We start from the raw sequence: 57671 nt of genomic DNA, 5'->3' as shown, positions 1-57671 counted from the left end.
CTGCGTAGTCTGTTCAACTAGTTCATCAGCTTTTTGCAATTTAGCAGCTAATTCTGTTTGCTTTTGCTCTAGCTGTTCATCTTTTTTAGTTAAATCATCCTCTTTTTCTTTTAGCAAAGAGTTCTTATGATCAAGAGTATCCTCTCGTTGGGTTAAGCGATTTTGATCGCGTGCAATTTTGTCACGTTTGTCGTTTAATTCATCTTCAACTTTTTGTCGATAGTCTTGAATTTGTTCTTGAGCTTCAAGAATTTTTTCTTTTTTAGTGTTTTGCGCACTCTGTTTAATAGCATCAGCTGCTTGCTTTTGTGCATTGACTTCAGCTTTAGCAGCGTCAACTCGTGCTTTTGCTTCGGTTAAAATATGGTCGGCATCGTTTTGAGCGTTCTGAGCCCTTTTCTCCCAGATCCTTTTACGAATAGAGTATCCTACAACAACGCCAACAATAATTGAAATTATAGCTATCGCGACGGGAATCAAAAATTTACTTATCATGATTTCTATCGCCTTTTTTATTTTTTTAGATTATTCACACAATATTAATAATAAAGAACGATGGGACTTATGTCAAACGACATGAAAAAACCTTAACCCATTTTCACAGGTCAAGGTTTATTTCCTCGTAATTAGCTTTTGCTGTCTGCTTCTTTTTTAGCAGAAGCTTCCTTTTCTGTATCAGCAGCCTTTTGGGCTCTCTTGGCTTTTATTTTTTCAGGATCTTCTCTTTCAGCAACTGATTCTTCATCAATACCGAAAGCTTGACGTACCTGCTTTTGGACATCGTCATAGACATCAGGGTGATCCTCAAGGTACTTCTTAGCATTTTCTCGGCCCTGACCAATTCGTTCATCGTGATATGAATACCAGGAGCCGGCCTTGGCTATAATGTCTTTGTCGGCCGCCATATCCAACAGTTCACCACTCTGTGAAATACCCTTGCCATACATCATGTCAACTTCAGCAACTTTAAAAGGCGGTGCAACTTTGTTTTTAACTACCTTGATTTTTACACGGTTACCAGTAATTTCTCCACCGGTTTGCTTGATCTTTTCCGCTCTTCTGATTTCCAAACGAATAGTGGCATAAAACTTCAGTGCCCGACCACCAGGAGTAGTTTCAGGATTACCAAACATAATTCCAACTTTTTCACGAATTTGATTGATAAAAATTGCAATAGTTTTGGTCTTATTAATGTTACCCGAAAGCTTACGCAGAGCTTGACTCATTAAACGAGCTTGCAGACCAACATGACTGTCACCCATTTCTCCGTCAATTTCAGCTTGAGGCACAAGTGCTGCAACAGAGTCAACAACTAAAATATCAATTGCACCACTTGTAATCAACGTATCAGCAATTTGTAAACCTTCTTCACCAGTATTTGGCTGAGACAAAATAAGTGAATCAACATCAACACCTAATGCCTCCGCATAAGCCGGATCCATAGCATTTTCGGCATCGATATAAGCGGCTGTACCACCTCTTTTTTGCACTTCAGCTACTGCATGTAATGCAACCGTTGTTTTACCAGAAGATTCTGGTCCGTAAATTTCTACTATTCTACCCCGGGGATAGCCGCCAACTCCCAGAGCTGCATCAAGAGCAAGCGAACCTGAGGGAACGGTCGAGATTTTGGTGTCAGCTTTATCACCCATACGCATAACAGCGCCTTTACCAAAATTCTTTTCAATTTTCTTAAGCGCATTTTCCAGTGCAGCTTGTTTTTCATCCTTGGCCAAGACTCTTGTCCTCCTCTATCAAAATTTCTTTAATTTAGTACGTAATAATTATACTTTGCTTTAGTGTATATTTGCAAGAAAAAAGGCGAACAAATGTTTATTATTTTTATTCACATTATTAAATACGAAAAAAATGCAAAAAACTTTTAATTTATTTTTTAAGGCCTTTGGGTTCCAAAACTTTTTGCAAGAAATTCAAAATCACATCTGCCAAGATTGCCATCAATGCTGTAGGAAGGGCACCAGCTAGTATAATCGCACTGCCATTAGTAGCATTGGTGCCGCGAATAATTATGTCTCCTAAGCCACCTGCTCCAACGAACGAACCAATTGAAGTGATACCAATAGCTATGACCAAAGCGTTTTTCAAGCCGGCTATAATAACAGACATTGAGAGCGGTAATCTCACCATATAAAGTAGTTGCAGCTTTGTCATTCCCATTCCTTTTCCTGAATCAATGACATTTTTATTAACGTTCCTCATACCAGTATATGTATTCTTAATAATTGGCAAAAGTGAATAAAGCGTAACGGTGACAATAACGGTCATAACGCCTAGGCCCAAACCAATCATTACAATAGACAAAAGGGCAAGCGAAGGAATCGTTTGAATAAAATTCGCAATTTCTACAACAAAATCTCCTAAATGTCCATTGCGCGAAATAAAAATTCCAACCGGTATACCAATAATAGCTGCAAATAAAACGCCATAGATTGAAATCAAAAAAGTCCGGTTAAATTGTGCTAATACATAACTACCATTATGGACATAATAATAAATAAATTGCTGCCATAAAGATAAATGAGACATTATTTCTCCCCCCTAAAGTAATTATGTTTTTCTAAAAATTGCCGTGCAACCGTAGCGGGTTCAAGTAGCTTGTCATCTACTTGGAAGTTCATTTTACGTATATCATGAACACTCACATTACCCACTAATCTTGCCAGAATTGCCTTTAATTCAGGATGCTCTCTTAATAAATAGTTATTAATTAGCATGCCACAATTATATGGCGGAAAGAAATGCTTATCATCCTTCAACAGGTGCAAATTGTAGCTATCAATTCGGCCATCAGTAGAATAGCCTAGAATAACATCCATCTTACCGCTTTTCAGTGCAGAATATACTAAGCCGATATTCATTGGGTGTGCTTTAGAAAAGGTTAATCCATAAGCTGTTTGAAAAGCAGGATAACCGACTCCTGGAGCATTTACCCATTCGGATGCTACACCGAAAGAAAATTTATCTTTAACTTTCTTTAAATCAGAAATCTGATACAGATGGTACTTCTTTTGGTCTTTTGCTCTCACCATAAAAGCATAATTATTAGCGAAGCCATATGTATGCAAATAAGTTTGATCCCATCTCTTTTTTACTTCACGTCTGACTGTATCATTTGCCTTTTTGGAATCCTTAATAGCTGGCAATAAAAGATTTGCAGTTAATTCACCACCATCATAAGCAGCAGCTTGAATATCGGCGTCATGACGAATTAGAGCCTGATGCTGCATAGGAGCAGAACCCAAATTATTAACAATTGAAGTTTTGTATGAAGTTTCATGTTCAATCAATTGGGCAACAATATTAGCCATAATTTGTGATTCAGTAGTTGTTAGTGCCGTAATTCTAATATTTTCCTGACTGCCTTGACTATCAGAAAGTCCAGGCAAGCCACAAGCACTAGTAGTTAACATAATAAACAAGGCTGTTATCATCAGGAATATCTTTTTAAAATACTTTTTCATGATGAATACCTCCTTATATTCCTTTTGGTGTTAATTTACGTTCAAGCTTACCCAAGAGATAATCAGTTAGAAGTGCCAATATGATAACAGGAATGGTACCACCAAAAATTAGATCAGTCTGATATAAACTAAGGCCATTAAAGATAAAGTCGCCAAGGCCCCCAGCACCTATATAAGAAGCTAGAGTCGCCCACGCAATAACATAAATAGCAGAAAGTCTTATTCCCGCCATGATTACAGGCATTGCTAAAGGAATATCAACTTTCAAAATTAATTGCAGATTAGTCATACCTAAGCCACGTGCAGAATCAATAGTGTCCGGGTTTACCCCCATCAGACCAACATATGTATTCCGCAAAATGGGCATTAAACTATAGAGAAAAAGTGCAATAATTGCGGGCAGCTTACCAACACCAAAAAATGGAATCATGATCGCAAGCAGAGCCAAAGCTGGTATCGTCTGCAACATACTGGCAATAGCAATCACGACTTTTGCCACGCGCGGAAATTTCATTAATATGATACTTAATGGAACTGCTACAACAATTCCCAAGCCCAGTGAAATAGCTGAAATATATATTTGTTGCCAAGTTTTTACCAATAATTCTGAGCCATGCTGTGCAAAAAAGGCTGACATTTTAGTTCGCCTCTTTTCCCGTATTATTTTGCGTGTGGCCCTTATCGCCCCATATTTTTTGATAAACGACATTAACCAAACTTGCACGAGTAACTATACCGACTAATTTATTATCAGAATCAATTACCGGAATATAACTCTTGTTACGGCTCATAATACGACTAAAGTTATCACGCAAATATTCATCCGGACCAACTGTGCTTACTTTAGTAATCAAGATATCACTAACGCTGCTTGCCTTAGAATAATTTCGTTGCAAATCATCAATTGAAATATAGCCTTTCAGGTGATCGCTGTTATCAACCACTAAAAGGGTATCAACACGGTTTTCCTTCATCATGGTTAAGGCATCAGATAAAGAAGCACCCAAGTCAATCTTAATCGGATTAGTTAGCATCACGTTTTTAACTTTTACGGTTTCATATTTTGCTTCGGACAGGCGCTCTTCACCGATCAAACTTTTAACATAGTCATTTGCAGGATGATGTAAAATTTCCTCAGGCGTTCCTACTTGAATCAACTGCCCATCATGCAAAACAACTACTTTAGTTGCAAGCTTTAATGCCTCATCCATGTCATGAGTGACAAAAACAATTGTTTTGCCTAATCGCACTTGTAAGTTTTGTACCAAATTCTGTAAACTTTCACGAGTTATCGGATCTAATGCACCAAAAGGCTCATCCATTAATATTAGATTTTGGTTTGCTGCCAGTGCGCGTACAACTCCAATTCTTTGTTGTTGACCGCCAGATAGCTCAGTCGGATACCTGTCTAAATATGATTCCGGCAATTCAGCCATTTGAATTAGCTTTTGCGCTTCACCAGCTAATTTTTCCTTAGGCCATTTTAATAGCTTGGGTACCAAAATAATGTTTTCTCTAATAGTCATATGAGGCATCAAACCATTATTTTGAATAACATACCCAATATGACGTCTCAAGTTGACGGGATTAAAACTTTTAACGTTTTTGCCGTTAACCAGCACCTCGCCTTTAGTTACGCTGTTCATGCGATTAATCATCCGCATCAAAGTAGTCTTTCCTGAACCGGAGGTGCCAATTAGGCAGCAAAAATCACCTTTATCTATTTCAAAACTGATATGGTTAACAGCCGGATTTTTCATTTTAGGATATATCTTGGATACATCTTTGAACTCAACCATTGGTATTTTTTCTCCCATAAATTTTCCTCCTTTTCAATATTTCCTTAATTTAATCCTAACAAGTAAATGAAGCATAATCAACAATTGACCATTTTATGCTCTTTTTTGTATTAAAAAGAAGCACAAAAAAAGCACTACCTTACAGTGCTTTTTAATAAAACTAAATTTTTCTTTAATTTACATTGAACCTTCAAAAACATCCCATGAACTGTGGAAATAATCCCAGCCAGAATAGATAGTAAAAATCAGTGCAATATAAAGTAAGATAGTGCCTATATGATAAAAGTCACCAATTAACAAAAAGATAATTGAAAGCATTTGACATGTCGTTTTGATTTTACCAGGCATAGCTGCAGCCATAACTTGCCCTTTATTCTCAGCCAAAATCAAACGCAATCCAGTTACAGCCAATTCACGACAAACAATTATTGCTACAACCCATGATGGAGCAAGTTTTAAGGAAATTAACATTATAAATGCAGTCATAGTAAGCATTTTGTCAGCCAAAGGGTCCGCAAACTTTCCAAAATTTGTAACCAAGTTGCGTGATCTGGCAATATGACCATCAAACCAATCAGTTGCAGAAGCAACTGCAAATACAATCGCAGCTATTACCAATCTCCAATAAACAGTAGTACCAGCAACTTTAAAACTGGCATCACCACCAAAAATAACAATTAACATGAAAACCGGAATCAATAATATTCTAAAAACCGTTAACTTATTAGGCAAATTCATTCTTAACTTTTCCTCCAAAAATAGTTACTATTTTTTATCATCATTTCCACTAGAGGAAGTACCTCCGGAATGGCCAGAATCATTATTATGATCAGTGTTATTTGATTGATTGTTATCATGATTTGATTGACCATTGTTCTGGGAATTTTGATTATTTTGAGTATTTTGTTGACCATTATTTGTACTCGAACTTGCACCATTATTACCATTAGAATTATTGGTTTGGCTATGTTCTTGATTTTGCTGGTTCGAATTACTCTGTCCTGAATTATTATTCGTAGTTCCGGAATTATTTTGACTTTGATGTGGTTGGTTGCTTTGAGTATTTTGACTATTACGCTGTTTGCCAATATAAAAGGTTAAAGAAAGACTCGAATTTTGAGCTGTATATGGTACTTTTCTGCCACCAATTGTTACTGATGTTCCCAGAGCGTTGCTAAATGTAACGACGACAGATTGCGCAGTTTCTGGAATTCGTAAAGTATGCTTTTGACCAGCTGTTAAAGTCTGACCACTTTGATTTACGCCATTCATTGCAATAGAAACTGTAGTCGCTTGATCACCGGCTCTAATAACTAAATTGCGGTTATTTTTAAGGCCGGTAATCTGAAACTGATTTGCAGCCAGTTCCTTAATCTTGACTCTCTTCTTTTTAACTTTCTTAACTTTGCGGTGTCGTTTACCACTATCCGAAGAAACAGAAACATCATTAGCTTCGTTGTTATTTTCATTGCGACTAGAAGAAAAATGAGCAAATACAACGTAGCATACCAAAATTACTGCAACTATCCCCAAACCGACAATGATTCGTGGCAGGTAATCCTGCCAAATCTTTTTCTTATTACTGGTAGTTTTACGTACTTCCTCACTTTTATTGTCAATCGAGTCTTCGACAAATTCTTCAGGTTCGGCTTTAGGTATGTCTTCGTGGTATTCACTTAGCAACTTTTTGCCATCTAAACCAACTATCTGTGCATATTGTCTAATGAAGGCTCTAACGTAAAAATCACCAGGAAGTTTTTCAAAATCGTTTTGCTCGATTGCAGTCAGATATCTACCTTGAATCTTGGTTGTTTTTTCAATGTCTTCAATTGAAAGTCCCTTAGCCTCTCTGGCACTGCGTAATTTATCTCCGATATCTGCCATAGTTACCTCTTCAAATTCTAAATTTACTCTTTGAGTATAACATATACTACATATAATTATTACATTTAAATAAGCCAGCCGCCACTAACATAAATGGTCTGACCAGTTAGATACCCAGACTGAACGTCAAGTAAAGTTTTAACCCAATAAGAAATGTCCTTACCCTCTGCTAAACGACCAACAGGTATTTCACCCTTAACTTCTTCCATCGTTTCAGGGCCAAGCACGGAATTCATTGCTGTATTGACAGCACCGGGTGCAACAACATTAACCGTCAGGTTAGCTGAAGCAACTTCGCGGGCATATGCTTGTGCAAACCCTTCAAGACCTGATTTGGAAGAACTGTATGCCGCTTCCATAGCACTACCTGAACCACCGTAAACTGATCCTAAATAAACAATACGACTATAATCATTTTTTATCAAATGAGGTTCAAATAGTCCTGTCAACTTAATTGGGGTAATCAAGTTTATGCGCATAATCTCATCAATTTTGGCCGTATCTTGACTACTAACAAAATTATAATCGGTAATTCCCTGGGCAAATACCACCGCGTTAACTGGCAGTAAATTATTAACAAATTCTTTTAAATCATTATTTTCAGCCAGAAAATCTAATTTGATGGGAATAAAATCCTGCTGAGGATATTTTTGACTCATTCCTTGAGCCAAAGAATAAGCTTTTCGCCAATTTTGACTGCAATGAATGTAAAGAGACCAACCAGCATTAGCCAACTCAACACAAATAGCTTGACCAATGCCACCTGTAGCACCAAATACAAGAGCTCGCTGCAATTAAAACATTCCTTTTATTTTATTTTTACTTTAAATATTGAAAATGACCTTATAACCAATCGATCATCAAAAAAGATCAAGTTATGTATTCACATTCGATTTTATTTTACCATTATTTTTTCACAAATTTGAACTAATAAAACGACATGATAAACTTTCTTAAAAATTAGCTCTTATCTCCCTCTTTTTTAGGCGGTAATAAAACTTGGCGAGGCTTTGAACCTTCAGATGGACCAACAATACCTTTTTCTTCCATTTCATCAACAATCCTGGCGGCACGATTATAACCAATACGAAATCTTCTTTGTAAGAGTGATACACTGGCCGTTTGTTGTTGCCTTACTAAGTCCACTGCTTGATCATAGAATTCGTCTTTTGGCTCATCATCTTTATTTTCAGAGTTCTCTTGGCCTTTTTGTGGAATCATACCTTTATCATATTCAGGTTCCTGCTGTTTCTTTACCCATGAAATGATATTTTCAACCTCATGTGAAGAAACATAAGCACCCTGAATACGTTCAGGCTTTGAAGCACCAACAGGCATGTATAGCATATCGCCGCGACCGAGTAATTTTTCGGCCCCAGTTTGATCTAAAATAGTCCGTGAATCGATACCACTTGAAACAGCAAAAGAAATCCGTGAAGGAACATTTGCTTTAATTAGACCGGTTATGACATCAACACTCGGTCTTTGTGTGGCCAAAATCATGTGAATACCCGCCGCTCGAGCCATCTGGCCCAAACGGACAATTGCTCCTTCAACGTCACGTCCGCCAACCATCATTAGATCACTCAGTTCATCAACTACTACTAAGATATATGGTAACGGCTTCATCGGCGGTTTTGATTTATCTTGATTATTCAGCCGCACCTTTTCGTTAAATTCACTCATGTTACGGGCCCCAGCTGCAGCAAATAACTTATAGCGGCGTTCCATTTCTTTAACGGCTTTACTCAAAGCATTTGCAGCCAATTTTGCATCAGTAACTACCGGTATCAATAAATGAGGTACTCCATTATAAACAGAAAGCTCCACCATCTTTGGGTCTATCAAGATTAACTTGACCTGATCCGGCAATGCTTTCATTAAAATACTGGTTAAAATTGTATTAATGGCTACAGATTTACCCGAACCGGTTGATCCAGCAATCAAAAGATGAGGCATTTTAGTCAAATTAGCCGAAATAGTTTGTCCACTGACATCCTTACCCAAAGGAACCTGCATAGGATCTTTTTTGGCTCTGATATCTTGATTTTGCATTACATCTTTAAAAGCAACTACTGAAGTGTTCTTATTAGGCACCTCTATTCCAATATATGGTTTCCCTGGGATTGGTGCTTCTATTCTAATATCCTTTGCAGCCAGAGCAAGAGCTAAATCGTCAGCGAGATTAACAATGCGACTGACTTTAACACCAACAGCCGGTTGAACCTCATAGCGCGTAATAGTTGGACCCAGTATCGCCTTTTTGATAATAACGTTAACGCCAAAACTCTTGAAAGTAGATTGTAACGTCTGAGTATTTTTGCGAATAAGAGCTTTATCAGTACTTTGGTCAATATTTTTAATATTATCAAGTAATGTTAAAGGCGGTTTTTGATAATCCGGACTAACTTTTTGATTTGATTTTAATTCCCCGTGATCTACTGCTCCTAATTCTTCCTTAATCTTTTTATCTTCTTCAACAAAAGAATGTGATTTAGGTAATGATGAAACAGAAGAATCGTTTTGCTGCGCTTTAGCGTTATTGTTTTGACTTGCAACTTGAATTTGCGGCTCAACAGGAGCGTGTTCCGGAATATCACCGTATTCTGCTTTTTCAGATGGAAAATCAGTTACTTCGTTTTGATCTATGTTACTTTCAGAAGAGTTATCATCCACAGTAAAATCATCCACGTCTGGAAAAACTGGAGCTTTTGTACCCACTGAATTGGAATCATCCTGATTATGCAACTGGTTTTTTCTCTGCTCACGTTGCTCTTTGAAAGAGCCGTATTTATCTTTGATTTTGCTACCAGCTGCTTTGTTTTTATTAATAAAAAGCTGACTAACAGACTGAAATTTTTTGATAATTGTTGAAAATTTAACATCAAAAAACATCAAAATACCACTCGGTATCAATAAAATTGCAATTACACGCAGTCCTATATGACCAAGTAAGGGGTAAAAAATCTGATAGCATAAGGCGCCTATGACGCCACCACCGATATTTTTGGTAACAGCCATGCGACCGAATTCAGCTGAAATTTCATGCCAAAAGACATTCATAAAAGCATTATTAACGAATTCCCGTTCAAAATAAATACTGCTTTGAATTAATAAAATTCCCAAAATAGCAAAAAATAGTCCACAACTGCGTTTGAAGTTAAAGTGCATCGGCTTATTATAAATCAACATAACCAAGCCGAAAACAATGCAAATACCAGCTGCGAGCAAATAGGAATCTCCAAAGACCAGGCGAAAAGTATTTGCCACTTGTTTACCTAGGATTCCAAATTTGGCAAATGCTAAAGCAGAGATAATAATTTGTAAAAGTCCGACAATTGCCCATGTAATTCCAGTATTCTGATTCTTCTTTCGAGCCTTTGTGGTTTTTCTCCTTTTCTTTTTTGGCATGATACTACCCAATTAACAACTAAAAATTAGCTTGGAAGTTCAAGTTGACTGGTTTATCCAGTGTAATTTGAGTAACTTGATAAGTTAATGTTTCAATATACTCAACTAAAGGTCTACTAAGCAATTTGTAATCAGCCTTACTAAGATCACTGCCATCACCAAAATAATTTTTGATCTGAACGATTTGGCTAATCATCCCACTTACTGAGAATTCTCCGGGAGCAGGTGCCACGTCAAAAATGATGGTGATGTCAAAATAATTACCATCTACCCCTGCATCTGTTGTGCCATCATCATTTTGTTTTTCAACTTTTTTAAGGCCAAAATTAACTTGATCTTTAGTTTCAGGTTCTTCATTAACATCATAGTGAAAATTTTTTACTATCACCGGTGTTTCTTTTTCAAAATCCATTTTAATTTCCTCCCAAATTTCTTTCATAGCGTTCAGGACGATTGTAGTTATCTTTTAACTTGTCATTTTCGTAATGATGAGAAGTTTCCAGCATAGGAAAACCTTGTTGACGTAATGCTTCAAGCAAAACTATTGCCACTGAATTAGCTAAATTGTAACAACGAATATTATTTGACATAGGTATGCGCAAATTACGTTCGTAATATTCTCGCATAAAAGTTTCAGGTAAGCCAGTAGTTTCCTTACCAAATACGAAGTAGTAATTTTTGGAAGAATCCGTGTAATCTACCTCAGCATAGTTTTTGGAAGAAAACTTAGAAATAAGATAAAGCTCATCCTGTGGTCCCAACTGCTTCAAAAAGGCATTAAGATCATCATGAAGCCGCACATCAACTTTATCCCAATAATCAAGCCCGGCTCGTCTCATTTTTTTATTATCAATTTGAAAACCTAAGGGCTCAATTAAGTCAAGAACTGTATTAGTACCAGCACAAGTTCGAGCAATATTTCCCGTATTGGCCGGCATTAATGGTTCATATAACACTACATGATTTGTCAATCTTTTTCTCCTTCAACATCAAACTTCTAAACAAACTAATCTTATTCTTTATTTTTTAAATCAGCATTTTCGCCAATTTGCGCAGCAATTTGAGTAGTATCTTCGTCCTCATCTTCTCTAAAAACTTGGGAAACATTACGGTAATAATTATAAACACGTAAAATGATGATTTTTAAGATTGCATAAATAGGAATACCAAAAATGACACCCCAAAGTCCCCAAACTGCACTAGAACCAATTAACAATAAGATTGTAGTTACCGGATGCATTTCCATCTTATTACCCATTACGAGAGGACTGATAATTCTCGATTCAATTGTTTGCTCGATTGCAAACACAATCAGAACTTTAATGACCATTGGAACTGAAAGCATGATCGCAATTACAATTGCAGGAATAAAGGAAATAAACGTACCAAAATATGGGATCAGGTTAAGTAAACCACTTAAAACAGCAAGTGCAATGCCATACGGTAAGCCTACTATACTGTAACCAATAGCAAACATAATTCCTACCCAAAAGGCAACTGTGATTTGACCCCTGATATACGAAGCTAAAGCGGTGTTAATATCATAGAGCAGTTCACCAAAACTCTTTTGCCAGCGCTTAGGTGCAAATTGGGTTAAATAGGGCCGCAAATTATGGGCATCTTTTAACATAAAGAAGAGAATAAACGGTGCCGTAAGTAAAGTCATAACAATAATAGTTACTACACTGATCGCCGAAGAAATATTGCTCAGAGCGGCATTTATGGCTTCATGACCTGATTTAAAAAGCATATCCTGCGCGCGATTAATAGCATCGTTAATATTGCCTTTTACACTGTGAAACTGCGGCTTGCTCAGTGCTTCTTGCACAGCATTACTTGCATCCTTCCAGATATGCGGCCAATGTGCAATTAATGAATTAATTTGACTTTGAACAATTGGCAATAAAGTATTAACAATCCACACTAGTAAAATTGCCACAAGAAGAAATAGTCCCAAGATCGTAACCAGTCTTGGCACTTTGAATTTCCGCTCTAAAATGTCTACCAGCGGATTCATGATATAAAATTGAATTAAAGCAAGCATTAGTGGTGGCAAGATTGCACTTACAAACACTTTAGCAGGATTTAAGACAAACGAAATTTTGTTGAACAACCAGATTACAAGGAAGAACAACAAAATGTTCAGTAATGCAATACTAAACCGGTTATTCAAAAACCATTTTTGAAAAATGGTTCTTTTTTTATGTTTTTTCTCTACTTCCATCAAATCATCCTAATCAAATATGTTCGTAAATTATATCATCGCCAACGTTAAATTCAGGCAGAGTTTGCTTGTCACCTAATGTAAGATACACAGCATTTGCCAAGGGATTTTTAGACTTTTGCTGATTAAAGAAAAGTGTGGCATGTCCTAATGCCCTCATATCACTGACAACCATGGCGCCAACGTAATCAGCTACATATGTTTGACCATCAATTGTAATTGTGTCCCCTTTTTTTAAAGTAAAACCAGTAAGCGGCGAATCAGGGTCAAATTTTTGAATAATTGAAACTTCTACCAGTTCAGCTGTAACATTTTCACCAAATAAAATTACCATATTGCTCTTAGGCTCTATAGCTTGTTTACCAATTTTTGTAATAGTTGCTGTCCACTTCATAATTTGTTCTCCTTAAGCTTTAATTTTAGCATAACAAAAACCGCTTAACTAATATATAAGCGGTTTTATTTGTTACTTCTTTATTTCTGATGGTAAAGGAGCCATTTTTTAATTTCATCAATTATAACTAATGGGATCGGCAAGCAGAACAGGAATAACCAGTCAACTGGCAATAATCTCGTCGTATTAAATAATTGTTGCAATCCTGGAGTTACAGTTAAAGCTAAAAATAGCAGTATTTCAAAGATAATGCCATACCAGATATTGCGGTTACTAAAGATGCCTTTCTTGAATAACGAAACTTTGTTTGTTCTACAATTCAAAACATTTGCAATCTGAGTAAAAATGATTGCTCCCAAGACCATTGTGGTTGCACGCATGTATACCGGGCCGTTAGCAGCTAACGGTACATGAGGCCAACCATTTTGGAAATTAACGAAGAAGTATGCTGAAATCGAAATCGCACTGGAAATGAGGCCGTACCATAAAAATGCTTTGATAATTACACTTCTATTAAGCAAGTGCTCATTGCGTTTACGTGGTGCCTGTTTCATAACATCCGGATCAACTGCTTCTCCACCAAGTCCTAATGCCGGCAACATATCCGTTCCCAAATCGACTGTCAAAATCTGCATAACCGTCATTGGCAAAGGAATCATTCCTCCTGAAAACAGGAATAAAATTGAAGGAAAGGCTTCCGGCACATTTGAAGTTAGGATATAAGTCAAAAACTTACGAATATTGCTATATACTGCCCGTCCTTCTTCAATTGCAGCTACAATTGAAGCAAAATTATCATCGGTCAATATAATATTTGCAGCATCCTTTGCCACGTCTGTGCCAGTGAGACCCATTGCGATACCGATATCAGCTTGTTTCAGTGCAGGGGCATCATTAACTCCATCACCGGTAGAGGCAACAATTTCACCGTTTTCCTGCAAGGTCTTAACAACCTTATATTTTTGCTCAGGAGCTACCCGGGCGAAAATCACTTCTCCTTTTAGCGCTTCTCGCAAATCTGCATCACTCATATCCTCGAGCTCATCACCAGATATGACCCGCGCCTTGTCTGAGGTCAAACCAATTTGGACAGCCACTGACTTAGCCGTTAGCTTAGAGTCACCGGTAACCATAATAATCTTAATCTTGGCTTGATGACACCGTTTAACAGCATTATAAATTTCAGGACGAGGAGGATCGCTCATCGTAGTCAAGCCGACGAATATCAAGTGCTGTTCAGCCGTTTCGATCGTTAACTTAGTAACGTCAGTATTTTCTTTTTCAACAATGCGGTAAGCCATTGCCATACTGCGGAAACCCTTGGCAGCATATTCAGCATTGTATTTTTCAGCACGCTTTTTATCATCTTCAGTCATAGAGCGAACCTTACCGTCAACTTGAATCTGATCACATTGCTTAATTACGTCACTGAAAGACCCCTTAGTAAAAATAATATACTGACTGTCATTCCAGCGATGAATAGTTGACATGCGTTTACGATTAGAGTCAAAAGGCAATTCACGTAAACGAGGATATTTAACCAGAACTTTCTGACGATCAAAGCCTGCTTTTTCAGCCATAATAATTAAACAAGCTTCAGTTGGGGTTCCCAAAATTTTGGGTTTACCCCCTTTGACTTTGCTGGGTTGAACCGCAGTATCATTATCTAAAGAAGCTATCTGCACCAGCTTATGCAAGTCAGGATTTTCTTCGTACCATAACTGCTTATTATTCAGTTCAATTTGACCATTATTAACATAGCCATTACCCGTAACCGTATATTCATTTTGCGGCGTCCAAATGTAATGAATAGTCATCTGATTCTGAGTTAAAGTACCAGTTTTATCTGAACAAATAACTGTGGTTTCGCCTAAAGTTTCTACCGAATTCAATTCTTTAACTAAGGCATGCTTTTTAGCCATGCGCTTAACTCCTTGAGCTAAGCTTAAAGTAACAGTTGGAAGCAATCCTTCAGGAATAAAGGCAACAATCATACCTAACGCAAAGATAAAGGCCTTGGCAAAAGGATATTTGACGAAAAAGATTGCCGCAATTAAGAACAAAACGCCAATTGAAACTGCAATTATTGATAATTGTTTCGTCAGCCGATCTAATTCTTGAGTCAATGGGCTATCAACCTTATTTTGCTTTTGTGTCAGTTGCGCAATTTTACCAAATTCAGTATTCATCCCTGTGGCAAAAGCAATAGCACGAGCAGTACCAGATCCAACTGTTGTTCCAGAATAAACCAAGTCTGCTTCCGCATAACTGCCTTCACCTGGAGCGTATTCTGTAGTTTTTGATTCTGGCACAGATTCACCATTTAACGCACTTTGATCAACCTGCATAGAACTGGCAGTAATCAGCCTGGCATCAGCTGGAATGGCATTGCCGGCCTGAAGAATAAAAACATCTCCCGGAACCAGTTCTTTGGCATCAATCTGTGTTTTTTTACCATCACGGATTGCTTGAACATAAGTAGGCAACATATTATTCAAAGCATCTGTCGCTCTTTTGGCAGCTCTTTCCTGCCAAAAACTGAACAATCCGTTAATGATATTGACCAGCCAAATAGCAATTCCTAATTCAAGCGTCCCACTAAACATGGCTACGGCACCTGAAATCCACAATAAAATTGCCATCATACTAATAAAATTCTTAAAGAAAGTTTTCCACTCGGATTCTTCCTCAGATTTTTTAATTTCGTTACGACCATATTTTGCCAATCTTGCGGTTGCTTCTGCAGAAGTTAAACCTGCCGAAGATGAGTGAAGATTAGTATAAACTTCAGAAATATCATTCTTAGCGTAAAGCTCTCGAATTTTATTTTCTTCCATTTCCAACATACCTCTTGTTTAAATTTTTTGTTTTTATACTAATAAAACCGACACCATACTTTACCACTTTTTAAAATGATAAAGTCACTCAATATTTTTACAATTGCGTGTCATGCTATACTAATTATTGAGACAATTATAAATGAAATTGGAGGCTTTTCAAGCATGAAATTATTAATTGGCGGATACACCAAAAAAAAGTCAACGGGAATTTATGAGCTGCCGCTTACTCCGGCTGCTAATGGCGTGGAAATGCAAATGGGACCAGCAAAAGAAGTAATCCAAGTTGGTGGACCTACGTATTTTGTTCAAGATGGCAATCTCATTTTTACAATTAATAATGCTGGAGCAAAAGGTGGAATCAGTTCTTTCGCATTAGTTAAGGGCAAATATTCAGAAAAGGACTCTTATTTAACCCCAGGTTCTTCGCCAGCCTATATTGGAATTAACCGCGAAAAAAAACTATTATACACTGCAAATTATCATACAGCTGTACTCAGTGTATTTTCGTATGATGATGAGGGTAAACTGACCTTTTTAGATTCCGTAACTCACACGGCAGATACTCTTGGTCCCTGTCCAGAACAAGCTGATGGCCCTCATCCCCACTTTTTCGATCAAACACCACAAGGCAATTTAGTGAGTTGTGATCTGGGTAACGACAGTGTTGATTTTTACAGCTTCAAAAATAATAAGCTGAAGCACCTGGCTAAATATCAAAACGAGCCAGGTTTTGGAACACGCCATATTGTATTTAGTCCTGATGGTAATTATTTTTATGTTGTCGGTGAGCTTTCAAGTAAAATTAACTTAGTTAAGTTAGATGAAGCCCACTGGAATTTTAAAAATATTGCTACTTATTCAACCATTCCTGATGATTTTTCTGACCACAACGGCGCAGCTGCCATAAAAATTAGCCATGATGGTAAATTTATTTACACTTCCAATCGCGGTCATGATACCATCACTGTTTTTGCAGTTAATGATGATCATACCTTGCAACTACGTCAAAGAATTTCAACTTTTGGTGAATTTCCTCGTGATTTTAACTGGGACAAAGATGAAAAATATGTGGTAGCAACCAACCAAAATTCAGATAATGCCACTTTATATACACGAGATGCTGAAAATGGTTGTTTGACACCAGTTCAAAAAAATATTTTTGTTCCCGAAGGTACTCGCGTACTTTTTAGTGAATAAATTTTGTAAAACAAATAAAAGAGTTGTCTAACGCAAGACAACTCTTTTATTTCTCTACAGATATATTAAAGGCTATGCCATAATTTTTGCATATCCGGTGCATCAGGTATTTCAATACTAGTATGCTGGTCTTTAGTAAATGGATCGGGAAAACCCAAATAAAAGCAATTGAGTGCCTGGCGCTTAAACTCATCATTAATGCCATATAGAGGATCGCCAAATAAAGGATGACCCAAATATTGCATATGTATGCGAATCTGGTGAGTTCGACCTGTATATAGGCGCAGTTCTACTAAACTGGCTCCGCTTTTTTGAGCAATCACTTTATAAGCAGTTTTAGCATTCTTGCCAGTGGAATCAATGCTGCGCACAATTGAGGTTCCTTTGCGACCAATAGGCTGATCTATCACTCCAGTCAATTCTTCCGGCGCAAAATTGCCATGAACTATTGCATGATATTTTTTAATAAATTGAGTTTTATCGATCTGACTAAAACGAGCATGAGCAATAGCATTTTTCCCAACCAGAACCAGACCAGAAGTATCGCGATCGAGTCGCGTCACTATGTGCGGTTTAACGTCAACCTCTTTTTTACTGTTAAAATAACCTAAAACTTGGTTAACTAAAGCATTGTCATCATAACGAGATGGAATTGACAAAATGCCAGCTGGTTTATTTACTACCAAATAATTTGCAGTTTCCCGTGCAACCGCTAGCGGCTTCTTTGAGGGGACTAGCCAGGGATTGACCCTCTCTTTTCCTGGAATAAAAATCACTTCATCACCTTGATGTAAAATGTAGTTGGTAAAGCGCCTTTTATGATTTACTAAAAGCATCCCACCGGAATTTTTAGCATTATTCACTGCTCTTTTTGAAAAACCGTTTTTCAGTAAAAAAGCTCCTAATTTCTTGGGAACTTCGTCTTGTACAATAACTTTAAATGGTGTCATCTTTATCTCCAATAAAGGCGCTCTGAACACGGGACCAAAAATGGGTATGCCCAAAACGATCAAAATGAATTTCCTTACTAGAAATACGATATTCAATTTGTTTAGCGTTGCGTACATTAATGCGACGGCCATCAACAGTCATAACGCAGTGGTCAGCATCAGGTATGACAGTAATCCACTGCTCTGGTGCCAACACTATTGGCGAAGATAATGATCTGAAAATTCGGTTATTAATTGAAGCTATTTCTGCCATTTGCAAGGCTTTAAGTCTTGGGTGAATCACAGCACCACCAAGTGACTTATTATAACCAGTTGAACCGGTAGGAGTTGATATACATAAGCCATCTCCCCGGAAATTTTCAAATAATTGATCATCAATATAGACTTTTGCTTCTAATGTATGCGATACCCGTTTGACTGCAGATTCATTTAAGGCCAAAAAATGTTTCTTTTCATTCGCTTCGGTTAAAAGTTCTACTTCCAAAAGCGGATAACTGGCAGATTCCGGCTCCCTTAAAAGTAAAGCATCTACCATTTTATCAACTTCTGGACCACGCCAATCAGTGTAAAAACCTAAATGCCCAGTGTGGATACCAATAAAGCGAATAGAACTGATCTGGTTTTCATAACGGTGAAAAGCATTGATTAAAGTACCATCGCCTCCGACAGTAATGACAACATCGGGGTATTTAGCATCAAAAACAATGCCTGCTTTAGCTTCCAACAGTTTTCGCAAGTGCGCCACAACTTTTAGCGTTTCGGGATTGGTGTTATGGGCAATTGTAATTCTCATTATTTTTCCTTACCCTTGTTTTTGGTAAAAACCTTTTGAGCTTCCTGCACTTCATCTTTTATTAAAGACATTTCTTCATCAAGTTTATATGCTGTTTCTGCAGTGGATTTTAGTCTTTGGGAAATATCTTTTGGATAAGAACCTTGATATTTATAATTAAGAGTGTGTTCAACAGTAGCCCAAAAGTTCATAGCTAAAGTTCTGATTTGAATTTCAGCCAGCAACTTTTTGGGACCATTTGGCAAATAAACGGTGTAAGAAATAACCATATGATAGGAGCGATAGCCTGAAGGTTTGGCGTTTTTAACATAATCACGTTCTTCAATGACTTCCATATCATCACGTGTATGTATTAAGTCTACCACCTTATAAATATCATCGACAAATTGACATACTATCCTAATACCTGCAATGTCCTGCATATCGGTTTCAATTACATCAAAACTGATTACACGCCTTTGCATTTTTTCTTTAATTGAGTCGACAGTTTTAACCCTGCCAACTACAAATTCTATCGGGGAATGTTCCCCTTTCGTTAAAAAACTTTGTCTTAAAGAACGAAATTTCACTTTCAATTCTCGGACGGCCTCTTCATAAGGCCATAAAAAATTATCCCAATCATTATTCATAGAAATAACCCTTTCTCAAACAGCATATCCATTTTAACATAAATTATATGATAGCAATTTCATATGGCTAATAGCTTTAATAAAAGAAGCCGTTTTTTTCTATACAGCATATATAATCCCTTATTTGATACAGTTTTTTCTTGCATATTAAAGCTTTTAAGATTATGATAAATTTATTAATTTCAGTATAGCCTATACTTTGATAGTTTTGTTTTCTATTTTATATTTAAGCAGAAACAGCAATTTTGACAATATGTCAATAAAAAAACTATACTTTCTTAATTAGTAGCATGGAATAAAAAGTAAATTCTATCACTGAAATTGGATGGGGAATTATTATGTCGAAGAATAATGAAATTGAAGCAAAAATTATCCTGCCAAAGACAATCTATCACAAGCTTTGCCAGGATTTTGCTGCAAAAAGCTGTTTTAAACAGGAAAATTATTATTTTGATACCAAAGATGGTTTGCTAAAGCAAAATCATATCAGTTGTCGCATTCGTCTTTTTGCTGATCATGCAGAACAAACACTTAAAGTTCCAAATGATGATCCCGTGCAGCACCAGTTTCATGAAGCAATAGAAATTAATGACGAACTAAAACTAGCTGAAGCTAAAGCAATGGTTAAAAATGGCAGCAAAAATTTGCCAATTTCTTTTAAATATAGCGTAGGAGACTATCTGAACAAGCACTTTTCAGACCACCTAATACTAAACTTGCAAACTTTTAGTAAAACTAAGCGCATTTTAGCAAATGGACCTGAAAATTGTGAATTAACATTTGATGATAGTACCTATCCTGACAATTATGAGGACTTTGAAATTGAGATTGAAAATCCTAATCCCCAATTAATTGCACAAGTTCTGTTAGACTTAAAAAAGACATATCACTTTACACAGAATTCTGCTAATACTAATCAAGCAAAAATTGCACGCGCTTACAAGCATCGTGCTAAAATGTAGTTTAACGAGTAAATTTCTAAAAAGGATAGATAATTAGATTTTTAAATAATCAGTATTGGAGGAGCCTGATCATGTTCGAAATTTTTCTCTTTGTCAATCCCGTTGGCATTTACTGCTATAATACAGAAGTTTTAATTCAAGATGCAATCGCCGAACTTAATATCAATTCTTCTTTTAACTTCGTTCCTATCATAAATACAAAAGTTATAAAAGAAGATATTATCAGAAGAAAAAAGAGCGGTCAAAGAATAATAGATATCCCGCAGTACACAATCGCTTCATTTCAAGCTTTACGCAATTACCATGCAATTAAGTTCGAATATGGCAACAAAAAGGCTCGAGCCTATCTAGTTGCTTTACAACAAGCTATCAGCGGTGATTTTAATAAATATTCTGAACAATTACCGCGAAAAATTGCTCAAGATTTAAATTTAAATTTTGACCGGATTACAGATCGCAGGATTGCTCCTTATGTAGATAATTCCATTCGCCAAGATAAGGAACTTGCCCATCAGTTTAATGTCTGTAACATTCCTACAACTATTATTTTTAATGAAAGCGGCAATTACAGTGGCGTAATGCTTGAAGGAATTTTGGCTCATGATAAGTTGATTCGCCTTTTTAAAAATACTGGTTGTATTACAAAGGAAGACCAAGATTATTATCCTGCTAAACACTTACGTCTGATCTAAAAACTTACTTGCATTATCTGGCGAATTGATTTTACGAAAATTGCTAAATACCCAAGACGGCAAATCATCAATGGTTTGCCGTCTTTTATATAAGTTGTTGGCAATCTTCATGCCATTGAGACTTTTATGCATAAGCTGCATTTTTAGATACTGTTTTTGCTTGGCCGAATCAACATAGTATTTACGTAAAGCAGGTTTAAAGTGCCACAGCTTTTTTAATCCTTCGGCATTTATAGTAAAATTCTGTTTTTGCCAATGAATTTTATTAGTCAGCGGCTCAAGCAAAACGTTATATTTCAAACTGATAACTAGCTTATCAGGATTAATTTCCAAATAATAATCATGCCACGGTTTATTCCTTCGAAAAAAGATAAGCTGCGATTTTTTGATGTATTGTCCTAAAAAATGTCTCTTTCCCACTATCCAGATATCTTTCACGCCTATTTGCCGATATAAAAGATGACGATGACGAAATTCAGATTTGTTGAGCGGAGCACATTGAATTTCAAATGCTAAATTCGGGCTTGCTAAGATATCAGCGCGTAATTGGCCATTAGCCAATTGAACTTCCATCCGTGCGTTAAAATGGGCTGCTCTTAAAGCTGTAGTCAATAAGCTTTTACTTTGTGCATGCTCTTTATTTTCTCCACTTAAATTAACTTCACTTGGTATATGCTTAAAATAAGGTGTTTTACTATTATTTATCAGCTGGACTTCGCGATAACACTGAGGACAAAAATAATGCCTTTTTATATTCTTTTCACTTTCACTTATCCGAGCTTCTGCTACAGCTAAAACTAAAACATTATTCAACAATGCCGCGTACATAATCATCACCTAATAATAAGTACGCAAAAGGGGCAGATTTTTACCTGCCCCCTTTTATTTTGCTATCTGGCATTTTAATTAATATCACTAAAATAATCTTGCAGCTTCTCTAAAGCTTCATGCGCTATCAAACATTTGCCATTAATGCGCACACGAGCCATTTCACTAGCTTTAACTTTAATACCATATTCATTTGCAATGGCCCATGCATCAGCCGGCTTTATTTCCAAGTAATCTTGATCAGTAAAGATTAACTCTAAGTAAAATTTGCCGCGTTCAAAATAAAGACTGGAAGCCAAATCGTCTGCTTGAAGACTATCCGCCAGTTCAACTACCTGATTAAGGTCATTAAAACTATATGCCTGCTTTTTTTGCAGTTTCCAAAACTCTTTTTTCACCTTGGGGTGACCAGAAATTGCAGAACCAGTTGATTCGTCTTTATCGCTTTCATCTTCCTCAGGTTCTAAATCGAGAAAAGACTTACGAGCATCATTCCTCTTTTTACTGTTGTCAGTAAAATCATTATCAAATAACTGGGCCAGGTTATTCTGATCTTTGGCCGTAACTTTAGTGATGAGTAAATCAAGCCCACCATTATTAGGCATTACTTGAAAAGTAACAGGTGCATCTTGACTAAAAGAATGATCCGTATCAATTTCATCTAAAATTGAATAAAAGAAATGCTGGATTTTATTTTTATCACCCAGTAAATCCAAAACTTTAAGACCACGATTTGCTAATTCTTGTTTACCTATTCTCACGCGAATCGTATTTTTGTTTATATGATCTACTTGCATGAGTTCTCACCTCCATCAGATGCTTTGTTCTATTGTAGCGTACTTTACTCATAAAATAAAAGCGTTAGTTTAAAAAACCAACGCTTTTATTTTAAACTTACCTGATTTATAAGTCAGCTATCTTTTGCATTTCTTCAAGTTCGAGACGGCGTACTTTTCTAGGTAAAAAGCGCCTAATCTCATCTTCATTATATCCAACCTGTAAACGACGGTCATCCATAATAATAGGACGTCTTAACAAACTTGGATTCTTTTCTACCAGATCAAGCAATTGATCAATTGACATGTCATCCAGATTAACTTTAAGTTGCTGAAATGCTCTTGAACGAGTTGAAATAATTTCTTCGGTACCATTTTCAGTCATGCGCAAAATTTGCAACAATTCATCTTTTGTTAACGGTTCAGAAAAAATATTTCTTTCCTTAAAAGGAATGTCGTGCTTCTTTAACCAGGCCTTCGCTTTACGACAAGATGTACAGCTTGGAGAGATATATAAATTTACCATATATTTCACGCTCCCTTAATTAGTATCTATATAATTATATCATACTACTTCCTTTTTGTAAGTAGTTTTTTCAACTAATTTTATTATTATAGTATCTTTTAAACGTGAATATTCTGTGAACTTTTTATCAAGAAAAAATAAAGAAATAAAAAAGAATACATAATTTTTTGCTAATGTATCCTTTTTTTATTATTATTAGTTATTTACTTTCTTCATTAAGTCACTAACCAATTTCTCATTTTCTTCAGCAGTTTCTGAAACATAACAAGCTTTATTGGCTAATTCCTTAATATCTGCAGTATTGAGCTTCTTCATTAAGCTTCTAATACGCAAAATTGAAGTAGCACTCATTGAGTACTCGTCTAAGCCCATTGAAAGCAAAATTGGAAACATGGTACTGTCTCCGGCAGCTTCGCCGCACATGCCACACCAAATGTTGTTTTCATGTGCTGCATCAATCGTGTGCTTAATTAAACGCAAAACAGATGGGTTTGCCGGTTGATAAAGGTAAGAAACATTATCATTGCCCCTATCAGCAGCCATTGTATATTGAATTAAGTCATTAGTACCAATTGAGAAGAAATCAACTTCTTTAGCAAATTGATCAGCTAAAACTGCAGCAGCTGGAACTTCAATCATCATTCCCACTTCTAAGTTCGAACCAATCTTAACGCCTTTTGTAACTAACTTGTCTTTTTCTTCACCCAAAATTGCTTTAGCCTTGCGCAACTCATTCAGAGTACCAATCATTGGGAACATAATGCCTAACTTGCCATAAGCTGATGCACGCAATAAAGCACGAAGCTGCGTCCGGAAAATCTGTTCATTTTGAAGTGAGAGTCTAATGGCACGCACACCCAAGAATGGGTTCATTTCTTCTGGTAAATCCCAATAATCAAGGTGCTTGTCACCACCAATATCCATGGTTCTGATAATTACCTGCTTACCATGCATACCTTCAATGACTTTCTTATAGGCTTCAAATTGCTCATCCTCAGTTGGGAAGTCCTTTGAATCCATATATAAGAATTCGGTTCTGTAAAGACCAACAGCTTCAGCACCATTATCGTTTACACCCTTCATGTCATTTGGTGTACCAATATTAGCAGCAATTGTAAACTTTTTACCGTCTGCAGTAACTGAAGGCTCGTTCTTTAATTTTTCCCATTCAGCTTTTTGCTGCAAAAAGTCAGAACTCTTTTGTTGATATTCAGCAACTTGACTGTCAGTAGGCTTAACTACTACATCACCGCTTAGACCGTCAACAGCAATCGTGTCGCCGTTTTCAACATCCTTGGTAATTGAATCAGTACCTACAACTGCTGGCAATTCAAGTGAACGCGCCATGATAGCAGAGTGTGCTGTTCTTCCGCCAATATCAGTAACAAAGCCCTTAACAAATTTTTTATTAAGTTGGGCAGTATCACTAGGAGTTAAATCATGAGCAACCACAATAACTTCGTGATCAATGGCAGCTGGGTTTGGTAATTCCTTACCCAGCAAGTGAGCCATAATTCTCTTAGAAACATCGCGCACATCAGCTGCACGTTGCTGCATATATGTGTTATCAGTCATTCCTTCAAAAATACTGATAAACTTTTGGGCAGTTTCGTCAAGAGCAGCTTCACTGTTAACTTTTTGTTCCTTGATTTCGTTTTCAATGGCACCAGTAAATTCAGGATCGTTCAAGATCATAAGGTGAGCTTCAAAGACTTGAGCTTCGTCTTCACCTAAACTCTTCTTTGCACTATCACGAATTTTTTCAACTTCAGTAGTTGATACTGAAATTGCCTTCTTATAGCGTGCTAACTCACTTTCAACATCGCTAACTGTAGATTTTGAAAATGAAAGATCAGGTTCAACCAAGAGATAAGCTGGTGCTACAGCAATACCATCACTAGCAGCAATTCCTTTTAATGTCTTGGTCATTATTCAGCTAAGCCCTCTTTTTTCATAGTCTCTGAAATAGCGTTAATTGCATCTTTTTCGTCGTCGCCACTAGCACTGATAGTAACATCAGCATTTTTGCCAACACCAAGTGACATAACACCCATAATTGACTTTAAATTAACTGACTTACCATTGTATTCCAAATTGATATCTGAACCAAATTTAGAAGCAGCTTGTACTAGCAATGTAGCTGGACGAGCATGAATACCTGTTTCTGCAACAACATGAAAATCGCGTTTTTCCATTATATATATCTCCTTTGAATTCAAAAAATCAAACCGGTAATAAATACCTATTCGCCTACTTAGACTATCATTTTTTTGTGAATTAGACAACATAAATGTAACAGTTTACATCATTAAACTTCAGATTTTGATTTTGAGTAAATTATTTTACCACCTCGCAATGCTTTCCCTGTAATATTTTGCCTTTTTTCAAAAGACCTCAATGCTGCTTGAAATTCAAAAGCATTTTTTGGCTCAACTTCATAGTGATCGAGTTCGCCATTCGCTAATTGCACCAGAATTTTTTGAAAATCCAAAATCATCACCACTTTTTAGTCAATTTTATTTATGCAATCATCTGATCTTGCACCAATATTTTATCATATTAGCGTTACTTACAAATAATAAGATTCAGGTTTTAGCACTTGATTATTGCGAGTGCTAATTATATAATTTAGTAAACTGATATGAAAGGCGGTAATACAATTGCTTTGTCAAAACTGTCAAAAACGACCAGCTTCCATTCATCTTTTTGCGAAGGTTAACGGACAAAGTCGTGAAATTAATTTATGTGGACAATGTTATCAACAACTTAAACAACAAGGAAATATTAATATGAACAATGATAATAACGACTTCTTTGGTGATTTCAGCGACCTGTTTAATTACAACGGCAATGCGGGAAATCCAGGGGACCCCAGAATGGGCAATGGGAATCCAGGAAACGTCAATAACGGCAACAATGGTGCCGGGGGCGGACGCTCACTGCTTGATCAGTATGGAACCGATCTTACTGCTCTAGCAAGAAAAGGTAAAATTGACCCAGTTATTGGACGCGATAAAGAAATTGCTCGTGTCATTGAAATCTTGAATCGCAGAACAAAGAACAATCCTGTCCTAATCGGTGAAGCCGGTGTCGGTAAGACTGCTGTAGTTGAGGGCTTAGCCCAGCAAATTGTCGACGGTTCGGTCCCGGCCAAGCTGCAAGATAAAAGAATAATATCACTAAACGTAGTTTCTTTAGTTCAAGGTACAGGTATTCGGGGTCAATTTGAACAACGAATGCAGCAATTACTTAAAGAAGTACAAGGTCATGATGATATCATCCTCTTTATCGATGAAATTCACGAAATCGTTGGTGCAGGCAATGCCGAAGGTGGAATGGATGCGGGCAACATTATTAAACCCGCTCTTGCTCGTGGTGACCTGCAACTCGTTGGTGCTACCACATTAAAAGAATACCGGGAAATTGAAAAAGACTCTGCCCTAGCAAGAAGATTCCAGCCCGTTGATGTTAAAGAACCTTCTGTTGCAGAAACAATCCGTATTTTAAAGGGTATTCAAAAGCGCTACGAAGATTATCACCATGTTCACTATACTGATGATGCTATCAAGGCAGCAGCAGAATTATCTGAGCGTTACATTCAAGACCGCTTTTTACCTGATAAAGCCATTGACTTACTCGATGAAGCAGGTTCAAGAATGAACCTGACAATTCCTTACGTCGACAAGGAAAAAATGAAGGAACGAATTGATGCGGCTCAGAAATTAAAACAAGAATCCCTCAAGAATGAAGATTATGAAAAAGCTGCATACTACCGTGACCAAATCGAAAAATATAACAAGATGAAGGATCAAAAGGTTGATCCGGACAAATCTCCTATTATTACCAGCAAGATCATGAACAAGATTGTTGAAGAAAAAACTGGCATCCCTGTTGGTGATTTACAAAAGCAAGAAGAAAACCAGTTGCAAAACTTGGCACCAAATCTTAAGGCACACGTTATTGGTCAAGATAAAGCAGTCGATAAACTGGCTCGTGCAATTCGGCGTAACCGGATTGGCTTTAATAAATCCGGCAGACCTATCGGCTCCTTCCTCTTTGTGGGACCTACTGGTGTAGGTAAAACCGAATTAGCTAAACAACTGGCTCGGCAAATGTTTGGTTCAGAAAATGCCTTAATTCGCTTCGATATGTCAGAATATATGGAATCATATTCTGTTTCCAAGTTAATTGGTTCAGCACCTGGTTACGTCGGTTATGAAGAAGCCGGACAACTAACAGAACGAGTAAGACGTCACCCATACAGTTTGATTTTACTTGACGAAATTGAAAAAGCTGATCCAGCTGTTATGAATCTTTTCTTACAGATTTTAGATGATGGTCGCTTAACTGATTCTCAAGGTAGAACTGTATCATTCAAGGATACGATTATCATCATGACCTCTAATGCTGGTCAAGGCATTAAGAACACCAGTGTTGGTTTCACTGCTGAAAATTCTGCAGATCAACCAGATTCCGCCAGAAGTTCAATGAGTCAATTCTTTAAGCCAGAGTTTTTAAACCGGTTGGATGATGTGATTGAATTCAACGAACTGACTAAGGATGACTTAATAAAAATTGTTAATTTAATGCTTGACGATGTAAACAGCATGGTTAAAAACCAAGGAATGCAAATTAACGTTACCGAGGATGCTAAAAAGAAATTAGTTGATGAAGGATATAGTCCTGATATGGGCGCAAGACCATTGCGTAGAACCATTCAGGAAGAAATTGAAGATAAAGTTGCTGACTATAAACTTGATCATCCTGCAGTGAAGAATTTGCTTGCTAGTGTTTCTGAAGATAAGATTGCTATCAGTGAAGATGAGAACACTATTAATTCAGCAAATGACACAACTAATATTTAAAGACGTCACTTTTAAGCATGATTATTGCAAAATATAATAATCATGCTTTTTATTAAAGAAAAAAGTTTAGTTTAGTTGTATACTTAAATTAAAAAAAGAACTACTAGAAGAAACGGGTGAAATCCATGCATTTAATAGATGTAACCAATAGTTATAAGGACCTAGTTCACAGTCAACTAAATACGACCAACGTAAATTATGTCAAAGTTTACTCTCTAGGCAATACCTCCGTTATCTACACCGAAAGTGATAAAGCAATCGGAATTGTCTTGGAAAATCACAATCGTCGTGTTCGTAAAGATGAAACGAACTTTGTTATTAAGCGACTTGTTAAAGAAAAAAATCCTTCATATATGTTGACATTTGATAAAAGTCAGCATGTAATTGAAATCCATATTGACAAATAAAAAAACTGGCTTAAAGCCAGTTTTTTGTTTACAGTTTTTCAGTCAGTTTAACATCTGGATATTTATCCTTGAAAAAACGCTCTGCAAATTGATTTTCAAACAAGAATAGCGGTTGGCCGTAACGGTCTTTTACTAGTAAATTTCGACTGTTAGCCATGGCCGGATCAAGCTGCTCAGGGTCAATCCAGCGTGCTACTCTGTGACCAATATTAGTCATTTCAACATCAGAATTATATTCATTTTTCATTCTGAATTTAAAGACCTCAAATTGCAGCTGCCCAACAGCACCCAAGATATACTCATCAGTCTGATAATTCTGGTATAACTGAATGGCACCTTCTTGAACTAATTGAACCATACCTTTATGAAATGATTTCTGTTTCATTACGTTCTTAGCAGTAACTCGCACAAAGAGTTCAGGAGTAAATTCTGGCAGTGGCGGATAAACCACTTTATGTTTGCCAGCATAAATACTGTCACCTATTTGGAAATTGCCAGTATCATACAAACCAACAATATCTCCTGCTACCGCATCTGAAACCTGCATTCTCTCACTAGACATAAATTCAGTAGCATTATTGAGACGAATTGGTTTACCAGTGCGAGCCAAAGTTACATCCAGTCCTTTTTTAAACTCGCCACTGCCAATACGCACAAAGGCAATCCGATCACGGTGGTGTGGATTCATATTAGCTTGAATTTTAAACACAAAACCAGAAAATTCTTCATCATCAGGAGCCAAGTCTTCAGTGTCGTTAACTTTATGACCAGCTGGTGCAGGAGCCATTTTAACAAAACTCTGCAAAAAAGTTTCAACCCCAAAATTAGTTAAAGCGGAGCCAAAGAATACTGGTGTCTGATCGCCTTGAGCAATTTTTTGTAAGTCAAATTGATTTCCAGCTTCTTTAATTAAGTCAATTTCTCCTAATGTATCTTGAAATTGGGGATTCTGACTAAATGGTTCACTAGCCGGCAGTTTACCGTCTTTATCTAGAGGCAAAAAGCGATCAGGACCATCCTTGCGATACATTTCAACCTGATTATGAGCAATATCATATAATCCCTGTAAAGTTTGACCTGAACCAATTGGCCAATTCATAGCCACACCTTCGATGCCAAGTAAGTCTTCCAGTTCAGCAATCAAATCAAGTGGCGGTCTACCATCACGGTCCAATTTATTCATAAAGGTAAAGATAGGAATGCCTCTTTGCTTTACGACCTTAAATAATTTTTTGGTTTGCGGTTCAATACCTTTAGCTGAGTCGATCACCATGACTGCTGAGTCAACTGCCATTAAAGTGCGATAGGTATCTTCCGAAAAATCTTCGTGTCCCGGGGTATCAAGAATGTTTATTCTTTTTCCCTGATATTCAAATTGCATGACGGAGCTGGTAACTGAGATACCACGTTGCTTTTCAATTTCCATCCAGTCACTAGTAGCATAATGACCACTTTTGCGGGCTTTAACTGTCCCCGCGCTGCGAATTACACCACCAAAAAGAAGCATTTGCTCCGTAATCGTAGTTTTCCCGGCATCAGGGTGCGATATGATAGCAAATGTTCTTCTCTTATTTACTTTATTCAACAGTTCGTTACTCATTAAGTATTTTGTTCTTCCTTCTTCTTAGGTTTTTCTTCTGGCACAGTCAACAAAACCGTCATTAATCTGGAACGCATCATTCTTCTAGTAGTCAATACCATGCCATTATCCAATTTGACAGATAACTTTTCACCTTTTGCCGGTATTATGCCTAACTTTGTAATCATATAGCCGGCAATAGTGTCAACATCTTCCATTTCCAGATCGGTGCCGAATTGCTCGTTAAATTCATCAAGAGGCATTTTACCATATATCACATATTTGTTAGGGGCAATTTGGTGAACCAAAACTTCCGTCTGATCCACTTCATCATCAATATTACCCACTATTTCCTCAATTATATCCTCAATGGTTGCAAGCCCGACAACTCCACCATATTCATCCGTTAAAATAGCCAATTGCTGCTGAGTTTGTTGCATCTCTACTAAAAGTTCTCTGAGCTCCGTTGTTTCCGGTGCAAAAAGTGGCGGATTCATGACATCATCATAAGTAATATTATCAAAGCCCTTTTCCCATGCCTTACGCAAGACAGTTCGAATATGAATAATACCTACTATTTTGTCTTTATCACGTCGATAAACCGGTATTCTGGAATATGGTTCACGCAGTATTTCTTTAAGATGGTCCTGCAAACTTTCCTGGCAATCTACCATGAAAGCATCAATTCGCGGCACCATTACCTCACGTACCATCCGTCCCTGAAAATCCAAAACTGCATTTAACATTGTAAATTCATTGTCACTAAGCTTTTTCTGCTGATGTAAATCTTCAATTTCTGTAATTAAGTGCTCTCTTGTTTCTTCATCATTTGTAGGGGAAAATTTATTTTTGAAACGCTCAAATAAATTCCCCTTGTCGGGGTCGCTAGCCATTTTTGTGCTCTCTTTCTTAAAATAACATATTAAATACCAACATTATATCATGTACGCACACAATATGTTAGAATAGCACGTAAGAAATGAGGTTACCCCATGAAAAAAAGTCATGTCATACTTGTTTTTACATTCTTACTGTTAATTCCTTATCTGTGTAGTCTGACCATTATTGGTATTGGCTATGATGCATTAGTTTTGCATTCAGCTGATCTTTTCCGGACCACCATTGGCGCTATTGTTGGTGCTTTAATTATGTCTGCCATCAAAGCTACAATTCAAAGACCAGTAGATTTATTAGCGGTTGAAATAGACGATGGTTTATTAAAGCAGTTATTACGCTTTTTCAGTATTAGAAGACGCTATTTTTTACAAATTGCTAATGTCATCTTAGATTTTATTCTTTGTTTTGCTGCCACTTTTGTGGTGCGTGAATTTCTAACTCTTGATCAAATTGTGGGTAAATCTGTTGGAATTGTGATGCTGATTATGCTTTTATCAACTTGTCTTGGTGCATATGTTGAATACGACAACTTATCAATTGACCCTAAACAACATTAATTATTTAATGACTGTCCTCAAGATATAATTCTTGGGTCAGTTTTTTTGTGGCAAAATTTAAAGTTTGCACAACGTAAGGAGTTAAACTATCACCAGGATTTTGGTAAATTTTAATCCCTTCGGCAGCAACTGCAGCTAAGAACTGCGATATAACCATATTTAATGGCTGACTAAAAAAGGAAATATTTTGATTGTCTTTTTCTGTAATTGCCACTTGGGCTTCAGGCAAAACAAATTTCATTAAGCCTTTTGGAACTTCAACCTCGTTGGGTGCAATTACGCCATACCAATACATAAAATTTTCAGGTCCAAAAACAACCATATTGCTACGAGTATTAGTTAAATCATTCTTAACGATAAAATCCTGAAAAACCTGATTCTGCTCCATTTCCATATTTGATTGATTAAAGGTTTTCTGTTCGTCCATCAATTGATCGGGAAAAGGACGACCAACAAAAGTTACTTTTTTCTGTAGTTTTTTCATAATTTCTCCTAATATTCAGCTAATTCAGCTAAAGGAATAATTTCACCCGCTAGAAAAGCATCAATTTCATTACTGGCAAATCCGTGTGTAAATAAGTAATTGCGTATTTTTTGCTGTCTCTCATTTTCTGGCAAACGGCGAAACCGCTTATAGGCTTTGATCCCTTGCTTTTTTAATGCTGCGATTTGATCTTCATCATTTTGCGGTATATCAATTTGAGCAATTATTGTACTGGCAAGCGTGCTGGAAAAGCCATGACTCAATAATTTACTGGTCATTTTCCGTTCCAGTTCGCGCCGTGCCAATTTGCCCACTTTACTTTTCATTGACTTGAGCACTCTCTTACCTGCATCCAGCCAGTCAGCATCAGCTATTTCCATTAGCGCATTAGCAATTATTTCAGGATCAATTCCTTTTTGTCTCAACTTATTGCTGACACTAACTGGTCCATCAGTACCAATCCGCAAGTTTTGTGCGATCACTAATTGCGTGTACTTAGCATCATCTAAAAACCCCATTTCTGTCAGTTGACTGACAGCAGCCTGTGCAGAGTCATTATCAATGCCATGTTTATTAAGATATTGTAAAACTTCATAAACAGTTCTAGGTTCATAACTTAAATAATTAGATGCAATATTGGTAGCCTTGGCGTCTTGATCAAATTGCTTAATTTCAGCAATTTGTTCTTCAGTCAGTTCTTGCCCCTTTAAAAGCATAAATTCAGCCACAGTTTGCTCAGCAGCGGAGAAAGAATACTTACCATCTAAAAAAATATTAAATCGTCCGGGTCTTTTTTGACTGCTTACTTTAGTAATAATTGGCATCACAATTTCACCTTTCTAGTGCTTAACTCCATGCTAGCAAATTTTGTTTAATCTTGCTAAATACTTTTTTCAGGGAGTACAATAAATTGTTAACATTTACTATTTTATTGTAGAAAGAAAACTATGTACAAGAAATTTAATCAAAATAAACCAAAAGATAAGGATATTATTATTACAATCAAAAGACTGGGCATTAATGGCGAAGGAATCGGCTATTACCGCAAAAAAATCATTTTTATTCCGGGTGCCTTGCCCGCAGAAGTGGTCGTTGCCAAGATCATCAAAGAATATCCCCGTTACATTGATGCGGAACTGGTCCGCATTAAAGAAAAAAGTCCAAACAGAGTATCATTTCCGGCTAAAGTTAATCCGGCAATAGGTGGGCTGGAACTTGCTCATTTAGCTTATCCCAAGCAGCTTGAATTTAAACGAGACAACGTCCTTGAAGCTTTGAAAAAATTTCATCCCCGAGGATACAGTAAGTATAAAGTTAAGAAAACCATTCCGGCTCCAGAAGAATGGCATTATCGTAATAAAGCGCAATACCAAATTGAACAATCTCATGGTCAGATCAGTTTGGGTCTTTTTGCCCCTAACTCGCATGAATTGTTTGATTTACCAGTTATGCCAACGCAAAGCCAGGCCACCCAGGATACTGAACGCAAAATCAAAAGCTTAGTAGAAAAAATGCACGTTAAAATTGCCGACCCCTACCGCCATTTTGATGGTCTAAAAACAATTGTGGTGCGTCAAGCCTATGCTACTCATGAAATACAAGTAACTTTAATTACTGTTGGTCGCAACATTAAAAATTTAGGTCAACTTGCAGAACAAGTTATGCACCTGCCTGACGTAGTTAGTGTCTATCAAAATGAAACTGACTGGCGCAACCCCCAGGTATGGGGTAACAAAACAGTTAAATTGGCAGGAAAAAATCAGATAACTGATGAAATTTTGGGCAAAAAGTTTGCCTTGTCACCGCGAGCATTTTTCCAATTAAACCCGGTTCAAACTATTACGTTATACTCAAAAGCACTGAAATTTTTAGATTTGACCCCAACTGAAACTTTAATAGATGCATATAGCGGCGTGGGTACACTCGGAATCTTAGCTGCTGATCAGGTTAAACAGGTTATTGGCATTGAAACTATCCCCGAAGCAGTCGAAGATGCTAATCATAACGTAGAACTGAATCATATTAAAAATGCTAATTACATTCAGGGAAGCGTAGAAAAAATTTTACCGGAATTAGTTCAAAATGGTATGCCAATTGATGCTTTGATTGTTGACCCACCACGCACGGGACTGGCAAAAAGCTTGATCAAAACCATCCTAAGCGTGAAGCCTAAAACTTTTGTATACATTTCTTGCAACCCCTCCACTCTGGCACAAGACTTAGTTCTTTTGAGCGAAGCATATAATGTCAGACTAATTGAAAATGTAGATATGTTACCGCAAACGCCAAGGTGTGAATGCGTTGTCAAATTAACTTTACGGTAAAAAATAGTTGTCACTTGCTGTGACAACTATTTTTTGTGGGTCAGGTGTAGATTAAAAACTTTTCAGTTTAAATGAAAAATTTCACAGATATAAACATACAAAAATCGAATTTTTTCGCGATAAACTTGTTTTTAAAGATTCAATAACAAACATATTATGGAGATAGAAATTTTGTCAACCTTAACCACAATTTTATAATATCAGACTTATGTAAGCGCTAGCAAATATAATGCACGGCCTACCTGACATATTTAGCTAAAAATGCTGCAACCCGTCTTTTATATTCTTGGGGATGTTTTGAAAAAGACTGGGCATGTTTAGCTTTAGGAGCAACCCATATTTCCTTTGGCCCTTTGGTAGCTTTATAATTAGGGTAGACCATCTTGGTTGGAACAAAATTATCTTGACTACCGTGAATAAAGAGCATGGGCTTGTGATTCTTATGCAATTGCTGCACGCTGGACGCAGCACCCATAAAATAACCAACTTTGATCTTATTTATGCCACTCAAAATTTCTACTAATGGAAAACGAGGAAAGGCGGGCATATTGTACAGAACCCCTGCTTCGTGTTCGATTTCGTCTTTAACACTAGTATAGCCGCAGTCTTCAATAAATGCTTTAACTTGGTGAGGCAATTTCAGCCCACTAGTCATCATGGCAGTTGCTGCACCCATGCTTAAGCCATAAACTACCACCTGCTGCTGCTTACCTTTGGTTTCTAACAAGTATGAAATCCACTTTTTCACATCATCTTTTTCCGGCCAGCCATAGCCAATATAATGCCCTTCACTATGTCCCTGTGCTCTTGGATCCGGCGTCAGAGTATTGTAGCCTAATTCATGAAATAAGGCGTCATATTCTCCCATGTCCTCTTTAGTATCCATGTATCCTGGTAAAACTACAGCAGTTTTATGCGAATTTTTATAAGGAATAAAGTTTGCTTCTAATTTAAACTTTTCATCAGCTGATTCAATGTGCCATTTTTGTTTAGCCGCAGCTTTAAACCACTTTTTTTCATGGTAAAGGGGGTCAGTCTTTTTGAGAACCTTACTTGAAGAACTTAAAAAACTCTTTTTACCAGGAACACAAGCCACTCTAAAGAAATAGTAACCGGCCCCGGTAAATAGTAAACATACTAATAAAATAATAATAATTGATGAAAGCCACAACTTTTTATGTTTTAATTTTTGCAATTAGTTAAGCCACCTTCACTAAAAATAATATCTTATAGTATAACATTTTTAATTTGTATAGGAAAAAAGAAAAAATGAGATTGACAGATTTTTTACAATTAACTAATGACTTAAACAATCAAACCAGCTTTTATTTAACTATTGCTCACAAAAATGTTCCGTTGGCAAAAGTAAAGATTACTAGTACGGCTTGCCTATTTTTTCCCGGCAAAAAGCCCTTAACAAAAAGCAAATTCAGCAGCTTAGTAAAAAATATTCATGGTCGCAGTATTCCAATATATATTAGTTATCAAAAAGAAAAAATTGCCGTTTACGGTATTCAAATTTTACCTGACCAAAATGCAGTCAGATTAACCTAAAAAATGCTGCTAAAAGCAGCATTTTTATTTGTTTAGTTATTTTTTGCGATATTGACGAATGTGATTTTCAGTACCTGCGAAATACCAAGTACCACTCTGTTCATCACTTGCAAGTGTTAAACCATCTTGCGGGTTTTTTAAAGCTTGATTGAAGATTTGTTCATATTCCGGAATAGTTAACTTTTGTCTGCGTGCAATCAGTTCTTGATCTGCTGCTTGGTTTATTGCTTTTTCGTAGTTCTTAACTATTTGACCAGAATAAAATTCTCCCATAGCACCTGAACCATATGAAAACAAACCCACCTTTGCATTCGCGGGCAACTGAGCATTTTCCAACAAGCTCAAAAGGCTTAAGTATAAAGATGCAGTATAAATATTACCAATTTGTTTACTATAACATGCACTTGCAGCAAAGTTATCTGCTAGACGCTTTTTAGTTCCGTCATCTTGCTTCTCAATAGCCAATTGGTTAGCCTTAAAGCCCATTTTCACAAATGGTAAATGATAAAGAAGAGCAGTGAAATCGCTGGCTTTTAACCCCGTTTGCTTCTGATAGTCCGTAAATGTATGCCTGAAAAAGTCGAGGTAAACATCTTTAGAATATTTACCATCAACCAGGGCAACTGCAGAATCGTTGGGACGCCAAAAATCATTAATATCTGCGCTATAAGCGCTGTGACCAGCACTTAAAGTCATTATTTGCGGGTCAGCCTTAACAAGCACACTGATACTTCCGGCACCCTGAGTTACTTCCCCACCGGTATTAATACCATAACGAGCAATATCAGCTCCAATCACAATTGCGCTGTGATTGGGATGCAAGCGCACATAATCACGAGCTATCATAATTCCGGCGGTCATGCCAAAACATGCTTCTTTTACTTCGAAAGTTCTCACATTTGGTGGTAGGTTTAATGCGGTTTTGATGAAAAGTGAAGCAGATTTGGATTGATCAACTCCGCTTTCTGTTCCCACTATTAATAAACCAACATTTTCCCTTGCAATATGATCCAAATACCTTAATGTCGCGTTAATTCCCATTGACACCGCATCCTGGGTTTGATCAGCTACACTCATTTTTTGCTGTCCTATTCCAATCAAAAATTTATTCGGATCTTCATTACGAGCATGGGCTAAATCTACCATATCAACATATTTATTAGGCGTATAAAAACCAATTTGATCAATTCCGACTTGCATTATTTTCCTTTCTAATTTCCTTTAAAAATTCTTGTGCCGCTGTTTGACTATAAAGATTGCTTTTAATTAACATCTGCAATACTTTTTTCTTTTCAGAAGAAGTGGCCTTCAAATTAGCAACAATATTTCTGGCTTGCAACTTCATGTGTCCTTTTTGAATTCCCGAAGTAGCAATCGCCAATAAGGCTGCCAGATTGTTAGCCAATCCAATCGCAGCAATAATGTTCGCTAATTCCTGACTAGTAATTTTTTCTCCTAATATCCGATAGTTTTGCGTAACATCTTTTCTGGATTTAATGGAGCCACCTACAACACCAAGCGGTAAAGGAAGGCTCAGCCTTCCCAGCAATTTTTCATCTTGCACAAACCATTCACTAAGACTGGTATACGAACCACTTTTTGCTGCCCAAACACCGCAGGCAGCTTCAACCGCGCGAGTATCATTACCGCTAGCAAGCAATACTGCCTCAACGCCATTCATAATACCTTTGTTATTTGTGACGGCCCTTATAGGATCAGTTTGACCAATTCTACTTAGTAACGCAATTTTTTGTGCAGTTGCTATTCCACCAATTACTTCTACTGGTATTTCTGCTTCTACCTTAGTTATTTGACTGGGATAGTTAGATAAAATAGCAAATAATTTTTGCTTAATACCCGAAAAGACAGCTAATTGCTCAGCCATATACTCTAAAATAGAATTCACCCTATTGGCGCCCATTGACTCGGCTGGATCAACCAAAACTTTCAAAAAAACTAGATCTTTTTCTTGTTCTGCGGTAATAGTTTTTACTCCACCGCCATGCAAAACTAAACTAGCATATGCAATATTTGCCTGTTTGATTAATTCAGGAAAAAAAGCTTGTAATTTAGCTATTTTAAAATCAACAGCAGCTTGTAGAACGATTTGACCCCAAATGCCATTGCGTTGACTAATAGCAGTAAAACCGCCAGCTTCAGTCACAATCTTCGCACCATGATTAGCTGCTGCAACTACCGACGGCTCTTCCGTAGATAGTGGCACTTGATACTTGTGGCCGTTAACCAGCACATTCTGCACCAGACCAACTGGAAGTCGCAATTGCGCTATGACATTTTCACTTAATAAATCAAGTTCACGCAAAACCTGCTCATCAATTTCGTCCAATTTAATACCGCGCTGATGCAATAAGGCCCTTCTTTTTGCAGGTGTTAATTCATAAAATTTCATTTAGATTCTCTCAATTTCACATGCAATTGCCTGACCCCCGCCAATGCAAAGAGTAACCAACGCTTTTTGGCCATTAATATGATTCATAATATTAATCGCTGTGCCGACCAGTCGAGTCCCTGTAGCTGCTAGAGGGTGGCCTAGGGCAATAGCTCCGCCAAAAATATTTAACTTTGCTGGTGGAATCTGTAATTTCTGCGCTAAAACCACACTGGGCGCAGCAAAAGCTTCATTAACTTCAATCACATCATAATCATTAATTGTCTTGTTGGTTTTTTGCAATAGCTTTGCTACAGCATAGGATGGTGCGATGCCCATATAAGCGGGATCATTTCCTGATTCGGCAAATGCACCAATCCGAGCCAGAGGCTGTAAATTCAGCTCCGCTACTTTTTCTGCTGTTGCTAAAATAACCATGCTGGCGCCGTCACTTAGAGGAGAAGAATTACCGGCAGTAACGTTACCATCTTTTTTAAAGACCGGCTTTAGTTTACTAAGCGCTGCTAAATTGGTGTCGGGACGAATATTTTCATCTTGGCCAACAGTCTTACCGTTAATTTCAACGTTAATCATTTCATCTTTGAAAAAATCCTGTTGGACAATTTCAGCAGCCTTATGGTGTGAAGCTACACTGTACTCATCCATTTCCGCGCGGGTTACACCGTATTTTTCTGCCACATTTTCTGCTGTAAGTCCCATATGTGAATCAGAAAAAGCATCTGTCAGTCCATTCTGCAGCATTTCACTTTCAAAGTTGGGCTTTTCTTTGCTTGCCGTCAGGTAAATTGCATTAGACATGCTTTCCGCACCGCCAACTGCGACCAGACCAAAGTCACCCATTTCCATCTGTCCTTGAGCTAACCGCAAAGCTTTCAAACTCGAGCCACAAACTTCATTAATTGTGACACTGCTGCTTTGAGGACTCATACCGGTATTCAGGGCAACTTGGCGAGCCATGTTTTGTCCTAAACTGGCACCTAAAACGTTGCCCATAAATAGTGCTTCAAGATTTTCCGCATTTAAATTAATGCTTTTCAAGGTTTCCCTTAATACAATTTCACCTAGATCGATCGCACTTTTTTCAGCCCATAAGCCATGATAACGACCAAAAGGTGTTCTTTTAGCTGCAACAATATATATCTCTTTCATTTTGTCTATCCTCCAGCAAAAAGTTCCAAGCAGCATGATACAAAAATTTTCTACCCGAAGACAGTGATTAGCCCGACATTAAGAAAAATTTTATATAAAAAAAACCATTTGTTAATGGCTTTTATAATTATTAAAAATGTTAATTAGCTATTTAGATGATTGTTCTGCCAATTTTTTACCTAAGTTAATAATATATTTACGCAAAGCGTCTTTAGTTTCGGGATGCTTTAGACCGTAAATAATCGAAGTTTCAAGGTAACTTAACTTATTACCCACATCGTAGCGATCGCCGTTAAAAACATGAGCAAGAACTCGCTGAGTTTTATTCATTGTGTTAATAGCATCTGTTAACTGTATTTCACCACTCTTATCAGGCTTTTGCTCTGCCAGTATCGGAAAAATGTCAGGAGTTAACAGATAACGCCCAATAATCGCATAATCACTTGGTGCCTGATCAATTGCCGGTTTTTCCACAAAAGACTTAACATTAATCAAGCCAGGCTTAATCTCAGTATCAGGCTCTATTATGCCATATTTATAAACCTCTTTATGAGGCACTGGCATAACAGCAATTGTAGAAGCACTTGTTTCATTATAGCGATCAATCAGTTGCTTAGTTAAGGGCACTTTATCCATCATCAAGTCATCACCGAGCATTACCACAAATGGTTCATTACCCACAAAACTGCGGCCACGAGCAATCGCGTCACCTAAGCCAGCAGGATATGGCTGACGCGTATAGTATATGTTAATTCCCAGGTGAGTAATTTCTTGCGACATTTTGAGCAGGCCCGTTTTACCCTTTTCCTGTAAATTCTGTTCAAGTTCAGGATTTGAATCAAAATGATCTTCAATAGGCCGCTTATTTTTACCAGTGACAATCAAGATATCCTCAATACCGGACTTTTTGGCTTCTTCAACAATGAATTGGATTGTAGGTTTGTCTACGATAGGCAACATTTCCTTAGGCATTGCCTTAGTTACCGGCATAAACCTCGTACCAAGGCCTGCTGCGGGAATAATTGCTTTTCTAACTTTCATACCTTTTACACTTTCTATAAAACATAAAACTAATATACCAAAATAAAGCCCATTGTGCCAATTTTTACCGATTGCGCTTTCTTTGAATATATTCTGCTAAGTGCCCTACTGAGTAATGCACCTCTCCGTATTTTATGGTCGCAATTGCAGCATTCACACAAGTCCCCAGTAAAAAGAGAATTGATGAAATATTCAGCCACAACATGAAAATGATAAAAGTACCAATAATCCCATAGTTTTCCCAGCTAATACGAAAATGATGCAGATAAAAGCTAAAAAGCCAAGACAATACAATCCAGCCCAATAATGTAGTAAAAACCCCAGGCCAAATAACCTTTTTCTTCAATCTAATATTGGGTAAAAAAGAATTCAGATAATACAAAGAACCAATCATGGTAATAATTATGACCGGATAGCGGTAACTGAATATTTTTTCAATTTCACCAACAGAAAAAGAAAATATTGGTCGTAAAAATTCTAAAACTTGTTGACCAAAAATAAGCGTTAAATTGAGTAGCGCAAAAACAATAATCATTATATTGGTTAACATAATGGTAATCGAACGTGTCCAGACGGTGATCTGCCATTTTTGCTTTAATTCAACAGCGCGTACGCCATATATTCGGTTCATACCGATTCTAATAGCGTTTACCAAAGAAGACACGGACCATAACGCCAAGATAATACCAAATGAAATGTACCCGGTTGATTTGCTTTTTAGCAATGAGTTAATTATCGGCATGATAAATTTAGCAATTTTATCCGGAAAAATTAACTTTAAGTAGCTGGCTATGGGATTAGTATCAATATGAAATAAAGGCAAAATATTTCCGATAATGATTATAAAAGGAAATATGGAAAATAAAATATAGTATGCAATCGCTATCGCACTGGTTAAAACTTCTCCATGAGAAAATTTCGCAGAGACAGTTTTATAAAATAAAAAAGAGCGTTTCCTGATTGCCTCAGCTTTTTTACCCATGCACTTTAATCATCCATTTCATCAAAATGTGGTAAATATTTTTCGTAGCCGTCATAGGGCTTTTGTAAAGTCAAAATCTTAGGACCATCTTTTGTAATGGCAAATGTATGCTCAAACTGTGCTGACTTTGAGCCATCAGGAGTAGCATAAAATACCCAATCGTCCTTTGGATCTGGGACACTTTTTTCAATAATGCGCCAGTCTCCACCGGCTTCGACCATTGGCTCACAGGTAATAGTCATCCCTTCACGCAGACGCAAACCATGACCGGCCTTACCCCAATGTGGTACTTCCGGATCTTCGTGAATGCTTGGTTGAATACCATGACCTACCAATTCTTTAACATCACCATAATGATGCTCATCTTCTACAAAATGCTGAATGGCCGCTCCGATATCTCCAATTCTGTTTCCTAAGACTGCTTGATCGATACCCAAATACATAGCCTTTTTGGTAGTTTCCATTAAATCCTGATCTGCTTGAGAAATTTTGCCGACTGGATAAGTCGTGCAAGAATCAGTTTCAAAGCCGTTTAAATTGCAGGTAACATCAACCTTGACCAGGTCGCCCTCTTTTAAAATAGTGTCCTTACGCGGAGTAGCATGGGCAATCTGATCATTAACGGAAATACACGTACCGTATTTGTAGCCCTCAAATCCCTGCTCTGACAAGCGACCACCACGGCTTTTGACAAAATCCTGACAAAATTCTTCAATTACCCAGGTAGTAATTCCAGGTTTAATCACATCCCGCAGGCCTTCAAACATTGAAGCTAATAGTCGGCCTGAAGCTTGCATACCCTTTAGTTCTCTAACAGATTTAATCGTAATCAAATTTAAATTCCCCTCTGTAAAATGATATTTGATTACATTATAGCGTTTTTTAAAACTTTACTAAAGAATTTCATTAAATGCACAAAATTAGGTATAATGTTTTGGTAAATCAGTTTTGTGTGAAAGGTTTGAGCAAAATGAAGGCTAGAATTGTCTATGCAAGTATGACAGGTAATGATGCTGATATGGCAGATATACTGGAAGAAGATCTGCAAGATTATGGTTTTGAGGTTGAAACCAGCGAAGCCGAATTTACCGATGCGAGTGACTATTTGGCGGCTGATTTGTGTGTTTTTGTCACCTATACTTATGGTGAAGGGACCATGACCGACGAAATTGCTGATTTTTACGACCAATTAAAAGAATTAGATTTATCTGGAAAATATTTTGCGGTGATGGGAAGCGGAGATAAAGTATATACTGGTCATTTTTGTGAAAATGTTTTTGACTTTGAAAAAATATTCAAACAGGTGGGTGCTAAAGAAGTTACTAAGCCTGTTACAATCGAAAATGCCCCGGGTGATGATGATATCGCGGCAATCGATAATGCAGCTAAGGAAATGGCTGATCAACTAAATGGTTAAGAACAAAAAAATGGATTCGCAAAAATTTGACTCAATGTCTGACCCCAAAATTCATCATCTAGCACAAAACCTAGTTAAAAGGTACCGCAACTTATTTGTTTATATGGTTTTCGGCTTTATTGCAGCTCTTATTAATACTATTGTTTTTATGGTGTTGCATAAGTGGTGGCACAGCGTAGTTTTGGTTTCTAATACGATCGCTTTTATTATTTCAAACCTGGCTTCTTTTGTATTTAATCAAAAAGCCGTATTTATTAATAACGTCGATGAGAAACATTCAACCTGGCAAAAATTGCTGGTCTTTTTTACTTACAGAATCATTAGTCTCATTCCAGACAGCTTAATAATGCTGGTAGGACTGTCCTGGCTTCATTTAGATGCCCTCTTAGTAAAAATCGTTGACCAAATTTTGGTTGGTGTTTTCAATTACCTCACTACCAGATCGGTTTTTCAGGCGCAAGAAACAACTATGATTGCGCGAGCTAAAGAGAAAATTAAAGCTCGTAAAGAAAAAAGCAAGAAATAAAGCCAAGAAATAATTTTCCTGGCTTTTTTATTTGGCTTATTTAAAATCTGCTGGTCTTGCACCTTTATGTTGCGAAAAGTAATAAGCAATATCATCCATTATTCTTTCAGAAGCATGACCATCACCATAAGGATTTCTTGCCTGGGCCATTTGCTCATAAACTGCTTTATTTTCAAGTAATTCCAGCATTGCTTTTTTGACCTGGTCAACCTGTGTTCCTACTAATTTAAGTGTTCCCGCCTCGACACCTTCGGGCCGTTCCGTAGTATCCCGCAAAACTAAAACTGGCTTGTTTAAGGCAGGTGCTTCTTCTTGCACCCCACCGGAGTCTGTCATAATAAAGTAGCTCAATTTAGCTAAATTGTGAAAATCAACCACGTCTAAAGGTGCAATTAAATGAATTCTGGAGTCATTGCCTAAAATTTCGTGGGCCACTTTTTGTACTCTGGGAGAAAGGTGGACCGGATAGATTATTTCGACGTTATCGTGACTGTCAACAACTTGTTTCATAACTTTGAAAACTCGTCTCATTGGCTCGCCCTGATTTTCCCGTCTGTGCATGGTCACCAAAATTATTTTATTACCCGGTTTAATTAAATCCAATACTTCATGATGATAATCGTCCTGCACTGTTTCTGCTAGAGCATCAATGGCAGTATTGCCGGTAATAAAGATATTTTCTGAATGATGATTCTCTTTAATTAGATTTTGCTTACTTACTTTAGTTGGGGCAAAATAAAGATCAGTCAAATCGTCAGTCATTTGCCGGTTCATCTCTTCAGGAAATGGTGAGTACTTATTCCACGTTCTCAGACCAGCCTCAACATGGCCCAAAGGACATTGAAGGTAAAAGCTAGCCAAACTAGCAGCAAAAGTAGTAGTTGTATCTCCGTGAACTAAAACAATATCTGGTTTGACCTCTTTCAACACCTTAGTCATATCAACCAAAACTTTAGCTGTTATGCCTTCTAAAGATTGGTTTTTCTTCATAATATTAAAGTCATAGTCGGGCTGAATTTTAAAAATGTTAAGCACCTGATCCAGCATCTCCCGGTGCTGCGCCGTTACAACCGTGACTTCTTCAAATCGCTCATCTTGCTTTAGTTTCTGGACCAAAGGCGCCATCTTTATAGCTTCTGGTCTGGTACCAAAAACAGTCATCACTTTAATTGTTTTCATAAAGTCCTCCATGTTCTATCTTATATTAATATATTAACTACATAAAAACAAGTTAATTATGGTTTAATAAATAACAAGTAACTAAGGCTGGTGAAAAAATGGCACATGGATTTAAACTATTACTAATTACCGGGCTGCTAATTGTTGTGGCAACTTTTTGCTTTGTCTTCAGTTTTGATAAGAGAAATAAATCTAAAACCAGAAAAATTTTATTAGGGGTATCTCTTTTGCTATTTTTAATAATTGGATTACTCATCGTTAAAATTTGGAACTGGCCCCTAGATTAAGAAATAAAATTTGCAAGAATTGTAATTAAATTAATGATTTCTATAATGGCTTTTAAGCATAATAAGTAGCTGATTAATAGCCTTATTACCTAACGAATTCAAGTAGAAGTTGAAAAGTCAACTATATATTAAATAACATATAATTGTATAATATGATTATATTGCCGAAATAGATAATAGAGCTTGACAAACCAATAATTATTTTTTAGAATTCATCTTGTAAACGTTTACGAAAAAATATAGGATTGACGAATCTGCTATTTTAAAATTAGGAGATTACTTTGCTAATTTCACAAGTATTGAATAATAATGTGATACTCGTGGAAGATGGAGGTAAACAGAAGATAATATGGGGTCGCGGTATTGGCTTTAAAGCTCACGCAGGAGAAAATTACAAATTAAAATCTCAAGATAAAGTCTTTTCTGCCATATCTGATGACGATAAGTGGCTAGCTTCTTTCAAAAAACTTTCTGAGGAAGTACCACGAAAATATTTTGAACTAACTGAAAAAATAATTCAGCTTGCTAGGGAAGAAATTGATGCTAATTTTGATGAACACCTTTTAATTCCTTTAACAGACCACATCTTCTTCGCAGTAAAGCGCTACGATATGGGTATGGAACTTTCTAATCCTATGTTGTTCGACATTAAACGCTTTTTTTCACAAGAATACAGGGTTGGTAAACAAGCTGTCAGTCTAATCGAGCAAGTTTCAGGTGTCTCCTTATCTGATGATGAAGCTGGATTTATTGCAATTCATCTTGTTGAATACAAAATTCAACAATCAGATAGCTCCATTAAAAATTTTTCCAATTTTATGGAAATCTCAAATGGAGTAAATAATATAATTGAAGCAAAGTTTGGTCGGAAATTTTCTGAAAACAGCATTGCTGTTAGTCGCTTGATGAACCATCTACACTACTTGATTCTCAGAACTAATAGTAAAAAGAATGAAACTGAAAATGAAAACCAGAATGATTCGGATCTACTGAAATTGCTTTGCCAGCATAATCGTAAAGCAGCAAGTTGTTTAAATGAAGTTGTTTATTATTTACAAGACAAGCTTAATTACAACTTTTCTGATTCGGATCGCTTATATTTACTAATTCATATTATTCATGTTACTTCTTAATTAAATACGGGCTTGTTACTTTAAATAGGCAATACCCAATAACTAGCACATTTTTGTGTGCAGTTGTTGGGTATTTTTTTATCAAATATTGAGAAAGGAAATTATATGGAACAACCTATCAAAAAGGAAAGCATGAAAACCAGAGTTTATGCTTTCTTGCAAGATTTAGGAAAATCGTTTATGTTCCCAATTGCTACATTATCTGCAATGGGAATTCTCGTAGGAATTGGTAGTGCCTTTACGGCTCCGCCAATGATGGCAAGATTTTCGTTTTTGCAAAATCATATTGTTAATGTCATTTTTACTTTTATAAATACTGTGGGCAGCTTTGGTTTCACCTATCTTCCGGTAATGTTTGCTATGGCTTTGCCTTTTGGCTTGGCCAAAAGAAATAAAGGGGTCGGTGCCATAGCAGCTCTAGCTGGATATATTTCCATGAACATGGGAATTAATTTTATGCTGGGTCAGCAACATAAACTTGCTCCAACTAGCAAAATGCAGGCAATGGGCCAATCTAGCGTTTTAGGAATCCAAAGTCTGGAAATGGGTGTCCTAGGTGGTATCTTGGTTGGTTTGATCACTTATTATTTACTTGAAAAATATCAGGAGATCAAATTACCCGATGCCTTCTCGTTCTTCGGCGGAATCAGATTTGTACCAATTATCTCAGTAATAGTCGAGTCTTTCGTTGGTTTAATCATCCCTTTTATCTGGCCGACTTTTCAAAGTGGAATTGTCGCTTTGGGACACTTAATTCAAAATGCAGGAGTCTTTGGTCCATTTCTATACGGTATCGCCCTTTCCATTTTAAAACTAATGGGTTTACACCACATTTTACTTGCAATGATTAGATTTACGGATGCCGGCGGTACAGCAATTGTTAAAGGTAAAGTTGTAACAGGGGCATTAAACATCTTTTATGCACAACTAAATGCAGGAGTACCAATTTCTCACAAAGCTACAGCCTTCCTTTCACAAGGATTCATGCCAACATTCATGTTTGGTTTACCAGCTATTTGTCTGGCAATTTATGTCACTGCCAAACCAGAAAATCGCAATAGAATCAAAGGCCTACTTCTTTCAGCTACCCTAATAGCCTTTGTTTCTGGAATTTCTGAACCGACTGAATACCTGTTTCTATTTATAGCACCAATGCTATATGTATTTCACACTATTTTACAAGGCTTATCACTTTCAGTAATGATGATTGCCGGAGCATGTATGGGTAACACTGATGGTGGTGTATTAGACTGGATTCTGTTTGGCTGGCTTCAACCTAACTCCAAATGGTGGGTTTTAATTCCAATTGGACTAATCTGGTTTGCAATATACTTCTTCTTCTTCCGCTGGTACATTTTAAAATACAACGTTAAGACCCCAGGTCGTGAAGGCGAAGGTGACGTTGTAATGACCCAGAATAATGGTATTTATGATCCCCAAGTCATCTTAGAGGCCCTTGGTGGTCAAAGCAATATTGTTTCTCTTGATAATTGCGTCACCCGGCTCAGACTAGAAGTAAATGATCCGTCTAAAATAGATGAAGACAAACTTAAACAATCTGGTGCACTTGCAGTTATGAAGGCAGAAAAATCTGTCCAAGTAGTTTACGGGGCTCAAGTACAAAGTGTTAAAGACGGTGTAGAAAAATTAATGAATAACGGCATAACGGCTTAATGAGGAGAAAAATGGGAAAATATGATTTTGATTCGTTAGCAGACAGAACTATTGATAATGCACGAAAATGGGATAATAAAATTGTTCACAGCAAGTTCCCCAAAGTCAGGGATGATTTTATTCCACTTTGGATTGCAGACATGGATTTTAAAGCAGCACCTGAAATTAGAAATTCTTTAGCTAAAGTCGCAAATAATGGGGCCTATGGCTATACCTACTCTACGGAGCGCTGGTACCAAAGTGTAATTAATTGGCAACTTAAAAAGCATAATAATCATGTAGAACATGATTGGATTAGCTTAGGCTACGGCACTGTACCAAATATGCATATTATTGTTCAAGCTTTACTCAAACCGACTGACTCCATTTTATTAAACACCCCAGTTTATGGTCCTTTTGCCTATGCTGCAGAACACAATGATCGAAAGGTAATCTGCGTTCCTTTGAAAAACATTAATAACAGATATTACCTTGATTGGGAAAAAATTGAGTACGAAATGAAAGAAAAGCAACCAAAACTTACTTTTTTCTGTAATCCTCATAACCCTTCAGGCAGAGTCTGGAGTAAAGACGAAATTACTCATATGGCACAGCTTTGCCAGAAATACAATGTTTTATTAGTTTCAGACGAAGTTCACTCCGAACAAATAATGAAAGGCCCATTTACCAGCTCTTTACAATTAGACAAGCAGTATCTTGATAATTTAGTAATGTTTACATCACCTAATAAAGCATTTAATTTGGGTGGTTTAAAACTCTCATATTCCATAATTCCCAATCCTAAGATCCGTGAGCAATTTCGGCAACAATATGTGCGAAATTCAGTAACCTCGCCAAATGTACCAGGTCAAGTAGCTATGGTCACTGCTTATGAAAAGTGTGATGAATGGTTAAAGCAATGTACCGCTTATATCAAGGAAAATCTTAAAATTACTCAAGAAGCGATTGCTAGTTCTTTTCCTGGCTGGAAAATGATGGACATGGAATCTTCGTACTTACCTTGGGTTGACATTTCCGCAAGTGGAATAGATATGCATACAATTGCGCAAGTAATGGCGGAAAAAGCCGGGGTTGTAGTGGGCATTGGTGATGATTATGTTGCTAATGCAGACAACTTTTTGAGATTAAATTTAGGAACTTCACACGCTGTTATCGAAGAAGCCATGACAAGAATGGCTGATGTATGGGAAACAATGTATCAGTAAAGGTTTAAAAATGGTAAGTTTATTTAAAAAATTATTTACAAAAAAAATTAATATTCAAGCTCCTGTGACGGGTAAGGTAATTCCACTATCTTCTGTTCCTGACGAAGTCTTTTCAACAAAAGTAATGGGTGACGGTTTTGCTATTAAACCCACTGAGAATAAACTTTATTCCCCGATCAGTGGAACCGTACTTTCTGTCTTTCCCACTAAACATGCAATCACATTCAACACCGATGACGGAATTCAGGTTCTTTTACATTTAGGAATTGATACGGTTGAGCTAAAAGGTGCTCCTTTCAATATCTTAGTGCATGAGGGAGAACACATATCTGCCGGTGATGAAATAGGAACAATGGATATTGATCAAATAATTAAAGCTGGAAAATCTACTGAAATAATAATAGTTATTACCAGTATGGAAAAACTTAAAAGCATAGACAGAGTATCTAACACCAATGTCAGTCATGGCGATAAAATAGGTGCTTTAAATTTAAGTTGATTTAATATTTAGGTATTTTAAAAAAGTTATAAAAAAGCTGATAGTTCAGTCATGTAATTCATGATTTCACTTTATCAGCTTTTTATGTCCTAATTTTAGACTAGCAAAATGATACTTAATAAATAATATAAATTAAAATGTGTATTCTTTCACATCTACCATTAATTCGCTGTATAATTATTTTGAAAAGAGGTGAATAAATTATGAGTAAAGAAGAAGTCACTAAAAATGTTTGGGTTACTACTCACGGTGATAAATGGGCTGTCAAAATTGCCGGGAGTGACAAAGTTTCTAAAGTCTTTGAGCGCAAGGCTGATGCTTTGGAATACGCAAAAAATTTGGCTAAAAAAGAAAAAACCGAACTAATTAGTCAAAAAAGGAATGGCCGCATTAATCTAAAGAATTCTTATGGTCATGATAATCCGAACACTCCAGGTTAGATTTTATTATCATCATTTATCTTAAATCATTTGCATATTTTATCTAGATCTGACATTATAATTTATCTTTATTTCTCAAACAAAAATATAAATTTTCATATTTACTTAAATAACAAATTTTTCAAACTTTAGTCTGATTGTCTTCTTGATAGTCAGACTTTTTAAATGTTGTTGATTACAGTTAATAGTAGCCTCTATTACCGTGATACTATTTTCACTACTTGTGATATAAAAAAATAACTTTGATAAGTCAGTTAACAACTGAACTCAAAGTTATACAACAAATATCAGTAATCACTGATGTATCTATGACCCCGGTGAGATTCGAACTCACCTCTACGGTTTAGGAGACCATTGTTCTATCCAGATAAACTACAGGGTCGCAATAAATTAACTTTACCAAATTTGCGCGCTAAAAGCCAATTTTTTTAGTAATTAATATTGACGGGTAAAATATGGTTGTGGCGTGTTAGAATCAGCGATTTTATCAGCCGCAAAAACAAATGGCGTCCAAATTGCCAAAGCTATTAACATGTTAATAATAGATAGTACAATTGCACGCCAATCATAATTGCATGCTAAAAATGGCCCAATAATTGGTGGTACCACTGTCGGTACCGCCACTTGCACAGGATTAACTAAGTTCATCATACTTACACCATAGGCAAAAGCTACGTTAACTAGCGGTGCAAGCACAAACGGGATAAAGTACACAGGATTGAGCACAACGGGTAAACCAAAAATTATGGGTTCGTTAATATTAAAAATTCCTGGAGCCAATGCAACTTTGGCAATCGTACGATAATCACTGCGTTTTGAAAACAGCAGAATAGCTACAATCAACATCAACGTGCCACCTGCTCCACCGAACCAGGCAAAGGCATCAAATGATCCCCGAACCCAAATAAAAGGCGCTTCTTTTCCCGCACGAGCAGCGGTAACATTGACATTCTGTGCAGTCAGCCAGATTGAGTCTAAAATCGGTGCCCAAACGCTTAGGCCATTAAAACCAAAAAAGCTGAAAATTTGCACTAATAAGGTTACAAGCATTACCATACCAAAACCTTGACCCAATTTTACCAGTGGAGTTTGGATTGAATTAAGGAGCCAATTGCCAAAGAAAGTGCCTGTAATTGTCTGAAAAACAAAGTTAATCATACCCACGCAGAAAATGGCAATGATAGCTGGAACAAGCGAATCAAAAGCCATCTGTTCCGCATAAGGCAAATTGGCTGACAGGTGAAGCTTAATTCGCGCCCTAAAGCAAATTGCAAAAATTGTTACGCCAATTGTTCCAAATAAAATGGCGGTAAAAATTCCCGTAGTGGAAAATTGTGAGATATTAAAAGCTTTGTGAACAGGGATAATTTTGCCGTTAACTTTAAGTTTGGTTAAATTGGCGATACTCATTGCTAAGGATGATAATGAAACAATTGCTCCAGCAACTGGGTCGACCTCCATGCTTTTTGCTAAGTGATAACCTAAAGACATTGACAAAAAGAGTGCAAATAAGGCAAATGTCCCCCGCCAGACAACGTTGCAGACTAAAGAAAGAGGCTGCATTACCCACGCGAAAGTTTTCCAACCTAGTTCGGTTTTGGCGGCAGCTATTAAACTTTTAATCAGAACAGCCACTGAACCGGCAATAGTGATCGGCATCACGGAAACAAATGCATCCCTTAATGCTACCAGCCAGTGAGTTTGCCCTAATTTATTTGCTAAAGGCAAAATATAGTCTTCCAGCCAAGCAACTAATCGACTCATTTTTACCCCTTTCTTTTTAAATAATGAGGATGATACCCCTTATTTTTATTTTTACGCTTTTTATGTTTTTCTTTTGGAGCTGCATTTTGCTTTTCTTCATTCACGTCCCGCTTTTTATTTTCCTTTTTACGTGGCATTTTAGTAGACAAATGAAAGCCGGCAAAATATACCCGTTCAATTTTAACACTTCGAGCGAGTAACTTCTTCAGATCACGAAAATCGTGGTCGTCACCTATGCTTACAACAAATCCCTTTGCCCCCATGCGGCCAGTTCGACCAGCACGATGCATATAAGTGTTAAATTCACTAGGAATATCATAATTTACCACATAAGTAACACCAGGAATATCTAAACCACGAGCCGCTAAATCCGTTGCTAACAGCAACTTGATTTTTCCGACTTTAAAATCATTCAGAGTTGCTGCTCTATTTTGCTTGCCAAAATCATTAGCCAAGATACCAAATTTAGTTTTAGTGTGTGCTAAAATGCCTGCAAAGCGCATCATAGTTTGGTTGGAATCAAAAAACAAAATACCTTTGAAGCCATCAAGACGCATTAAACGCTGAATAAAATCAATTTTATGGGAATTATCTATTTGCAAAAAATAATTTGCTACAGTTGATTTCTGCTCCGGTCTGACATCAATTGTAATAAACTTACGGGCAAAAATATCTTCTGCTTGTTTGGTTATTTCAGATTCTGTAGCCCCAAAAAGCAAGATTTGCGCATCTGCGGCCAAGTTTTGTCCTAAAGAACTTAATAATTCCATTTTATTAAACTCTAAAACATCGTCAGCTTCGTCGATAATTAAAGTTTTTATCTGATTAACTTTAATACGATTAGCCGAAAAGAAATCGAAAAAACGTCCTGGTGTGGCAACTATTACTTCAGGGTGTTTTTTCTTCAAGTTGTCTTCCTGCCGCTTGCGATTACCAGCACCTACAAGCGTTATGCCCGTTAAATCAAGGGCATTAATAAATGGGTTAATAGCGTGGCGAATTTGTACCGCCAGCTCTGTTGTGGGAGCAATAATCACTAAACTATTGGGTTTGCCTTTTTCCAGCTTTTCTAATGATGGCAATGCATAAGCCAAGGTCTTTCCCGTGCCCGTCTTAGCAAGAGCTATACAACTTGCACCATTTAAAATAGGGGTGCGTGTTTCTTGCTGAATCAAAGTTGGTTCAGTCATTTTTAATCTGGTTAAAACTGCTTGAATTTCTTTTTTCATTATTGTGTTAACTGTCCGTATTTTTCTTTATATTGAGTAACCGTACCATTGTATGTTAACATAACTACCCCATCTTCTAAGTTCTTAACTGATTTTACCCGTCCGTTATTGGTATAGCGCCAAAATGCATACTGCATTTTATCTGGTGCTTTTCTACCACCAGTAATAAATTGTACATCATATGGAAAATACTTTTTGTACTTCACAGCAACGTCTACTATAACGCGCTTATTCAATCTTAAAAGCATACTGGTAAATTGCGCCATTTGCTTGATATATGCAATATCATAGTTATCAATTGCTGGTTCAATCCAGATTGGCAAACTACCGGTATCAGTGCCTACTTTTTTCAAAAAATATTGATAATGCTGCGTGGGTGTAGATTCATTACTGTATGCAATAACTGTCCCAAAAGCTAATTTTGTTCCTAATACTTGATCCCTATATAATAAATAATCATCGTCAAAGTATGACCGCCCCTGTGTGCTTCTCAAATAGACAAATGAAATGCCGTTGGCTTGCAACTCATGTAAATCAATATAGCCATAATCCTGATTTAATTCCACACCGATCGCACTCGCATTACCATTTGGCGGCAAAGTAGTTTGATTGCGCATATTCGCTATACCCGTGAGAAGAAGGACGATTGCAACGATGAGCAAAATTAAAATCGCGGGTAACGTAAACTTATGATGAAACCTTTTCATCTTTTTCTCCGATAATTTTTTCTACACCTGTACATTATAGCAATTTTTTTGCTATACTTGCCAACTACAATCTTAACAATAAAAAAGTGACCGGCTTTACGGTCGGTCAACTTTTAAACTAAAAATAAACTATGAGCTATTCTTCAACTAAGTAAACTGGTTTTTGACCATTTAATACTCGTTTAACGTCTGTCATACTGTGTTCAATCATGTTTTTGACGGAAGTCTTCGTGTAGTACGCGGAGTGAGGCGTAAAGACTACGTTAGGCATTTTAGCTAATTCCTGGTAATCTGCTGGCAATTCAGAAATATCATTGAATTTCTTCATCACAATTGCTTCTTCACCAGTCATCACATCCAATGAAGCTCCAGCAATCTCTTTATTCTTGAGTGCTGCAATTAGATCCTGTGTGTTAACCAAAGGCCCTCTAGCCGCATTAATCAAATATGCAGTATCCTTCATTTCCTTAAATTGCTTGGCACTAATCATATCTGCCATTGAAGGTTCTAAAGGTGTATGCAGGGTCAAAATATCAGCATTTTTAACCACAGTATCAAAGTCTGTATACTCTAAAAATGCCTCATTAGCAGGATTTTCAACCAAGTCATAGCCAATCACTTTAGCGCCCAAGGCATGAAACATTTCTGCCACACAAGAACCGATACGACCAACACCAATGATACCCACTGTCTGGTTATAGATTTCATCACTCATTAAATTCTCTTCACGAACAAAGTTAAGGTGTTCCTTTTCATTATCTAAAATAGGACCCCATTTTCTTAACAAGTACATTGCAGATGTCAGAGTGTTCTCAGCCACTGCACGGGGAGAATATGCCGGTGTATTCGTTACAATCATATGATATTTATGAACAAAGTCAAAATTGATAATATTATAACCCACAGACCTTAAAGCGATTTGCTTAATTCCATATGAGCTCAATTTACGATAGACCTCTTCCTCATCTATGTCAAAGACCTGCAAAACGCTGACAACATCATAACCTTGCGCCATCTCCACAGTCTTAGCATCAAGCTTGTCATCAGTTGTTACTAAATCATCTTCTGGATGATTTTGGTTCCACTTATCTACATAGACCTGCTGCTCCGGGGTCATATTGTAAAGTAAAGCTTTCATTATTAATCCTCCTTTTGGATAAAAAATTATATCTCTTATTGTATCTAAAATTAGGATAAAATTAAAGATAAATTTTAAAAAAGAGCGATTAATAATTTTTATTTAAAAATAAGCTGGAATATATAGCCAGTACTTTTTCCTGTCGATTTTAACATAGGACATCCAACTGTTCACTACGCTGGCAGGTTTTGCATTAATAGTAACAATGGTGACAGGTCCCTCATAATTCATGAAGTCTAAAAATTTTGATTCATTTTTTCTCCCCCATAATAAAAAAGCTACTTTTTCAGTAGCTTCTTTTATTATGGAACACTTGTTCGCAATCACAAAATAATGTGCTTTTCTTTAGTAAGCTCTCTTACCCTTTTTATAAACAGCCTTATCCTTTTGGACAACCGCGCTGATCTTTTCTAACGGATTTTCATCCAATACCAAAAAGTCAGCGTATTTGCCTTCTTCTAAAGAACCATATTCTTTATCTATTTTTAGTAGCTTAGCAGAATTATAGCTAGTTTCTAAAGCTTCAAAATTAGTGAAACCTTGTTCTACCAGTAAAGGTAATTCTTGCGGAGTCATCGTGAAGTCATTAAATGGTGTGCCGGCATCAGTACCCAGAGTAATTTTGACACCAGCATTTTTGGCCTTGGTAATATTACCGCGCAAATCTTTCCAAGCTGCCGCAATTTTATTCATTTCCCAGTCTGGAATTTTACCCGGTGCATATTCGATAAATGCCCAAGCTCCAACTATCGTTGGCGTCAAATATGTTCCTTTTTCAATCATCAGCTTAATTTCTTCATCATTAACGTAGAAGCCGTGCTCAATGCTGTCAACGCCGGCCTTAATCGCATTCAAAATTCCCGGATTGCCTTCCGCATGTGCGGCCACAGTTAAACCCTTGTGGTGAGCTTCTTCGACTGCAACGTGCATTTCAGCTTCACTTAATTGAGGATCATCAAGAGAATCGTTTTCAGTCATTACGCCACCTGTGGCCATGACTTTAATTGCTTTGGCACCGGCCTTAATTCCCTGGCGCACAGCTTTACGCATTTCATCTGGTGAATCAACCAACACACCAAAATTAGGCAAATCACCGTGACCACCAGTCATAGAGAATGGGTGACCTGCTGGCACGATTTCCGGCACCTTGGTTAACTTATTTTTCTTAATTAAATTATTAAGAGCAATATCAATATTGTACGTGCTGCCGCATTCACGAATATAGGTGACACCAGATTTCAATAAATCATGCAAATGTTTTACTGCACGAACCGTAGAAGATACCACATCAGATTCACTACCACCATCGGGGGTCAAAGGATCCATAATAATATGTGTATGGCAATTGATTAGACCAGGAATCACATATTGATTGTGTAAATCGACGGTCTGATCAGCTTCAGGTGCTATACCCTCACCTATTTTGGTAATCTTGCCACTTTCATCATCAACCACCAACGTGGTATTAGATTGAATTTTGTCATCAATCCCGTTAAACAAATTAACGTTAGTATAAGCAGTTTTAGTCATCTAAAAACCTCCATATTTTTGTATAAAAAAAGCACTCATCCTTTTCTACTTAAGGACGAGTGCTCGCGTTACCACCTTTTATTCATTTATTACTCACGTAATAAACCTCATTAACTATCAAACAATAGCTTGCAAAAATAACGGATGCAACTCCGCTATTGGCTGATTATCACCAATAGACATCAATTAGAAGCCCATGTTCACTACTTATTGCTAGCTGACTTTCACCAACTTATCAGCTCTCTTTATTAGTAATAAAATAGTTACTCTGCTTTGCAAGATGTTTGCTATTTAATTGACTTTTAATCTATCATTTTTTCTTAATTATGTCAACTCCATAAAAGAAAAATAAAGATTAGGCGGTACTCTTCGGGGGTATAGCATAAATAACTTCACTAAAGAGCAGTAAAAATTATTCGCTAAAACGACTTTTCGTTTTAGTCATGCTTTACTGATGCTTTTAAAATCATAGTCTCGTTTAACATGATGATATTGCTTTTATTTAGTTTATTGCTAAGTAATTAATAACTCCTTTACTACTCGCACCTCCAAATACGATTTTAAAATTAGTTATTAATACTCCTATTTTGATGTTCAGTCAGAATGCTAATAATTAATCTATCCCTACTCATATGCGTTTTTTATAAAATTAGTTCCTAACCAGCTTTTCCCGAGTGATTAACTAACAATCCTTTTTCCTGAAAGGGGATAAAATATAGCCTCAACTTTTTGCTATAATCAATTGCTTATTTATTTCAACGGTGATGAGATATTAGCAGATTTATCTATAAATGACTTAAAATCTATATTAAAAATCATTGACTAAATAAATATCTTTTATTCCAACTTAAACAACAGTTTTTTGAGAATTTAGGTTTATACACAAGAAAGAAAGATACTATAAATAATACAAGATAAAGTTACATATTTTGAATCATTATCACAGTTAAACGTATAACTACTTTTTTAACATCAGCTTTGTTACCATCATTAGCTGCGTTCAGGTCTTTAATTCTTTGTGCATTTAAAGCAATATCATAGTCCTGATCAGAGATTAACGGCAACGAAAAAGATTTTACAATGAAAGAGTAAATAATTTAACCAATTAAATTCACAAATAAAAATATTTACCTTTTGTTAATAATTTAATGGTATTTATTTAATAAATATATACAAACAAATATTCTGTATGTCTTTAACATAAAAAAGACGCAAATTGCTAATTTGCGTCTTAATATTCAGCAGTTATTGGTTGGACGACATTTTCACTACTTTGACGGGATTGCCCAAGTCCTTTATGAAATGAA

General features: G+C 36.8%; 56 protein-coding genes, 1 tRNA gene, 1 pseudogene and 1 other annotated feature (1 of these 59 cut by a window edge). Of the genes and pseudogenes, 15 read left to right on the top strand and 43 right to left on the bottom strand.

All coding sequences use genetic code 11. The annotated features are described in order from the left end of the window. The 15 genes from rny to LDX54_RS03480 form a co-directional block, all read right to left on the bottom strand. A protein-coding gene (rny, locus tag LDX54_RS03550; protein WP_265666847.1) for a ribonuclease Y crosses the window boundary here: on the bottom strand, positions 1-495 show its beginning. It extends 1137 nt beyond the left edge of the window; only the first 495 of its 1632 coding nucleotides appear in the window; it begins with the start codon at positions 493-495; its stop codon lies off the left edge, out of view. A gap of 131 nt (positions 496-626) precedes the next feature. Continuing rightward, positions 627-1736: a recombinase RecA gene (recA, locus tag LDX54_RS03545; protein WP_046324597.1), complete on the bottom strand. Its 1110-nt coding sequence runs from the start codon at positions 1734-1736 to the stop codon at positions 627-629. A 151-nt stretch (positions 1737-1887) separates the two neighbouring features. After that, positions 1888-2547, bottom strand: coding sequence for an ABC transporter permease (locus tag LDX54_RS03540; RefSeq protein ID WP_046324596.1), 660 nt, complete (start codon positions 2545-2547; stop codon positions 1888-1890). Then, positions 2547-3482: an osmoprotectant ABC transporter substrate-binding protein gene (locus tag LDX54_RS03535; protein WP_110445850.1), complete on the bottom strand. Its 936-nt coding sequence runs from the start codon at positions 3480-3482 to the stop codon at positions 2547-2549. The genes LDX54_RS03540 and LDX54_RS03535 overlap by 1 nt, the downstream gene beginning before the upstream one ends. Before the next feature lie 13 nt (positions 3483-3495). Beyond that, on the bottom strand, positions 3496-4119 hold the full coding sequence (locus tag LDX54_RS03530) for an ABC transporter permease (protein ID WP_110445849.1): 624 nt from the start codon (positions 4117-4119) through the stop codon (positions 3496-3498). A gap of 1 nt (position 4120) precedes the next feature. Beyond that, positions 4121-5299, bottom strand: coding sequence for an ABC transporter ATP-binding protein (locus LDX54_RS03525; protein ID WP_046324593.1), 1179 nt, complete (start codon positions 5297-5299; stop codon positions 4121-4123). Positions 5300-5458: 159 nt separating this feature from the next. Beyond that, complete coding sequence (pgsA, locus tag LDX54_RS03520) at positions 5459-6019, bottom strand: CDP-diacylglycerol--glycerol-3-phosphate 3-phosphatidyltransferase (protein ID WP_265666848.1); 561 nt, start codon at positions 6017-6019, stop codon at positions 5459-5461. Between the two features lie 27 nt (positions 6020-6046). Next, positions 6047-7165: a helix-turn-helix domain-containing protein gene (locus LDX54_RS03515; RefSeq protein WP_265666849.1), complete on the bottom strand. Its 1119-nt coding sequence runs from the start codon at positions 7163-7165 to the stop codon at positions 6047-6049. 65 nt (positions 7166-7230) lie between these two features. Further along, a complete protein-coding gene (locus LDX54_RS03510) occupies positions 7231-7959 on the bottom strand; it encodes an SDR family oxidoreductase (RefSeq protein ID WP_046324590.1) in 729 nt (242 codons plus the stop codon). Positions 7960-8125: 166 nt separating this feature from the next. Next, on the bottom strand, positions 8126-10576 hold the full coding sequence (locus tag LDX54_RS03505; protein ID WP_265666850.1) for a DNA translocase FtsK: 2451 nt from the start codon (positions 10574-10576) through the stop codon (positions 8126-8128). A gap of 19 nt (positions 10577-10595) precedes the next feature. Beyond that, entirely contained in the window at positions 10596-10988 is a 393-nt protein-coding gene (locus LDX54_RS03500; protein ID WP_046324588.1) for a DUF1149 family protein, read from the bottom strand. Position 10989: 1 nt separating this feature from the next. Next, positions 10990-11547 carry a tRNA (cytidine(34)-2'-O)-methyltransferase gene (locus LDX54_RS03495; protein ID WP_187156479.1) on the bottom strand — a complete coding sequence of 186 codons (558 nt, stop codon included), beginning with the start codon at positions 11545-11547 and terminating at the stop codon, positions 10990-10992. Positions 11548-11588: 41 nt separating this feature from the next. Continuing rightward, positions 11589-12800, bottom strand: a complete 1212-nt coding sequence (locus LDX54_RS03490; RefSeq protein ID WP_187156478.1) for an AI-2E family transporter — start codon at positions 12798-12800, stop codon at positions 11589-11591. Between the two features lie 13 nt (positions 12801-12813). Then, a complete protein-coding gene (locus LDX54_RS03485; protein ID WP_046324585.1) occupies positions 12814-13194 on the bottom strand; it encodes a PTS glucitol/sorbitol transporter subunit IIA in 381 nt (126 codons plus the stop codon). 80 nt (positions 13195-13274) lie between these two features. Continuing rightward, on the bottom strand, positions 13275-16031 hold the full coding sequence (locus LDX54_RS03480) for a cation-transporting P-type ATPase (protein WP_187156477.1): 2757 nt from the start codon (positions 16029-16031) through the stop codon (positions 13275-13277). 165 nt (positions 16032-16196) lie between these two features. On the opposite strand from LDX54_RS03480, the gene LDX54_RS03475 reads away from it, so the two are divergent. Further along, positions 16197-17231 carry a lactonase family protein gene (locus LDX54_RS03475; protein ID WP_187156476.1) on the top strand — a complete coding sequence of 345 codons (1035 nt, stop codon included), beginning with the start codon at positions 16197-16199 and terminating at the stop codon, positions 17229-17231. Between the two features lie 65 nt (positions 17232-17296). Here LDX54_RS03475 and LDX54_RS03470 read toward each other — a convergent pair whose 3' ends face one another. From LDX54_RS03470 to LDX54_RS03460, 3 genes are read right to left on the bottom strand one after another with little or no spacing between them, the layout of a single operon-like run. Beyond that, positions 17297-18181 carry an RluA family pseudouridine synthase gene (locus LDX54_RS03470; RefSeq protein WP_187156475.1) on the bottom strand — a complete coding sequence of 295 codons (885 nt, stop codon included), beginning with the start codon at positions 18179-18181 and terminating at the stop codon, positions 17297-17299. Continuing rightward, the gene (locus tag LDX54_RS03465; RefSeq protein ID WP_122037396.1) at positions 18168-18974 is read right to left on the bottom strand and encodes an NAD kinase; all 807 of its coding nucleotides are present in this window, start codon (positions 18972-18974) and stop codon (positions 18168-18170) included. Before LDX54_RS03465 ends, LDX54_RS03470 begins: the two co-directional genes overlap by 14 nt. Next, positions 18974-19603 (bottom strand): GTP pyrophosphokinase family protein, encoded by a 630-nt coding sequence (locus LDX54_RS03460; protein WP_046324580.1) that lies wholly within the window; start codon positions 19601-19603, stop codon positions 18974-18976. Before LDX54_RS03460 ends, LDX54_RS03465 begins: the two co-directional genes overlap by 1 nt. 338 nt (positions 19604-19941) lie before the next feature. On the opposite strand from LDX54_RS03460, the gene LDX54_RS03455 reads away from it, so the two are divergent. After that, on the top strand, positions 19942-20565 hold the full coding sequence (locus tag LDX54_RS03455; RefSeq protein ID WP_187156474.1) for a CYTH domain-containing protein: 624 nt from the start codon (positions 19942-19944) through the stop codon (positions 20563-20565). Positions 20566-20636: 71 nt separating this feature from the next. Next, entirely contained in the window at positions 20637-21257 is a 621-nt protein-coding gene (locus tag LDX54_RS03450; protein ID WP_187156473.1) for a DsbA family protein, read from the top strand. Here the strand turns inward: LDX54_RS03450 and LDX54_RS03445 are convergent. The 6 genes from LDX54_RS03445 to LDX54_RS03420 all read right to left on the bottom strand — a co-directional run bounded on the left by LDX54_RS03445 (position 21243) and on the right by LDX54_RS03420 (position 25878). Then, on the bottom strand, positions 21243-22085 hold the full coding sequence (locus LDX54_RS03445) for a competence protein CoiA family protein (protein ID WP_187156472.1): 843 nt from the start codon (positions 22083-22085) through the stop codon (positions 21243-21245). The genes LDX54_RS03450 and LDX54_RS03445 overlap by 15 nt on opposite strands. A gap of 74 nt (positions 22086-22159) precedes the next feature. After that, the gene (locus LDX54_RS03440) at positions 22160-22882 is read right to left on the bottom strand and encodes an adaptor protein MecA (protein ID WP_187156471.1); all 723 of its coding nucleotides are present in this window, start codon (positions 22880-22882) and stop codon (positions 22160-22162) included. A 106-nt stretch (positions 22883-22988) separates the two neighbouring features. After that, positions 22989-23387, bottom strand: a complete 399-nt coding sequence (gene spxA / locus LDX54_RS03435) for a transcriptional regulator SpxA (RefSeq protein ID WP_046324575.1) — start codon at positions 23385-23387, stop codon at positions 22989-22991. Between the two features lie 195 nt (positions 23388-23582). Then, positions 23583-25316: a phosphoenolpyruvate--protein phosphotransferase gene (gene ptsP / locus LDX54_RS03430; RefSeq protein ID WP_187156470.1), complete on the bottom strand. Its 1734-nt coding sequence runs from the start codon at positions 25314-25316 to the stop codon at positions 23583-23585. Further along, complete coding sequence (locus tag LDX54_RS03425) at positions 25316-25582, bottom strand: phosphocarrier protein HPr (RefSeq protein WP_046324573.1); 267 nt, start codon at positions 25580-25582, stop codon at positions 25316-25318. Before LDX54_RS03425 ends, ptsP begins: the two co-directional genes overlap by 1 nt. Positions 25583-25695: 113 nt before the next feature. Further along, on the bottom strand, positions 25696-25878 hold the full coding sequence (locus LDX54_RS03420; RefSeq protein ID WP_046324572.1) for a hypothetical protein: 183 nt from the start codon (positions 25876-25878) through the stop codon (positions 25696-25698). 169 nt (positions 25879-26047) lie between these two features. Here LDX54_RS03420 and LDX54_RS03415 point away from each other — a divergent pair, with 169 nt between their 5' ends. Then, positions 26048-28252, top strand: coding sequence for an ATP-dependent Clp protease ATP-binding subunit (locus LDX54_RS03415; RefSeq protein WP_265666851.1), 2205 nt, complete (start codon positions 26048-26050; stop codon positions 28250-28252). A gap of 125 nt (positions 28253-28377) precedes the next feature. Continuing rightward, positions 28378-28659, top strand: coding sequence for a DUF1827 family protein (locus tag LDX54_RS03410; RefSeq protein WP_046324570.1), 282 nt, complete (start codon positions 28378-28380; stop codon positions 28657-28659). Positions 28660-28687: 28 nt separating this feature from the next. On the opposite strand, the gene LDX54_RS03405 is transcribed toward LDX54_RS03410, so the two are convergent. Both LDX54_RS03405 and LDX54_RS03400 read right to left on the bottom strand, forming a co-directional pair. Continuing rightward, positions 28688-30259, bottom strand: a complete 1572-nt coding sequence (locus LDX54_RS03405) for a peptide chain release factor 3 (RefSeq protein ID WP_187156469.1) — start codon at positions 30257-30259, stop codon at positions 28688-28690. Next, positions 30259-31131 (bottom strand): hemolysin family protein, encoded by an 873-nt coding sequence (locus tag LDX54_RS03400; protein ID WP_046324568.1) that lies wholly within the window; start codon positions 31129-31131, stop codon positions 30259-30261. Before LDX54_RS03400 ends, LDX54_RS03405 begins: the two co-directional genes overlap by 1 nt. Positions 31132-31230: 99 nt before the next feature. On the opposite strand from LDX54_RS03400, the gene LDX54_RS03395 reads away from it, so the two are divergent. Beyond that, positions 31231-31692: a hypothetical protein gene (locus LDX54_RS03395; protein ID WP_046324567.1), complete on the top strand. Its 462-nt coding sequence runs from the start codon at positions 31231-31233 to the stop codon at positions 31690-31692. 4 nt (positions 31693-31696) lie between these two features. Here the strand turns inward: LDX54_RS03395 and LDX54_RS03390 are convergent, their stop codons facing one another. Then, positions 31697-32176, bottom strand: coding sequence for a hypothetical protein (locus LDX54_RS03390; protein WP_187156468.1), 480 nt, complete (start codon positions 32174-32176; stop codon positions 31697-31699). A gap of 8 nt (positions 32177-32184) precedes the next feature. Continuing rightward, positions 32185-33000, bottom strand: coding sequence for a recombination regulator RecX (recX, locus tag LDX54_RS03385; RefSeq protein WP_265666852.1), 816 nt, complete (start codon positions 32998-33000; stop codon positions 32185-32187). Between the two features lie 123 nt (positions 33001-33123). On the opposite strand from recX, the gene rlmD reads away from it, so the two are divergent. Then, positions 33124-34500 (top strand): 23S rRNA (uracil(1939)-C(5))-methyltransferase RlmD, encoded by a 1377-nt coding sequence (gene rlmD, locus LDX54_RS03380; protein ID WP_265666853.1) that lies wholly within the window; start codon positions 33124-33126, stop codon positions 34498-34500. 238 nt (positions 34501-34738) lie between these two features. On the opposite strand, the gene LDX54_RS03375 is transcribed toward rlmD, so the two are convergent. Next, positions 34739-35695 carry an alpha/beta hydrolase gene (locus tag LDX54_RS03375; RefSeq protein WP_265666854.1) on the bottom strand — a complete coding sequence of 319 codons (957 nt, stop codon included), beginning with the start codon at positions 35693-35695 and terminating at the stop codon, positions 34739-34741. 74 nt (positions 35696-35769) lie between these two features. On the opposite strand from LDX54_RS03375, the gene LDX54_RS03370 reads away from it, so the two are divergent. Next, positions 35770-36054 carry a hypothetical protein gene (locus LDX54_RS03370; protein WP_122037383.1) on the top strand — a complete coding sequence of 95 codons (285 nt, stop codon included), beginning with the start codon at positions 35770-35772 and terminating at the stop codon, positions 36052-36054. A 36-nt stretch (positions 36055-36090) separates the two neighbouring features. On the opposite strand, the gene LDX54_RS03365 is transcribed toward LDX54_RS03370, so the two are convergent. From LDX54_RS03365 to map, 6 genes are all read right to left on the bottom strand, one after another. Next, the gene (locus LDX54_RS03365) at positions 36091-37254 is read right to left on the bottom strand and encodes a hydroxymethylglutaryl-CoA synthase (RefSeq protein ID WP_265666855.1); all 1164 of its coding nucleotides are present in this window, start codon (positions 37252-37254) and stop codon (positions 36091-36093) included. Then, on the bottom strand, positions 37238-38464 hold the full coding sequence (locus LDX54_RS03360; RefSeq protein ID WP_265666856.1) for a hydroxymethylglutaryl-CoA reductase, degradative: 1227 nt from the start codon (positions 38462-38464) through the stop codon (positions 37238-37240). The genes LDX54_RS03365 and LDX54_RS03360 overlap by 17 nt, the downstream gene beginning before the upstream one ends. Then, the gene (locus LDX54_RS03355; protein WP_265666857.1) at positions 38465-39613 is read right to left on the bottom strand and encodes a thiolase family protein; all 1149 of its coding nucleotides are present in this window, start codon (positions 39611-39613) and stop codon (positions 38465-38467) included. A gap of 147 nt (positions 39614-39760) precedes the next feature. Next, positions 39761-40654 carry a UTP--glucose-1-phosphate uridylyltransferase GalU gene (gene galU, locus LDX54_RS03350; protein WP_265666858.1) on the bottom strand — a complete coding sequence of 298 codons (894 nt, stop codon included), beginning with the start codon at positions 40652-40654 and terminating at the stop codon, positions 39761-39763. 64 nt (positions 40655-40718) lie between these two features. After that, positions 40719-41636 (bottom strand): YihY/virulence factor BrkB family protein, encoded by a 918-nt coding sequence (locus LDX54_RS03345; RefSeq protein ID WP_265666859.1) that lies wholly within the window; start codon positions 41634-41636, stop codon positions 40719-40721. A 5-nt stretch (positions 41637-41641) separates the two neighbouring features. Further along, the gene (gene map, locus LDX54_RS03340) at positions 41642-42469 is read right to left on the bottom strand and encodes a type I methionyl aminopeptidase (protein ID WP_046324557.1); all 828 of its coding nucleotides are present in this window, start codon (positions 42467-42469) and stop codon (positions 41642-41644) included. A 137-nt stretch (positions 42470-42606) separates the two neighbouring features. On the opposite strand from map, the gene LDX54_RS03335 reads away from it, so the two are divergent. Then, a complete protein-coding gene (locus LDX54_RS03335) occupies positions 42607-43053 on the top strand; it encodes a flavodoxin (protein WP_265666860.1) in 447 nt (148 codons plus the stop codon). Between the two features lie 10 nt (positions 43054-43063). Continuing rightward, a complete protein-coding gene (locus tag LDX54_RS03330) occupies positions 43064-43579 on the top strand; it encodes a GtrA family protein (protein WP_265667659.1) in 516 nt (171 codons plus the stop codon). A gap of 36 nt (positions 43580-43615) precedes the next feature. Here LDX54_RS03330 and wecB read toward each other — a convergent pair whose 3' ends face one another. After that, complete coding sequence (wecB, locus tag LDX54_RS03325) at positions 43616-44758, bottom strand: UDP-N-acetylglucosamine 2-epimerase (non-hydrolyzing) (protein ID WP_046324554.1); 1143 nt, start codon at positions 44756-44758, stop codon at positions 43616-43618. A gap of 568 nt (positions 44759-45326) precedes the next feature. Here wecB and LDX54_RS03320 point away from each other — a divergent pair. From LDX54_RS03320 to LDX54_RS03300, 5 genes are all read left to right on the top strand, one after another. Next, positions 45327-46178, top strand: coding sequence for a PRD domain-containing protein (locus LDX54_RS03320; RefSeq protein WP_265666861.1), 852 nt, complete (start codon positions 45327-45329; stop codon positions 46176-46178). A gap of 105 nt (positions 46179-46283) precedes the next feature. Continuing rightward, the gene (locus LDX54_RS03315) at positions 46284-47852 is read left to right on the top strand and encodes a PTS transporter subunit EIIC (RefSeq protein ID WP_265666862.1); all 1569 of its coding nucleotides are present in this window, start codon (positions 46284-46286) and stop codon (positions 47850-47852) included. Between the two features lie 11 nt (positions 47853-47863). Beyond that, positions 47864-49057, top strand: a complete 1194-nt coding sequence (locus tag LDX54_RS03310) for a PatB family C-S lyase (RefSeq protein ID WP_265666863.1) — start codon at positions 47864-47866, stop codon at positions 49055-49057. Positions 49058-49067: 10 nt separating this feature from the next. Continuing rightward, on the top strand, positions 49068-49556 hold the full coding sequence (locus LDX54_RS03305) for a PTS glucose transporter subunit IIA (RefSeq protein ID WP_265666864.1): 489 nt from the start codon (positions 49068-49070) through the stop codon (positions 49554-49556). Positions 49557-49759: 203 nt separating this feature from the next. Continuing rightward, entirely contained in the window at positions 49760-49996 is a 237-nt protein-coding gene (locus tag LDX54_RS03300; protein WP_046324549.1) for a DUF2188 domain-containing protein, read from the top strand. 309 nt (positions 49997-50305) lie between these two features. Here LDX54_RS03300 and LDX54_RS03295 read toward each other — a convergent pair. From LDX54_RS03295 to LDX54_RS03265, 7 genes and pseudogenes are all read right to left on the bottom strand, one after another. After that, positions 50306-50378 (bottom strand) — tRNA-Arg (locus LDX54_RS03295). A 53-nt stretch (positions 50379-50431) separates the two neighbouring features. Further along, positions 50432-51760, bottom strand: coding sequence for a PTS transporter subunit EIIC (locus LDX54_RS03290; RefSeq protein ID WP_110445818.1), 1329 nt, complete (start codon positions 51758-51760; stop codon positions 50432-50434). Between the two features lie 2 nt (positions 51761-51762). Further along, positions 51763-52992, bottom strand: a complete 1230-nt coding sequence (locus LDX54_RS03285; RefSeq protein ID WP_265667660.1) for a DEAD/DEAH box helicase — start codon at positions 52990-52992, stop codon at positions 51763-51765. Then, complete coding sequence (locus tag LDX54_RS03280; RefSeq protein ID WP_110445816.1) at positions 52989-53696, bottom strand: GH25 family lysozyme; 708 nt, start codon at positions 53694-53696, stop codon at positions 52989-52991. Before LDX54_RS03280 ends, LDX54_RS03285 begins: the two co-directional genes overlap by 4 nt. 136 nt (positions 53697-53832) lie before the next feature. After that, positions 53833-54834, bottom strand: a complete 1002-nt coding sequence (locus LDX54_RS03275; protein ID WP_265666865.1) for a D-2-hydroxyacid dehydrogenase — start codon at positions 54832-54834, stop codon at positions 53833-53835. Positions 54835-54945: 111 nt separating this feature from the next. After that, positions 54946-55065, bottom strand: a pseudogene (locus LDX54_RS03270) (pyridoxamine 5'-phosphate oxidase family protein); the annotation flags it as partial. Positions 55066-55179: 114 nt separating this feature from the next. Continuing rightward, entirely contained in the window at positions 55180-56364 is a 1185-nt protein-coding gene (locus tag LDX54_RS03265) for an amidohydrolase family protein (RefSeq protein WP_265666866.1), read from the bottom strand. 48 nt (positions 56365-56412) lie between these two features. Next, positions 56413-56652 (bottom strand) — a binding site (T-box leader). Positions 56653-57671 lie beyond the last annotated feature (1019 nt).

Origin of the sequence: Lactobacillus sp. IBH004 (assembly GCF_026185255.2) — a bacterium.
GTDB lineage: Bacteria > Bacillota > Bacilli > Lactobacillales > Lactobacillaceae > Lactobacillus > Lactobacillus melliventris.
Note: the sequence above shows the minus strand (reverse complement) of the source record. Positions and strands in the feature narration are given on the sequence as shown.

Coding starts and splice junctions, on each gene's coding strand:
- LDX54_RS03305 (WP_265666864.1), top strand. CDS start 49,068: ATGGTAAGTTTATTTAAAAAATTATTTACAAAAAAAATTAATATTCAA.
- LDX54_RS03535 (WP_110445850.1), bottom strand. CDS start 3,482: ATGAAAAAGTATTTTAAAAAGATATTCCTGATGATAACAGCCTTGTTT.
- LDX54_RS03530 (WP_110445849.1), bottom strand. CDS start 4,119: ATGTCAGCCTTTTTTGCACAGCATGGCTCAGAATTATTGGTAAAAACT.
- pgsA (WP_265666848.1), bottom strand. CDS start 6,019: ATGAATTTGCCTAATAAGTTAACGGTTTTTAGAATATTATTGATTCCG.
- LDX54_RS03275 (WP_265666865.1), bottom strand. CDS start 54,834: ATGAAAGCTTTACTTTACAATATGACCCCGGAGCAGCAGGTCTATGTA.
- LDX54_RS03505 (WP_265666850.1), bottom strand. CDS start 10,576: ATGCCAAAAAAGAAAAGGAGAAAAACCACAAAGGCTCGAAAGAAGAAT.
- LDX54_RS03265 (WP_265666866.1), bottom strand. CDS start 56,364: ATGACTAAAACTGCTTATACTAACGTTAATTTGTTTAACGGGATTGAT.
- LDX54_RS03485 (WP_046324585.1), bottom strand. CDS start 13,194: ATGAAGTGGACAGCAACTATTACAAAAATTGGTAAACAAGCTATAGAG.
- LDX54_RS03335 (WP_265666860.1), top strand. CDS start 42,607: ATGAAGGCTAGAATTGTCTATGCAAGTATGACAGGTAATGATGCTGAT.
- LDX54_RS03540 (WP_046324596.1), bottom strand. CDS start 2,547: ATGTCTCATTTATCTTTATGGCAGCAATTTATTTATTATTATGTCCAT.
- LDX54_RS03370 (WP_122037383.1), top strand. CDS start 35,770: ATGAGATTGACAGATTTTTTACAATTAACTAATGACTTAAACAATCAA.
- LDX54_RS03290 (WP_110445818.1), bottom strand. CDS start 51,760: ATGAGTCGATTAGTTGCTTGGCTGGAAGACTATATTTTGCCTTTAGCA.
- LDX54_RS03360 (WP_265666856.1), bottom strand. CDS start 38,464: ATGAAATTTTATGAATTAACACCTGCAAAAAGAAGGGCCTTATTGCAT.
- ptsP (WP_187156470.1), bottom strand. CDS start 25,316: ATGACCAAGACATTAAAAGGAATTGCTGCTAGTGATGGTATTGCTGTA.
- LDX54_RS03500 (WP_046324588.1), bottom strand. CDS start 10,988: ATGGATTTTGAAAAAGAAACACCGGTGATAGTAAAAAATTTTCACTAT.
- LDX54_RS03440 (WP_187156471.1), bottom strand. CDS start 22,882: ATGCAAGTAGATCATATAAACAAAAATACGATTCGCGTGAGAATAGGT.
- LDX54_RS03460 (WP_046324580.1), bottom strand. CDS start 19,603: ATGAATAATGATTGGGATAATTTTTTATGGCCTTATGAAGAGGCCGTC.
- LDX54_RS03410 (WP_046324570.1), top strand. CDS start 28,378: ATGCATTTAATAGATGTAACCAATAGTTATAAGGACCTAGTTCACAGT.
- LDX54_RS03515 (WP_265666849.1), bottom strand. CDS start 7,165: ATGGCAGATATCGGAGATAAATTACGCAGTGCCAGAGAGGCTAAGGGA.
- LDX54_RS03345 (WP_265666859.1), bottom strand. CDS start 41,636: ATGGGTAAAAAAGCTGAGGCAATCAGGAAACGCTCTTTTTTATTTTAT.
- LDX54_RS03450 (WP_187156473.1), top strand. CDS start 20,637: ATGTTCGAAATTTTTCTCTTTGTCAATCCCGTTGGCATTTACTGCTAT.
- LDX54_RS03470 (WP_187156475.1), bottom strand. CDS start 18,181: ATGACACCATTTAAAGTTATTGTACAAGACGAAGTTCCCAAGAAATTA.
- recX (WP_265666852.1), bottom strand. CDS start 33,000: ATGCCAATTATTACTAAAGTAAGCAGTCAAAAAAGACCCGGACGATTT.
- LDX54_RS03400 (WP_046324568.1), bottom strand. CDS start 31,131: ATGGCTAGCGACCCCGACAAGGGGAATTTATTTGAGCGTTTCAAAAAT.
- LDX54_RS03525 (WP_046324593.1), bottom strand. CDS start 5,299: ATGGGAGAAAAAATACCAATGGTTGAGTTCAAAGATGTATCCAAGATA.
- LDX54_RS03490 (WP_187156478.1), bottom strand. CDS start 12,800: ATGGAAGTAGAGAAAAAACATAAAAAAAGAACCATTTTTCAAAAATGG.
- galU (WP_265666858.1), bottom strand. CDS start 40,654: ATGAAAGTTAGAAAAGCAATTATTCCCGCAGCAGGCCTTGGTACGAGG.
- LDX54_RS03365 (WP_265666855.1), bottom strand. CDS start 37,254: ATGCAAGTCGGAATTGATCAAATTGGTTTTTATACGCCTAATAAATAT.
- wecB (WP_046324554.1), bottom strand. CDS start 44,758: ATGAAAACAATTAAAGTGATGACTGTTTTTGGTACCAGACCAGAAGCT.
- LDX54_RS03280 (WP_110445816.1), bottom strand. CDS start 53,696: ATGAAAAGGTTTCATCATAAGTTTACGTTACCCGCGATTTTAATTTTG.
- LDX54_RS03355 (WP_265666857.1), bottom strand. CDS start 39,613: ATGAAAGAGATATATATTGTTGCAGCTAAAAGAACACCTTTTGGTCGT.
- LDX54_RS03445 (WP_187156472.1), bottom strand. CDS start 22,085: ATGTACGCGGCATTGTTGAATAATGTTTTAGTTTTAGCTGTAGCAGAA.
- LDX54_RS03310 (WP_265666863.1), top strand. CDS start 47,864: ATGGGAAAATATGATTTTGATTCGTTAGCAGACAGAACTATTGATAAT.
- LDX54_RS03405 (WP_187156469.1), bottom strand. CDS start 30,259: ATGAGTAACGAACTGTTGAATAAAGTAAATAAGAGAAGAACATTTGCT.
- spxA (WP_046324575.1), bottom strand. CDS start 23,387: ATGGTAAATTTATATATCTCTCCAAGCTGTACATCTTGTCGTAAAGCG.
- LDX54_RS03390 (WP_187156468.1), bottom strand. CDS start 32,176: ATGAAAAAACTACAGAAAAAAGTAACTTTTGTTGGTCGTCCTTTTCCC.
- LDX54_RS03315 (WP_265666862.1), top strand. CDS start 46,284: ATGGAACAACCTATCAAAAAGGAAAGCATGAAAACCAGAGTTTATGCT.
- LDX54_RS03425 (WP_046324573.1), bottom strand. CDS start 25,582: ATGGAAAAACGCGATTTTCATGTTGTTGCAGAAACAGGTATTCATGCT.
- LDX54_RS03300 (WP_046324549.1), top strand. CDS start 49,760: ATGAGTAAAGAAGAAGTCACTAAAAATGTTTGGGTTACTACTCACGGT.
- LDX54_RS03330 (WP_265667659.1), top strand. CDS start 43,064: ATGGATTCGCAAAAATTTGACTCAATGTCTGACCCCAAAATTCATCAT.
- LDX54_RS03480 (WP_187156477.1), bottom strand. CDS start 16,031: ATGGAAGAAAATAAAATTCGAGAGCTTTACGCTAAGAATGATATTTCT.
- rlmD (WP_265666853.1), top strand. CDS start 33,124: ATGTACAAGAAATTTAATCAAAATAAACCAAAAGATAAGGATATTATT.
- LDX54_RS03475 (WP_187156476.1), top strand. CDS start 16,197: ATGAAATTATTAATTGGCGGATACACCAAAAAAAAGTCAACGGGAATT.
- LDX54_RS03395 (WP_046324567.1), top strand. CDS start 31,231: ATGAAAAAAAGTCATGTCATACTTGTTTTTACATTCTTACTGTTAATT.
- LDX54_RS03455 (WP_187156474.1), top strand. CDS start 19,942: ATGTCGAAGAATAATGAAATTGAAGCAAAAATTATCCTGCCAAAGACA.
- LDX54_RS03465 (WP_122037396.1), bottom strand. CDS start 18,974: ATGAGAATTACAATTGCCCATAACACCAATCCCGAAACGCTAAAAGTT.